At 71.4% G+C, this 57,671-nt stretch carries 48 protein-coding genes, 1 tRNA gene and 1 pseudogene (1 of these 50 running past the window's edge); 18 read left to right on the forward strand and 32 right to left on the reverse strand.

The genetic code is table 11. From position 1 onward, the window contains the following. The 3 genes from ADX84_RS14170 to ADX84_RS14180 all read left to right on the forward strand — a co-directional run. Positions 1-846: HNH endonuclease signature motif containing protein (locus tag ADX84_RS14170; protein WP_049573605.1), on the forward strand; the 846-nt coding region annotated here is incomplete at its 5' end. A gap of 909 nt (positions 847-1,755) precedes the next feature. Continuing rightward, positions 1,756-2,424, forward strand: coding sequence for a response regulator transcription factor (locus ADX84_RS14175; RefSeq protein ID WP_049573608.1), 669 nt, complete (start codon positions 1,756-1,758; stop codon positions 2,422-2,424). Positions 2,425-2,427: 3 nt separating this feature from the next. After that, on the forward strand, positions 2,428-3,834 hold the full coding sequence (locus ADX84_RS14180) for a HAMP domain-containing sensor histidine kinase (protein WP_049573611.1): 1,407 nt from the start codon (positions 2,428-2,430) through the stop codon (positions 3,832-3,834). A gap of 15 nt (positions 3,835-3,849) precedes the next feature. Here the strand turns inward: ADX84_RS14180 and ADX84_RS14185 are convergent, their stop codons facing one another. Then, positions 3,850-4,857 (reverse strand): TAXI family TRAP transporter solute-binding subunit, encoded by a 1,008-nt coding sequence (locus tag ADX84_RS14185; protein ID WP_049573614.1) that lies wholly within the window; start codon positions 4,855-4,857, stop codon positions 3,850-3,852. A gap of 254 nt (positions 4,858-5,111) precedes the next feature. Between ADX84_RS14185 and ADX84_RS14190 the strand changes: the two genes are divergently transcribed. The 4 genes from ADX84_RS14190 (at position 5,112) to atzF (ending at position 13,023) form a co-directional block, all read left to right on the forward strand. Beyond that, positions 5,112-6,674, forward strand: coding sequence for a DASS family sodium-coupled anion symporter (locus ADX84_RS14190; RefSeq protein ID WP_049573617.1), 1,563 nt, complete (start codon positions 5,112-5,114; stop codon positions 6,672-6,674). Positions 6,675-6,924: 250 nt separating this feature from the next. Next, positions 6,925-7,647: a GntR family transcriptional regulator gene (locus tag ADX84_RS14195; protein WP_049573621.1), complete on the forward strand. Its 723-nt coding sequence runs from the start codon at positions 6,925-6,927 to the stop codon at positions 7,645-7,647. 37 nt (positions 7,648-7,684) lie between these two features. Then, on the forward strand, positions 7,685-11,305 hold the full coding sequence (gene uca, locus ADX84_RS14200; RefSeq protein ID WP_049573626.1) for an urea carboxylase: 3,621 nt from the start codon (positions 7,685-7,687) through the stop codon (positions 11,303-11,305). Next, positions 11,305-13,023: an allophanate hydrolase gene (gene atzF, locus ADX84_RS14205; protein ID WP_049573628.1), complete on the forward strand. Its 1,719-nt coding sequence runs from the start codon at positions 11,305-11,307 to the stop codon at positions 13,021-13,023. The genes uca and atzF overlap by 1 nt, the downstream gene beginning before the upstream one ends. Positions 13,024-13,041: 18 nt before the next feature. On the opposite strand, the gene ADX84_RS14210 is transcribed toward atzF, so the two are convergent. From ADX84_RS14210 to ADX84_RS26345, 10 genes are all read right to left on the reverse strand, one after another. Further along, complete coding sequence (locus ADX84_RS14210) at positions 13,042-14,244, reverse strand: MFS transporter (RefSeq protein WP_049573631.1); 1,203 nt, start codon at positions 14,242-14,244, stop codon at positions 13,042-13,044. Next, positions 14,241-14,930 carry a FadR/GntR family transcriptional regulator gene (locus tag ADX84_RS14215; protein ID WP_234003966.1) on the reverse strand — a complete coding sequence of 230 codons (690 nt, stop codon included), beginning with the start codon at positions 14,928-14,930 and terminating at the stop codon, positions 14,241-14,243. Before ADX84_RS14215 ends, ADX84_RS14210 begins: the two co-directional genes overlap by 4 nt. A gap of 225 nt (positions 14,931-15,155) precedes the next feature. After that, positions 15,156-16,682, reverse strand: coding sequence for a DEAD/DEAH box helicase (locus tag ADX84_RS14220; protein WP_049573640.1), 1,527 nt, complete (start codon positions 16,680-16,682; stop codon positions 15,156-15,158). Between the two features lie 353 nt (positions 16,683-17,035). Continuing rightward, positions 17,036-17,374 (reverse strand): monovalent cation/H(+) antiporter subunit G, encoded by a 339-nt coding sequence (gene mnhG, locus ADX84_RS14225; RefSeq protein ID WP_049573643.1) that lies wholly within the window; start codon positions 17,372-17,374, stop codon positions 17,036-17,038. Further along, positions 17,371-17,628 (reverse strand): monovalent cation/H+ antiporter complex subunit F, encoded by a 258-nt coding sequence (locus tag ADX84_RS14230; protein WP_017542706.1) that lies wholly within the window; start codon positions 17,626-17,628, stop codon positions 17,371-17,373. The genes mnhG and ADX84_RS14230 overlap by 4 nt, the downstream gene beginning before the upstream one ends. Further along, a complete protein-coding gene (locus ADX84_RS14235; RefSeq protein ID WP_049573646.1) occupies positions 17,628-18,005 on the reverse strand; it encodes a Na+/H+ antiporter subunit E in 378 nt (125 codons plus the stop codon). Before ADX84_RS14235 ends, ADX84_RS14230 begins: the two co-directional genes overlap by 1 nt. Then, positions 18,002-19,519: a monovalent cation/H+ antiporter subunit D family protein gene (locus ADX84_RS14240; protein WP_049573649.1), complete on the reverse strand. Its 1,518-nt coding sequence runs from the start codon at positions 19,517-19,519 to the stop codon at positions 18,002-18,004. The genes ADX84_RS14235 and ADX84_RS14240 overlap by 4 nt, the downstream gene beginning before the upstream one ends. Next, a complete protein-coding gene (locus ADX84_RS14245; protein WP_017542709.1) occupies positions 19,516-19,824 on the reverse strand; it encodes a sodium:proton antiporter in 309 nt (102 codons plus the stop codon). The genes ADX84_RS14240 and ADX84_RS14245 overlap by 4 nt, the downstream gene beginning before the upstream one ends. After that, a complete protein-coding gene (locus ADX84_RS14250; RefSeq protein WP_049573652.1) occupies positions 19,821-22,667 on the reverse strand; it encodes a DUF4040 family protein in 2,847 nt (948 codons plus the stop codon). Before ADX84_RS14250 ends, ADX84_RS14245 begins: the two co-directional genes overlap by 4 nt. 125 nt (positions 22,668-22,792) lie before the next feature. After that, positions 22,793-22,963 carry a hypothetical protein gene (locus ADX84_RS26345; RefSeq protein ID WP_017542711.1) on the reverse strand — a complete coding sequence of 57 codons (171 nt, stop codon included), beginning with the start codon at positions 22,961-22,963 and terminating at the stop codon, positions 22,793-22,795. Between the two features lie 328 nt (positions 22,964-23,291). Between ADX84_RS26345 and ADX84_RS14255 the strand changes: the two genes are divergently transcribed. Then, positions 23,292-24,167 carry an alpha/beta fold hydrolase gene (locus ADX84_RS14255; RefSeq protein ID WP_049573655.1) on the forward strand — a complete coding sequence of 292 codons (876 nt, stop codon included), beginning with the start codon at positions 23,292-23,294 and terminating at the stop codon, positions 24,165-24,167. A 46-nt stretch (positions 24,168-24,213) separates the two neighbouring features. Next, on the forward strand, positions 24,214-26,667 hold the full coding sequence (locus ADX84_RS14260) for a PEP/pyruvate-binding domain-containing protein (RefSeq protein WP_049573659.1): 2,454 nt from the start codon (positions 24,214-24,216) through the stop codon (positions 26,665-26,667). 21 nt (positions 26,668-26,688) lie between these two features. On the opposite strand, the gene ADX84_RS14265 is transcribed toward ADX84_RS14260, so the two are convergent. The 13 genes from ADX84_RS14265 to ADX84_RS14325 all read right to left on the reverse strand — a co-directional run bounded on the left by ADX84_RS14265 (position 26,689) and on the right by ADX84_RS14325 (position 40,034). Beyond that, entirely contained in the window at positions 26,689-26,985 is a 297-nt protein-coding gene (locus ADX84_RS14265) for a DUF4287 domain-containing protein (protein ID WP_017542713.1), read from the reverse strand. 104 nt (positions 26,986-27,089) lie between these two features. Then, positions 27,090-28,427, reverse strand: a complete 1,338-nt coding sequence (locus tag ADX84_RS14270) for an MFS transporter (protein WP_049573664.1) — start codon at positions 28,425-28,427, stop codon at positions 27,090-27,092. 228 nt (positions 28,428-28,655) lie between these two features. Next, complete coding sequence (locus ADX84_RS14275) at positions 28,656-30,158, reverse strand: CdaR family transcriptional regulator (protein ID WP_049573813.1); 1,503 nt, start codon at positions 30,156-30,158, stop codon at positions 28,656-28,658. A gap of 99 nt (positions 30,159-30,257) precedes the next feature. Further along, entirely contained in the window at positions 30,258-31,166 is a 909-nt protein-coding gene (locus tag ADX84_RS14280) for an aminoglycoside phosphotransferase family protein (protein ID WP_049573668.1), read from the reverse strand. Between the two features lie 21 nt (positions 31,167-31,187). Next, complete coding sequence (locus ADX84_RS14285; RefSeq protein WP_017542717.1) at positions 31,188-31,943, reverse strand: ABC transporter ATP-binding protein; 756 nt, start codon at positions 31,941-31,943, stop codon at positions 31,188-31,190. Next, a complete protein-coding gene (locus tag ADX84_RS14290) occupies positions 31,940-32,965 on the reverse strand; it encodes an iron chelate uptake ABC transporter family permease subunit (protein ID WP_049573672.1) in 1,026 nt (341 codons plus the stop codon). The genes ADX84_RS14285 and ADX84_RS14290 overlap by 4 nt, the downstream gene beginning before the upstream one ends. Continuing rightward, on the reverse strand, positions 32,958-33,947 hold the full coding sequence (locus tag ADX84_RS14295) for an ABC transporter permease (RefSeq protein ID WP_049573675.1): 990 nt from the start codon (positions 33,945-33,947) through the stop codon (positions 32,958-32,960). Before ADX84_RS14295 ends, ADX84_RS14290 begins: the two co-directional genes overlap by 8 nt. A gap of 85 nt (positions 33,948-34,032) precedes the next feature. Next, positions 34,033-35,025 (reverse strand): siderophore ABC transporter substrate-binding protein, encoded by a 993-nt coding sequence (locus tag ADX84_RS14300; RefSeq protein ID WP_049573679.1) that lies wholly within the window; start codon positions 35,023-35,025, stop codon positions 34,033-34,035. A 160-nt stretch (positions 35,026-35,185) separates the two neighbouring features. After that, positions 35,186-35,437 (reverse strand): DUF2795 domain-containing protein, encoded by a 252-nt coding sequence (locus ADX84_RS14305; RefSeq protein WP_049573682.1) that lies wholly within the window; start codon positions 35,435-35,437, stop codon positions 35,186-35,188. Positions 35,438-35,607: 170 nt separating this feature from the next. After that, entirely contained in the window at positions 35,608-36,123 is a 516-nt protein-coding gene (locus ADX84_RS14310) for a DinB family protein (protein ID WP_017542722.1), read from the reverse strand. Between the two features lie 146 nt (positions 36,124-36,269). Continuing rightward, positions 36,270-37,631 (reverse strand): GntP family permease, encoded by a 1,362-nt coding sequence (locus tag ADX84_RS14315; RefSeq protein ID WP_049573686.1) that lies wholly within the window; start codon positions 37,629-37,631, stop codon positions 36,270-36,272. Beyond that, a complete protein-coding gene (locus ADX84_RS14320) occupies positions 37,628-38,878 on the reverse strand; it encodes a glycerate kinase (protein ID WP_049573690.1) in 1,251 nt (416 codons plus the stop codon). The genes ADX84_RS14315 and ADX84_RS14320 overlap by 4 nt, the downstream gene beginning before the upstream one ends. A gap of 52 nt (positions 38,879-38,930) precedes the next feature. After that, positions 38,931-40,034 (reverse strand): sugar diacid recognition domain-containing protein, encoded by a 1,104-nt coding sequence (locus tag ADX84_RS14325; protein WP_049573693.1) that lies wholly within the window; start codon positions 40,032-40,034, stop codon positions 38,931-38,933. Positions 40,035-40,219: 185 nt separating this feature from the next. Here ADX84_RS14325 and ADX84_RS14330 point away from each other — a divergent pair, with 185 nt between their 5' ends. The 3 genes from ADX84_RS14330 (at position 40,220) to ADX84_RS14340 (ending at position 43,184) form a co-directional block, all read left to right on the forward strand. Next, positions 40,220-41,005 (forward strand): hypothetical protein, encoded by a 786-nt coding sequence (locus ADX84_RS14330; protein WP_049573696.1) that lies wholly within the window; start codon positions 40,220-40,222, stop codon positions 41,003-41,005. 78 nt (positions 41,006-41,083) lie between these two features. Then, positions 41,084-42,286, forward strand: a complete 1,203-nt coding sequence (locus ADX84_RS14335) for a helix-turn-helix domain-containing protein (RefSeq protein WP_049573700.1) — start codon at positions 41,084-41,086, stop codon at positions 42,284-42,286. Between the two features lie 193 nt (positions 42,287-42,479). Further along, the gene (locus tag ADX84_RS14340; RefSeq protein WP_049573816.1) at positions 42,480-43,184 is read left to right on the forward strand and encodes a DUF3159 domain-containing protein; all 705 of its coding nucleotides are present in this window, start codon (positions 42,480-42,482) and stop codon (positions 43,182-43,184) included. 16 nt (positions 43,185-43,200) lie between these two features. Here ADX84_RS14340 and dnaE read toward each other — a convergent pair whose 3' ends face one another. Continuing rightward, positions 43,201-46,338 (reverse strand): DNA polymerase III subunit alpha, encoded by a 3,138-nt coding sequence (gene dnaE, locus ADX84_RS14345; RefSeq protein ID WP_049573704.1) that lies wholly within the window; start codon positions 46,336-46,338, stop codon positions 43,201-43,203. A gap of 180 nt (positions 46,339-46,518) precedes the next feature. Here dnaE and ADX84_RS14350 point away from each other — a divergent pair, with 180 nt between their 5' ends. Next, positions 46,519-46,899 (forward strand): VOC family protein, encoded by a 381-nt coding sequence (locus ADX84_RS14350; RefSeq protein ID WP_049573709.1) that lies wholly within the window; start codon positions 46,519-46,521, stop codon positions 46,897-46,899. 80 nt (positions 46,900-46,979) lie between these two features. Here the strand turns inward: ADX84_RS14350 and ADX84_RS14355 are convergent, their stop codons facing one another. Then, the gene (locus ADX84_RS14355; protein WP_049573712.1) at positions 46,980-47,183 is read right to left on the reverse strand and encodes a hypothetical protein; all 204 of its coding nucleotides are present in this window, start codon (positions 47,181-47,183) and stop codon (positions 46,980-46,982) included. 213 nt (positions 47,184-47,396) lie between these two features. Between ADX84_RS14355 and ADX84_RS14360 the strand changes: the two genes are divergently transcribed. Together ADX84_RS14360 and ADX84_RS14365 are read left to right on the forward strand one after the other, a co-directional pair. Continuing rightward, positions 47,397-48,506, forward strand: coding sequence for a Vms1/Ankzf1 family peptidyl-tRNA hydrolase (locus tag ADX84_RS14360; RefSeq protein ID WP_049573715.1), 1,110 nt, complete (start codon positions 47,397-47,399; stop codon positions 48,504-48,506). Between the two features lie 146 nt (positions 48,507-48,652). Next, a complete protein-coding gene (locus tag ADX84_RS14365) occupies positions 48,653-49,507 on the forward strand; it encodes an NAD(P)H-binding protein (RefSeq protein ID WP_049573719.1) in 855 nt (284 codons plus the stop codon). A gap of 94 nt (positions 49,508-49,601) precedes the next feature. Here the strand turns inward: ADX84_RS14365 and ADX84_RS14370 are convergent, their stop codons facing one another. After that, a complete protein-coding gene (locus tag ADX84_RS14370; protein WP_049573724.1) occupies positions 49,602-51,500 on the reverse strand; it encodes a S9 family peptidase in 1,899 nt (632 codons plus the stop codon). Between the two features lie 95 nt (positions 51,501-51,595). Beyond that, positions 51,596-52,312, reverse strand: coding sequence for a MerR family transcriptional regulator (locus ADX84_RS14375; protein ID WP_049573727.1), 717 nt, complete (start codon positions 52,310-52,312; stop codon positions 51,596-51,598). A 313-nt stretch (positions 52,313-52,625) separates the two neighbouring features. Here ADX84_RS14375 and ADX84_RS14380 point away from each other — a divergent pair. Beyond that, positions 52,626-52,762 (forward strand): annotated as a pseudogene (locus ADX84_RS14380) (MerR family transcriptional regulator); the annotation flags it as partial. Positions 52,763-52,909: 147 nt separating this feature from the next. Here ADX84_RS14380 and ADX84_RS14385 read toward each other — a convergent pair. The 3 genes from ADX84_RS14385 to ADX84_RS14395 all read right to left on the reverse strand — a co-directional run bounded on the left by ADX84_RS14385 (position 52,910) and on the right by ADX84_RS14395 (position 55,516). Further along, complete coding sequence (locus ADX84_RS14385) at positions 52,910-54,301, reverse strand: DEAD/DEAH box helicase (protein WP_049573731.1); 1,392 nt, start codon at positions 54,299-54,301, stop codon at positions 52,910-52,912. Between the two features lie 237 nt (positions 54,302-54,538). Continuing rightward, on the reverse strand, positions 54,539-54,742 hold the full coding sequence (locus ADX84_RS14390; protein ID WP_017542737.1) for a cold-shock protein: 204 nt from the start codon (positions 54,740-54,742) through the stop codon (positions 54,539-54,541). A gap of 698 nt (positions 54,743-55,440) precedes the next feature. After that, positions 55,441-55,516: transfer RNA gene (locus ADX84_RS14395), tRNA-Lys, on the reverse strand. A 293-nt stretch (positions 55,517-55,809) separates the two neighbouring features. On the opposite strand from ADX84_RS14395, the gene ADX84_RS14400 reads away from it, so the two are divergent. Both ADX84_RS14400 and ADX84_RS14405 read left to right on the forward strand, forming a co-directional pair. Beyond that, positions 55,810-56,421: a TetR/AcrR family transcriptional regulator gene (locus ADX84_RS14400; RefSeq protein WP_049573735.1), complete on the forward strand. Its 612-nt coding sequence runs from the start codon at positions 55,810-55,812 to the stop codon at positions 56,419-56,421. Positions 56,422-56,544: 123 nt separating this feature from the next. After that, entirely contained in the window at positions 56,545-56,805 is a 261-nt protein-coding gene (locus tag ADX84_RS14405; protein ID WP_049573739.1) for a PspC domain-containing protein, read from the forward strand. A 139-nt stretch (positions 56,806-56,944) separates the two neighbouring features. Here the strand turns inward: ADX84_RS14405 and ADX84_RS14410 are convergent, their stop codons facing one another. After that, a protein-coding gene (locus ADX84_RS14410) for an MFS transporter (RefSeq protein WP_049573743.1) crosses the window boundary here: on the reverse strand, positions 56,945-57,671 show its 3' portion. 590 nt of this gene lie beyond the right edge of the window; the window shows 727 of its 1,317 coding nt (coding positions 591-1,317); the start codon falls outside the window, past its right edge — the gene reads right to left on this strand; its stop codon occupies positions 56,945-56,947.

A 57,671-nucleotide genomic window follows, 5' to 3' on the forward strand; every position in this document is an offset into this window, starting at 1 on the left:
TCCTTCAAGGAGGAACGCCCCAACGCCTCCGTTGCCTCCCTGGCCCGGGCCGCCCAGCAGCTCAGCGCCCGCCTGGATCCTGAGGGTGTGGAGCGCGAGCACGAGGCCGCCCACGCCAACCGGGGCGCGACCCTGGCGCGGACCTTCGGCGGGAGCTTCCTGTTCCAGGCCTGGGGTTCGGCCGCTGACGCGCTGCGTCTTGAGGCCGTGTTGGAGGGCTACCCCAACCCCCACAACCCCCAGGACGGGTTGTCGCCTGCCCAGCGGGGCTTTGACGCGTTCATGAACGCGGTGGGCCTGGCCCAGACCCATCACGGGTGTGAGAAGCCCTCGACGCCGGCCGCGCTCATCACCATTCTCATCCCCGCCACGACCCTGGCCGGGGTGGGTGGGGATGATGTGGCCGCTACCCAGAACGGGCAGGTGGTCCCGACCACCGCTGTGCGGGAGTTGCTGGGGGAGAGCTTGGTGCGTCACCTGATGGTGGAGCACAAGAGCGGCGCGGTGTTGGATGTGGGGCACGAGTACCGCACGGCTACCCCGCAGATCAAGGCGGCCGCCTACCTGGGGCACACCACCTGCGCCTGGCAGTACGGGTGTGATGTGCCCCTGAAGTGGACGCAGGCCGATCACATCGTGGAGTGGTGGCAGGGCGGACGTACCAGTGCTGAGAACATCCAGCCCTTGTGTTCGACCCATAACCGGCTCAAGCACCGGTGGGGGCTGCGCCGGGACAAGAGGATGTGGTCCGGCCGCAACCGAGGCCACCCACCCCGACCGCCGGGCCCGCCGGGACCGGCGGGACCGCCGGGCTGGATACCGCCTCCCCGCACACCACGCGAATGACCCCGCCCCCGGCGCCCCTTACTCCCGCACGCCCCAAACCTGCACACGCCCCCCAGGCCCGCACCCAGGCCCTGAGAGGAACGCCGTCATGCCCACACCCAACATCGCCGCCCAGACCCCCGCCCAGGGCGGGGACGGGCAGCACCTTCCCAACCCGAGGACCACCAACCCCGAGCCAGCGCTCTCCCTCGCCGAGGCTCTTCCGTCCGGGCCAATGACCAGCCGCAACACGCAACCCGTTGAACACCGAGGTGGGGACCACCCCTCCTTCGCTGCCCCCGTGCCGTTCGGGGGAATGACCAGCCGCGACACGCGACTCGTTGCGCACCGGCGCGGGGACGCACCCTCCTTCGCTGCCGCAGTTGCGTCCGGGCGAGTGACCAGCCACGACACGCAACACGTCGCACACCGAGGTCGGGACGCACCCGCCCTCGCTGACGCTCTTCCGTCCCGGCGAACGACCAGCCACGACACCCAACACGTTGAACACGGCGCGGGGACGCACCCGCCCTCGCTGCCGCAGTTCCGTCCGGGCCAATGACCCGCCGCGACACCCAACACGTTGAACACCGACGCGAGGACCCACCTTCCTTCGCTGATGCTTTTCCAGTTTCGTGAGTGGCGAAGAGGAGAGTTCAGTGGGTGGGCAAGAGATAGGCACTCCCGTGTGCGGGCCGAGGTGCCCGTCCAGCGGCACTTGGAGGTCCCCAAGAGCGGCGCCCAGTCCCCCGCTGGCCCCCGCTGGCCTCCCTCTGACCTTGAGGTCACTCTCTCCACACCAGACGTGCGGCCACCGAGGGGATCCACGTCCATCCCGGTGACCTCGCGGGCGCACTCGCGCGACCACGGGCGGGAGCGAACGCGTGCCGGTGGGGCGACCACCTCGGTCTCTGCCTACTATGGCTAGCCATGCGTATTCTCGTGGTCGAGGACGATGACCGGGTGGCTCGCGGGCTGGTCACCGCGCTCCGGGCAGCCTCCTTCGACGTACAGCGGGTGGCCACGGCCGAGCGAGCCCTGTCGGCGCCCTCGGCCGACGTGGTCCTGCTTGACCTCGGCCTGCCCGACGCGGACGGGATCGACCTGCTGCGGCGGCTCCGGGAACGACCGCAGACCGCGATCATCGCCGTCACGGCCCGGGGCGAGGAACGCGACCGGGTCCGGGGTCTGCGCGCGGGCGCCGACGACTACGTGGTCAAGCCCTTCGGGGTCGCCGAACTCCTGGCGCGTATCGACGCTGTGCTGCGCCGCACCCGGACGGCCCGGGCCGAGCCCGAACGGGTCGACCCGCCGCTGCGGGTCGGTGAGCTGACCCTCGATGTGAACCTGCGGGAGGCGCACATGGGAGCCGAACCCCTGCCGCTGACACGCAAGGAGTTCGACCTGCTGCGTCTGCTGGTGGAGCGATCCCCCCGCGTGGTCGCCCGGGACCAGATCCTCGACCAGGTGTGGGGCGCCGCCTGGGAGGCCTCCTCCCGCACCCTCGACACCCACATCGCCTCTCTGCGCGCCAAGATCGGCGCCACCCCGCGCATTCGCACGGTGCGCGGTGTGGGCTACATGCTCGACGAGGCCTGACCCGTGCTCCGGCGTCTCCTGACCATCCTGCTCCCGATCGCCTTCGTGCTGGTCGGCGCGGTCCTGGTACCGATCGCGACGGTCATCGCCCAGCAGCAGACCCAGGCCGTGTACGTCGACCGCCTCGGCGACGCGGGCCGGTTCGCCTCGCTGGCGGGAACGGCTCTTCAGGCCGAGCGGAGCAACGCCCTCACCCAGGAGATGTCCCGGTACGAGCAGCTCTACGGCATCCCCGTGGTGCTGGTAGCCCCCGACGGCGAGGTCGTCGCGGGCTCGGGGGAACGGGACCGGATGCGTGAGTTGGTCGCGGACGTGGGAATGGACTCCGTGATCTCCGTGGCGCTGGCGGGAGAGCGCCCTGAGCCGCCCACAACGGTGTGGCCCTGGCGCTCGGACCCGCTGGTGATCGCCGAACCCATCGGCCGGGACAGCGAGGTGGCCGGGGCGGTGGTGCTGGTCTCGCCCACCGACGTCCTGGGCGCGAGGATCCTCACGACCTGGGGTTGGATGACGCTGTTCAGCGTGGTGCCGCTGGGACTCCTGGTGATGGCCTCGCTGCCCCTGTCGCGCTGGGTCCTCCAGCCCATCCATCGGCTGGACGCGGCGACCACGAAGGTGACCTCGGGGGATCTGGACGTCCACGTGGACGCCGAGAGCGGACCGCCGGAGCTGCGGCGGCTCACCGACTCCTTCAACACCATGGTGGGGGTGGTGCGCCGCGCCCTGGAACGCCAGCGCTCCTTCGTCTCCGAGGCCTCCCACCAGCTCCGCAACCCCCTGGCCAGTCTGCGGCTCTCGGTGGAGAACCTGTCTCCGTACCTCAGTGGTGCCGAGGCTCGAGAGGCACATGAGATCGCGATCGACGAGGCCACCGCGATGAACCGCATGCTGAACTCGCTCCTGGCCGCCACCCGTTTGGAGAGCGTGACCGGCTCCGAGGTGGTGGAGGTCGCCGGGCTCGTCGACACCCGGGTCGCCCGCTGGAACGCGCTGGGGGAGTCCCGTGGCATCGAGGTGAGCACGGACCTGCCCGACCACCTGTGGGCGCACGCCCCGGCGGGCGGGCTGGGCAGCATCCTGGACGAGCTGGTCAGCAACGCGCTGAGGTTGTCCGGCGGCACCCGGATCGAGGTGCGCGCGGAGGACGGAGAACAGGTGCGGATCGGGGTCCTGGACAACGGTGTGGGCCTGCCGAAGGAGGAACGCGAGGCCGCCCTGGACCGGTTCTGGCGCTCCCCGAGCCAACAGAACACCGAGGGCACAGGTCTGGGGCTGCCCATCGTCGCGGAGCTGGTCCGGGAGTCGGGAGGTCTCCTCAAACTGGGTGACGGCCTCGCAGAAGGCGAGCGGCGCGGGTTCGGTGTGATCATCACGCTGCCGTCAGCGCCGTCGCCCCTGGTGGATGACTGAGCGGGGTGCGTCCCCTCAGCTCGTGGGGAACTCGGAGGGGAACAGCGGGTGGGCCGGGGTGTCGGTGCCCTCGGACGCGGGTTTGTTGTCCCGATACCACTGCTCGGCCCCGGCATGCAGCGGCACCACCCCCGTGGAGATCCCGGTCCGCACGTTGATCTGCGCGGCCTCGGGGCGCTGCTCCGCCAGCTGCGGCGCTCCCGTGTACACCGTGTCGGTCACCGCGTAAACGAGCTGCTCGGGGAGGTCCTCGCGGCACAGGAGCAGGTTCGGGATGGACATGGTGGGGCAGGCCGGTATCCCGCTGTAGGTGGTGGCCGGGATGGACGCGGGGAAGTACGACTCCGGGTACACGGTGACCATTTCGTTGGCGGGTCCGGCGAGGTCCACCAGACGCAGGGGAGTCTCTTCCGCGAGGTCGGCGATGGCAGGGGTGGGCAACCCGGTTAGGGAGAACATCGCGTCGATCTCCCCGGAGGCGAGCGCGGCCGCCGAGTTGGCCTGGTTGATCCGGACCGGTACGGGACGCACCCCCGTGACCTCCATGATCTGCCGGGCGGTGAACTCCGTCCCGGAGTTGACCGCGCCCACGGACACCCGCAGCCCCTCTATGTCGGCGAGCGAGCGCACGGGGGAGTCGGCGGGTACGACCAGGTGCACGAAGCTGTCGTAGAGCCGCCCCACGGCCTGGATGGAGGAGGCCTCCGTGGCGATGTCGGTCGCGAGGATCGAGTCCAGGTTGGCCAGACCGAGGTCGGCGTCGCCCGCGCCGAGGAGGATGAGGTTGTCGTGGGAGGCGCCGGTCTCCACACTGTCCACCCTCTGGTCGGGCAACCTCTGGTCAAGGAGCCGGGCGATGGCTCCTCCGATCTCACGGTAGACGGCGCCGGGTGGGCCGGTGGCGACCACGATCCGGTCGATCCCCGGGGCGGGGTCCTTTGTGCAACCGCTCACGACCGTGGTGGTGAGCGCCCCGAGGGCACCCAGGAGCACCACACGTCTACTCGGTCCGGTTGATCGCATACACGCAGCTTAGGCGGGGTCGTGTAGGGGACGGGAGGCCGAGGTCGCCTCACCGCGTGTCCCAGGACACACACTCAAAGTGGCCCAATGTCAGAGGAACCCCAAGAAATGGAGAGTTACTTTGCACACACGATGGTGTGACCACACCATCTGGGGAGTTGAGAGGTAACTCGGAGGTCATCTCGCGGCAACACGCGGGTCGCACCTCCGAAAACGGGCACTCCGCAGAGTCGGCGCCCACGGAGGAGGTACCCATGACAGCCCAGAAGGGCGTCGAAGCCCCCGACAGTTCGTCGGTCCAGAGCGAGGAGGACTCCTCGTCGGGGATGACCCGCGGTCGTCTGATCGGGCTCATCGTCGGTCCGCTGGTCGGTTTGGCCATCTTCCTGGCGATGCCGGAGATGCCGCTGCCGCTCGGAGACGGTGAGACCGAGGCGGTCCTGTCCGTCAACGGCGCCGTCGTCGCGGCGATCACCGCGTGGATCGCGATCTGGTGGGCCACCGAGGCCCTGCCGATCCCGGTGACCTCGCTGCTCCCGCTGGTGCTCTTCCCACTGATGGTCGAGGGCGCCGCGATCGGCGATGTCGCCTCCTCCTACGGTTCCGACACGATCTTCCTGTTCATGGGCGGCTTCATGCTGGCCCTGGCCATGCAGAAGTGGAACCTCCACAAGCGGATCGCCCTGACGATCGTCTCGAAGGTCGGCTCCAACACGGTCGGTCTCATCGGTGGCTTCATGATCGCCACCGGGTTCATCACCATGTGGGTGTCCAACACCGCCACCGCAGTGATGATGCTGCCGGTCGGCCTCTCCGTGATCGCGCTGATCACCCAGTTCCGCGGTGGCCGCACGGACGCGAACTTCGCCACCGCCCTGATGCTGGGCATCGCCTACTCGTCGTCGATCGGCTCGGTCGCGACCCTCATCGGTACCCCGCCCAACGTCCTGATGGTCGGCTACCTCAAGGACAACCACGACATCAGCATCGGCTTCGGCCAGTGGATGATGGCCGGTGTGCCGCTGGCCGCCGTGTTCATGCTGATCGCCTGGTTCGTGCTGACCCGCCTGTTCAAGCCCGCCGTGAAGAAGGTCGAGGGCGCGCAGGAGCTCATCGGCGATGAACTCGCCAAGATGGGCGCCATGTCCAAGGGCGAGAAGCTGGTGCTGGGCGTCTTCGCCTTCGCCGCGCTCTCCTGGATCTTCATCCCGATGATCGCTGACCTGGGCCCGGTCGCCTCCGTCGCCCCGTGGCTCGGCAGCGTCACTGACGCCGGTATCGCGATGACCGTGGCGGTCCTGCTCTTCCTGATCCCCGTAGACCGCAAGACGCAGCTGATGGACTGGGAGACCGCCGTCAAGCTGCCCTGGGGCATCCTGCTGCTGTTCGGTGGCGGTCTGGCCATCTCCGCGCAGTTCACCTCGACCGGGCTGAGCGCCTGGGTCGGCAGCCAGGTCTCCTTCCTGTCGGGAGTGCCCGTCTGGGTCCTGATCCTGGCCGTCACGGCGTTGGTCCTCTTCCTCACCGAGCTCACCAGCAACACGGCCACCGCTGCCACCTTCCTGCCGATCATGGGCGGTGTCGCGATGGGTATGGACATGGACGTCCTCGCCCTCGTGGTCCCGGTCGCGCTCGCCGCCACCATGGCGTTCATGCTGCCGGTGGCCACCCCGCCCAACGCGATCGCGTTCGGCTCGGGCTACGTCAAGATCGGCGAGATGATCAAGGGCGGCCTCTGGCTCAACCTCGCGGCCCTGTTCCTGGTGCTCGGCACCATGTACGGCCTGATGACCTGGGCCCTGGGGATCTCCCTGTAGCAGCACCGACCACGGGCCGCCCGAAGCAGAGACGGGCGGCCCCTCCCCGGGGCGGTGGTTCCGACCACCGCGAGGAACACCGTCCCGGAACTCCCAGGAGCGCCCCTTCCGACCCCGTCACCGTTCGACGGGAGCCGGGAGGGGCGCTCTTCTCGTGTCCCGGCGGTTTCACGGGCACGAAACACGGGGCAACCCGGGTTTCACCGCGCGACAGCCTCCCTGAAACAGGGGCTTCCTAGCGTCGGGGCCCATGGACACACCGCTGTATACACGGGCTGTCGACGCGGGGGCCGCAACCCCCTCCCGCCGTGACCGCGTCCACGCCCTGATCCGCGAGGAGGTCCTGAGCGGCCGCCTCACGCCGCACACCCGCCTGGGCGAGGTCCGGCTCGCCGAGCGCTTCGGGGTATCCCGTACCCCCGTCCGCGAGTCCCTGGCGCGCCTGCACTCCGACGGTCTGGTCGAACGCCGCGACAACGGCTACTACGTCCGCGTCCCCAACCTCCCCGAGCTGCGCGACCTCTACGAACTGAGGGTCGTCCTCGAACTGCGCGGCATCGCCCGCGTCATGGAGGATCCCGCCCTCCGGCACGACACGGGCCTCCTGACCGCCGAACTGGAGCGCTGGGAGGGGCTGCGCGCCGCTCCTCCCGCCCCCGACCCCTCGTTCGTCCTGCTCGACGAGGCCTTCCACACCGCGCTGTCCCGGGCCTCCGGCAACGGCGCCCTCACCGAATCCCTGGTCTCGGTCAACCAGCGCATCCGCCGGGTGCGCATGCACGACTTCCGCACCGAGGACCGGATCGCCTCCACCGTCGCCGAGCACGTCGAGATCGTCGAGCTGCTGCTCGCCGACCGCCTCGACGCGGCCCACCGCGCGCTGCACGAGCACGTGGGCGCGTCCATGGAGGTCGTCCTCGAACGGGCCGGACAGGCCCTGACCCGGATGGTGCTGAGCGCCGACCAGTTCTGACCGCCACTCCCAGCCTCCGACCAGAGGGAGAGCCCCCGTGTTCGACTCCGTGCTCGTCGCCAACCGCGGTGAGATCGCCTGCCGCGTCATCCGCTCCGCCCGCGCGCTCGGCCTGCGCACCGTCGCCGTGTACTCCGACGCCGACGCGGGAGCGCCGCACACCCGCATGGCCGACGAGGCCGTGCGCCTCGGCCCGGCGCCCGCCGCCGAGAGCTACCTGAACACCGAGCGCGTCCTGGCCGCCGCGGTCGCCACCGGCGCCGGGGCCGTCCACCCCGGTTACGGGTTCCTGTCCGAGAGCGCGGAGTTCGCGCACGCGGTCGAGGCGGCCGGGCTCGTGTTCGTCGGGCCCGAGCCCCGCCACCTGGAGGAGTTCGGCGACAAGCACACCGCCCGCAAGGCCGCGGCCGCCGCCGGGCTCCCGATGGTTCCGGGCAGCGAGCCCCTCCCCGACGTCGAGCGGGCCGTGGCCGCCGCCGAGGAGATCGGCTATCCGGTCATCCTCAAGTCCACCTCGGGCGGCGGCGGGATCGGGCTGCGCCCCTGTTTCGACGAAGGGGCGCTGCGCTCCGCCTTCGACCAGGTCAGCCGCCTCGCGCGAACCCACTTCGGCGGTGGCGGGGTGTTCGTCGAGCGGTTCGTCTCCCGGGCCCGCCATGTGGAGGTGCAGGTCTTCGGCGACGGCCACGGCGGCGTGGTCACCCTGGGGGACCGCGACTGCTCGCTCCAACGCCGCAACCAGAAGGTGGTGGAGGAGGCGCCCGCACCCGACCTCCCCGACGCCCTGCGGGCCGAACTCCACCGCACCGCCCGCGCGCTCTGCGCGGGGGTGTCCTACCGCAGCGCCGGAACGGTCGAGTTCGTCCACGACGTCGAGCGCGGTGAGGCCTCCTTCCTGGAGGTCAACACGCGCCTCCAGGTGGAGCACCCGGTGACGGAGGAGATCGCCGGGGTGGACCTGGTCGCGTGGATGCTGCGCCTGGCGCGCGGCGAGGACGTGCTCGCGGGGATCCCGCCCGAGGGCCCGGCCCGCACCGGCCACGCCGTGGAGGCCCGTGTGTACGCGGAGGACCCGGCGCACGACTTCCGGCCCAGTTCCGGGCTGCTCACCCGGGTGGAGGCCCCCGCAGACGTCCGCGTGGACGGCTGGGTGGAGGCGGGGCAGCGGGTGACCAGCGACTACGACCCCCTGCTCGCCAAGGTCATCGTGCGCGGAAGTGACCGCGAGGACGCGCTGAACCGGCTCGGCCACGCCCTGGCCGGGGTGCGGATCGACGGGGTGCAGACCAACCTCGGCCTGCTGCGCGCCCTGAGTGTCCACGAGGACGTGCGCGCGGCCACGCACACCACCGCCACCTGCGCGACGGTCGGCGACCCGGAACCTCGGGTCGAGGTGGAGCGCTCGGGCACCCTCACGACCGTTCAGGACTTCCCTGGCCGTACGGGGTACTGGCAGGTGGGCGTGCCCCCGTCGGGAGCCATGGACGACCTCTCGCTGCGCCTGGGCAACACCGCTCTGGGCAACCCGGAGGGCGCCCCGGGCCTGGAGTGCACGATGGAGGGTCCGTCGCTGCGCTTCACCCACGCCACCACCGTGTGCGTGACCGGGGCACCCGCCGACGTGACCGTGGACGGAGTCCCCGTACCCCGATGGGAGCCGGTCGAGGTGCCCTCTGGGGGCCTGCTGGACGTCGGGGCGGCCCCGGGGCCGGGTATGCGCACCTACGTGCTTTTCCGGGGCGGTCTGGACGTTCCCGAGTACCTGGGCAGCGCGGCCACGTTCACCGCCGGTGAGTACGGCGGGCACGCGGGCCGGGCCCTGCGCCCGGGCGACGTGCTCCGCGTGGCCCCGACCGGCGCCGACCAGGCCGCGGCCTCCCCAGTGCCCGAGGAGAGACGTCCCCGGTTCCCGGACACCACCGCAGGGGAGCCGCCCCGCGACGGCACGCACTGGGACGTGGAGGTCTCCGAGGGGCCGCACGCCGCACCGGAGTTCCTCACCCGGGAGGGCCTGGCCGACTTCCTCGCCACCTCCTGGCGGGTCCATCCGCAGTCCGCCCGCAACGGCGTCCGCCTGTCCGGACCCAAGCAGACCTGGGCCCGTCCGGACGGCGGTCAGGCCGGACTGCACCCCTCCAACGTGCACGACACCGCGTACTCCGTGGGCGCCGTCAACCTCTCCGGAGACACCCCGGTGCTCCTCGGTCCGGACGGCCCCAGCCTCGGCGGGTTCGTCTGCCCGGTCACCGTGGTCTCCGGCTCCCGGTGGAAGATCGGCCAGCTGCGCCCCGGCGACACCGTGCGGTTCCGTCCGGTCACCGAGGTCGCCGCCGAGCGGCTGCACACGGAGCCGACGGCCGCGCCGCTCCTGCGCCTGACCGGCGCGGACGGCGACGACGGCGTCCTGGCCCGCGTCCCCGCTGGTGAGGGCACCCCCGAGGTCACCTACCGCCGGGGTGGCCACGACAACCTCCTGGTCGAGTACGGCCCGATGGTGCTCGACCTCGGCCTGCGCATGCGGGTACACGCCCTCATGGCGGCCCTGGACCGGCACGCGCCCGCGGGGATCGTGGACACCACACCCGGTGTGCGCTCCCTGCACCTGCACACCGACCCGGAGGTGCTGCCGCTGCGCACGCTGCTGGGGGTGCTCCTGGAGATCGAGGCGGGGCTGCCGCCCACCTCCCGCCTGCGGGTGCCCAGCCGCACCCTGCGCCTGCCGATGTCCTTCGACGACCCCTCCATCCACGAGGCCATCGCGCGCTACGGCACCGGCGTGCGCGACGACGCCCCCTGGAACCCCGACAACATCGAGTTCATCCGCCGCGTCAACGGCCTGGACTCCGTGGAGCGCGTGCGGGAGATCGTCTTCGACGCCTCCTACCTGGTACTCGGCCTGGGCGACGTGTACCTGGGCGCTCCCGCCGCGACCCCGCTGGACCCGCGACACCGCCTGGTCACCACCAAGTACAGCCCCGCGCGGACCTGGACCCCCGAGGCCGGAGTGGGGATCGGCGGCGCGTACCTGTGCGTGTACGGCATGGAGAGCCCCGGCGGCTACCAGCTGATCGGCCGCACCGTGCCGATCTGGTCCGGGCTGCGCCAGTACGGACAGTTCGAACCGGGAACCCCCTGGTTGCTGCGGTTCTTCGACCGGATCACCTGGTACCCCGTGGAGGCCGAGGAACTCCTGGACATCCGCGCGGACCTGCTCGCCGGGCGCCACGAACTCCGGATCACCCAGGGTGAGTTCGTGCTCGCCGACCACGAACGCTTCCTGGCCGAGAACGCGGAGTCCATCCGGGAGTTCGAGAGCCGACGGGAGGCGGCCTTCGAGGAGGAACGGCTGCGGTGGGAGGCGGCGGGCGAGTTCGAGGACCGCCCCGAACCCGAGCCGGTCGCACACGAGGAGCTGACCCCACCGCCCGGATCGACCCTCGTGGAGGCGCCCCTGTCCGCGAGTGTGTGGAAGGTGGACGTGGAACCGGGGCAGACCGTGGAGGAGGGACAGCCCGTCGTGCGCCTGGAGGCCATGAAGCTGGAGGTGGTGGTGCGGGCGCCCGTCGCCGGAACCGTCACCGAGGTCCTGGTCGGCCCCGGACAGAGACTGGACCCGGGCCGAGCCGTGGCCGTCATCGCCGAGGAAGGGACCGCCTGATGCCCACCCCCACCGAGCGCGTACGCGCCGCCTACCGACGGATCGCCGAGGCCGACCGGCCGGAGGTGTGGATCACCCTGCGACCCGAGGAGGAGGTGGTGGCGGAGGCCGGGGCACTGGAGGAGCGCCTGGCCGCGGCCGCCGGGACACCGGAGGCCGAGCGGATTGCGTTGGCCGGGACGCTCGTGGCGGTCAAGGACAACATCGACGTCGCGGGCCTGCCCACCACAGCCGCGCACCCGGGGTTCGCGCGCACGCCCGACGTGAGCGCGACCGCGGTGGAACGCCTGGTGGAGGCCGGCGCGCTGGTGCTGGGCAAGACCAACATGGACCAGTTCGCCACCGGGCTCGTTGGTACCCGCAGCCCCTACGGCGCCGTCCGCAACGCCCTCGACCCCGCCCGGATCTCCGGCGGGTCGAGTTCGGGATCGGCCGTGGCGGTGGCCCTGGGGATCGTCGACGTCGCCCTCGGCACCGACACCGCCGGGTCCGGCCGGGTGCCCGCCGCGCTGCACGGGATCGTCGGCCTCAAGCCCACCCTCGGCCTGGTCCCCAACACGGGGGTCGTGCCCGCCGCCAGGCCCTACGACACCGTCACCGTGTTCGCGCCGGACCTGGCCACCGGCCAGCGCGCCCTGGCCGTGGTGACCGGGCCTGATCCGAGGGACCCGGCCAGTCGCGGTTGGCCCGCCGACGTCCGGCTGGCCCCGCGCGACCCCATCCGGATCGCGGTCCCCACGGTGGAGGGACTGGCCCCGCTCAGTGAAGCGGAACGGGAGACCTTCCAACGGGCCGTGGACCGGTTCACCGAAGCGGGGGCGGAGGTCGAGCGGGTCGACATCGCCCCGCTGCTGGAGGCCGCGCGGCTGCTGTACGACGGGGCGATCGTCGCCGAACGCCACGCCGCCGTGGGGGAGTTTCTGGAGGCGCACCGCGGGGACGGGCGCTCCGACCCCACGGTCGCCGGGATCATCCTGGCCGCCGCGGACCTCCCCGCCAGCCGACTCGCCGCCGACCAGCACCGGCTGGCCGGGTACAGGGCGACCGCGCGGGCGCTCCTGAGCGGGTTCGACGGCCTCCTGGTACCGACCACGGTCGGCCACCCGACACTGGACGAGGTGGCCGCCGACCCGGTGGGCACCAACTCCCGGCTGGGGACCTACACCAACTTCGTCAACCTCCTCGACCTCGCCGCCGTCGCGGTCCCCGCCGGTACCGCCGACGGACACCCGTTCGGGGTCACCGTGGTCACCGACGCCTTCGACGACCAGGTCGCCCTGGACCTGGCCGGGCTCCTGGTCGGGGCCGAGCCCGGCCCGGCCCTGCCCGCCAACGGGCTGGAACTGGCCGTGTTCGGCGCGCACCTGCGCGGACAGCCGCTCAACCACCAGCTCACCGACCTCGGCGCGCGGTTCGTGGAGGCCACCACGACCAGCGCCGACCACAGGATGGTGGCCCTGCGCACGACCCCGCCCAAACCGGGTCTGCTGCGGGTGGACGGCGGGGGCTCGGCGCTGCGCTGCGAGGTCTGGGAGGTCTCCCCGGCCGGGCTGGGAGCCTTCCTCGCCGCGCTGCCCGCACCGATGACACTCGGCGCGGTCACCCTCGCGGACGGCCGCACAGTGGTGGGTTTCGGCTGCGAGCCGGCCGCCGTGCCGGGAGCCGAGGACATCACCCACCACGGCGGCTGGCTCGCCTACCTGGAGTCCCTGGGGTAGCGGGGCGGCCGCGCCGGTTCAGATCCCGCGGTCGCGTCCCGCCCAGAGCGCGACCACGGTCTGGACCAGCGCCAGGCCGCCCACCAGCACCAGGACCAGATCCGTCGACCCGGTGAGCTGGATCAGCACCCCGGCCGCGACCGGCCCGCACGCGGCGAGCAGATAGCCCATGGACTGCGCCATGCCGGACAGCCGGGTGGTCTCCGTCTGGGTACGGCCGCGCAGGCCGATCAGGGACAGGGCCACCACGATCGAGCTCCCCGTGCCCGCGCCCGCCACCATGATCCACAGCGGACCCCAGGCCGGGACCCACAGCAGACCGGCCATGGCCACCACGATGAGCAGGCTCACCGCCAGGCAGGCGGGGCGCTGCTCCGCGCGCCGACCCATCAGGGTGGTGATCGCCAGCCCGGCCACCACGCCGGTGATCTGGAACGCGAACAGGTGCCACCCGGCGCTCTCCGGGCTCACGCCGCGCGCGGCCTCCACGCTGGGCAACCAGTTGATCAGCGTGAAGTAGGCGGTGGACTGGAGCCCCATGAACGCGGTGACCAGCCACGCGGTCGACGAGCGCCACACCGAGCCGGTGGGTTCGGCCGGAGTGTCGGCCGAGGCGGTGACGGGCACGCGGGAGGGCACCCAGCGCACCCGGGCGGCCCAGACCAGCAGGGCGAGCGCCACCGGGACCGCCCACAGGGCGAGGGAGGCCCGCCAGCCGCCCGCGAGCGCCGCGAGCGGAACGGACAGACCGGCGCCCAGGGCGGCGAACCCGGTCATCACCGAGGAGGACACCCCGGTGAACAGGGCGATCCGCCGTGGGTGGTCGCGCCGCAGGATCACCGGGACCAGCACGTTCCCGAAGGCGATGGCGGCACCGACCATGGCGGTGCCCAGCCACAGGGTGGCCAGGGTCGGGAGGGAGCGGACCAGGATCCCGGCGGCAAGGAGGGCCAGCGCGGCCAAGACCACCCGGTCCACTCCCCACCGGGCTGTGGGGCCGTGCACGATCGAGGAGAAGAGGGCGAAGCCGAGCAGAGGGAGCGCGGTGAGCACGCCCAGGGCGCTGTTGGACAGGCCGGTTGTGGTGCCCACGGACTCCAGGACGGGGCCGACCGAGGTCAGCGCGGGACGCAGGCAGGAGGCGATCACCAGGACCGAGCCCATGGCCAGGGCGGCGCGCGTCCAGGTGCGGGCGGGCGCCCCGGTGGTGGGGGCGCTCACTGCTCCCCGTCCTCGACGACGGCGCTGATGAACCCGAGTTCGTCGGCGAGCTCCGTGGCGATGGCGCGGGCGTGCTCGGGGGAGCCGTCCTCGATCGCGGCGAGCAGGCCCTCGTGCAGGTCGTTGAGTCCCTGTACCTCGGGCAGGGAGGTGGTGCGCCGGATGGACTCCACCACGTTCTCCCGGAGCGCGTCGTAGAGGCGGGTGAGCAGCGGGTTGTGGGCGGCCTCCACCACGGCGCGGTGGAAGCGGGAGTCGGCGGCCACGTAGGCGTCGACGTCCTCGGCGCGCTCGGCCTCGGCACGGGCGGCCACGGCCTCGCGCATGGCGTTCAGGTGGGCGTCCGTGCGGTGGCGGGCGGCGCGTTCGGCGGCGGCGACCTCCAGAACGGCGCGCACGTCAAGGACGTGTTCGAACTCGGTGCCGCCGCCCTGCCCGAGCAGACCGGTGAGCTCGTCGCTGGCCCGGACGTAGGTGCCGTCACCCACACGCGGCTCCAGGAGTCCCGCGGCGGTGAGGGCGCGCAGGGCCTCGCGGACGGTGCCCCGGCTGACCCCGAGCTCCTCGGCGAGGCGCTTCTCGCCGGGGATGCGGCTGTGGACGGCCCAGTCCCCGGCGGCGATGCGGTCCCTGAACTGCCTGCTGACCTGCACGACCAGGGGTTCGGCCCGGGTGGGCTGGGTCATGGACGTCACGGTGGCCTCCTGGTTGTCCGACATTTGCACGGTCGGTCGCGCAGGGAGTCTAGGCACCGGGCACCCGCGCCCACAAGGGCGCCCCCCCTGGCAGGGAGCCACCACCACCTCCGGGCGGCCCGCGCGGTGCCGCTCGTGGCCGGTGTGTCGAGACCTCGGACAGGTGACACGACGGAGCCCCGCCACGGACGTGACGGGGCTCGCGGAGGTCGGTGCCTAGTCCTGCGGGGCGCGACGGGGACGGCGCGGGCGGGAGGACCCACCCGAGCGCGGGGCGCCGTAGCCGCCGCCACGCGGACCACCCTGGCCGCGCGGGCCGCGCGGACGGCTCTCACGGCGCGGCTCGGCGGGCAGGCTGACCGGAACGCCGGACGGGACGCGGGCACCGGTCACGCGGGCCAGCTCCGGGTCTTCGGAGTGGCCCACCTGGGCGATCTGCGGCTCGATCCGAGCGCGGTACATCAGGCGGCTCATGTCGCGGCGCTGGTTGGGCGTCACGAGCGTGACCACGTTGCCGGACTCGCCCGCGCGGGCGGTACGGCCGCCGCGGTGCAGGTAGTCCTTGTGGTCGGTGGGCGGGTCGATGTTGACGACCAGGTCCAGCCCGTCCACGTGGATGCCGCGCGCGGCCACGTTCGTGGCGATCAGCGCGGTCACCGTGCCCTCCTTGAACTGCTTGAGGGTGCGGGTGCGCTGCGGCTGGGAACGTCCGCCGTGCAGCGGGGCCGCCCGGACGCCGCTGGCCAGCAGGTGCTGCGCCATCCGGTCCACCGCGTGCTTGGTGTCCAGGAACATGATGACCTGGCCGTCACGGGCGGCGATCGCGGTGGCGGTGGCCTGCTTGTCCGCGTGGGACACGTGCAGGAGGTGGTGCTCCATGGTGGAGACGGCGCCCTCGGACGGGTCGACCGAGTGGACGACCGGGTCCTTGAGGAAGCGGCGCACCAGCTGGTCCACGTTCCGGTCCAGGGTGGCCGAGAACAGCAGACGCTGCCCATCGGCGGGAACCTGCTCCAGGATCGCGGTGACCTGCGGCATGAAGCCCATGTCGGTCATCTGGTCGGCCTCGTCGAGCACCACGGCCTCGACCTGGTCCAGGACGCAGTCGCCGCGCTCCATCAGGTCGCGCAGACGACCCGGGGTGGCCACGACCAGCTCCACGCCCTGGCGCAGGGAGCGGGCCTGGCGGTGGATGGGCATGCCGCCCACCACGGTCGCCATGCGCACCCGCACCGAACGGGCGTAGGGCGTGAGGGAGTCGGTGACCTGCTGGGCGAGCTCACGGGTCGGCGCCAGCACCACGGCCATCGGGTGCCGCTCCTCGGCCTTGCGGCCGTCCAGACGGGCCAGCAGGGCCAGTCCGAAGGCGAGCGTCTTGCCCGAACCGGTCTGGCTGCGGCCCAGGACGTCCCGGCCGGCCAGCGAGTTCGGCAGGGTGGCCGCCTGGATCGTGGAGGGCGTGGTCAGACCCTGGCGGGTCAGCGTCTCCTTCAGCGCGGAGGGCATCTCCAGCGCCTGGAAGTCGTCCACCGGGTCCAGCCCGGGAACGACGGTCTGGGGAAGGGCGAACTCGCCGCCGGAGAAGCGCGAGCCGCCGCCCTGGCCGCCGCCGCTGCCGCGCCGGGGACCGTCGAAGGAACGACGGGGGCGCGGGCGGCCGTAGGATCCGGATCCGCCACGGGAGCCGAAGCCGGTGTTGTTGGAGGAGCGATCACGACGTGCGTTGGCACGGGGATGGTTCACAGATGACCTTTCGCCGACGACATAGGCCGGGTCGGAAGTCCACAGCACTGCTTCGGCGAGTGACACCGAAGATGCGTGGGGGAAAATACTTCGATATCCACGGCCCACGTGAAGAACTGGGGGTCGTGGCGGGCGAACCGGTGCCTGTCGGAGAACGACTGCCAGAAGACCGGCTCTGGGAACGGCATCGTGGTGATCTCATCCGAAGAAGTCCAACGGAAAACCACGACCGCAACTTCACGAACCTAGCACACGGCCTCCCAGCTGGCGGGAACCGCGACTGTGGCACTGCGCACCCTACGGCGTAGGGCCCCGCCGCCCGCTCGCGGAGGACGGGGCCCTCTGGGGGCGCGTCAGGCCTCCCGCTCCGTGGCGGCGAGGTCGTCGAACGCCGTGTTCTCGGTGGGTTTCACACCGGTCAGGTAGCCCGCGCGGGCGATGGCGTTGCCGCCGACCGCCGCCGTGGCCAGCTGGATGAGCAGGGCCAGTCCGATCTTGACCGCGTTCTCCACGGTCGGGTAGTGCAGGAGCAGGCCGAGCAGCACCAGCGCCGTCCCGAGCCCGCCCGCGATCCCCACGCCGCTCAGCCGGGCGTAGAAGTCCTGGAGGCGGAGCAGACCGACCGCTCCCACCAGGAACACCAGGGCGCCCGCGACCATGCAGACGATCCCGGCGACGTCCAGCGCGTTCATCGCTTACCTCCGGTGATCAGGCGGGCCAGGGACAGGGCGGCCAGGAATCCGATCAGCGCGCACACCAGGACGATGTCCACGACCAGTTCGGTGTCCAGCCGGAAGCCGAGCATGGCGACCAGCCCCACGAAGCCGAAGAAGACGACGTCGGAGGCGGCGCCCCGGTCGGCGGCCGACGGCCCGGTCAGAATGCGGTAGGCGGCGATGGCCATGGCCAGCACGATGGCCGCCAGGCCGATGTCGATGAGCTGCATCAGTTCCGTTCCCCCTCGGCCGGGACGCTCTCCGGAGGCCCCGACGGGCGGGTGACCGCCAGGACGCGGTCCTCCATCGCGTGGATGTCCTGCTGGAAGGACGCGCGGTCCTGCACGTACAGCCCGTGCACCCACAGGGTGGCGGGGTCGCGGCGCACGGCCACCGTGACCGTCCCCGGGGTCAGGGAGATCAGGTTGGCCAGCAGGGTGAACTCGAAGTCGGTCCGGCAGCGGACCGGGACCTCCACGAAGGCCGGGGTCGCGGAACTGCCCGGGGTGACGATGTCCCACATCACCTGGAGGGAGGTCTTCACGATCTCGGCGCCCGCGTAGAAGGGGAACCAGAGCACACGGGGTGCCCACATCGGGTGGATCATCGTCCCAGCACCGCCTCGACGTATCCGGAAGTGTCCAGGAGCCCGGCCGCGGCCTGCGCACTGAGGTCGAGCAGGACCTGCGCGCCCAGACCGATGCCCAGGGTCGTGGCTGTCAGGATCAGGCCCGGCACGATCAGCGCGGTCCGGATCTTCGGTGTGGTGCGCGTCGCGGTGGCGACCGCACCGTCGGAGCCCGCCTCGACGGGCGCCGGGTCGTCCTCGTCCGGGGCCCTGCCCCAGAACACTCCGCCCCAGATCTTCAGCATCGACATGAGGGTGATCAGGCTGACCGCGATCATCACCGCCATGGCGGTCCACTGGGCGTCGTCCACGGCCGCCACGACCAGGGTCAGCTTGGCGACGAACCCGGAGAACGGCGGCAGGCCCGCCAGGGACAGGGCGGCCCCCATGAACACCAGGGCCAGCAGCGGCTCCCGCCTGGCGATTCCGCCGAGCCGGTCCAGCGCGCCCGTCCCGTAGGTGTGCTCGATCGCACCGGTGGACAGGAACAGCGACGCCTTCACGATCATGTGGTGGATGAGGTAGAAGATGCCCGCCATGAGCCCGAGCTCGGTGAACAGGGCGACCCCGAGCAGGATGTACCCGATCTGGCTGATCATGTGGAACACCAGGATCGAACGGGTGGTGCCCTCGCCGACCGCGCCCATCACGCCGATGAGCATGGTGAGGGTGAAGGCCACCACGCCGATCCACAGGAACTTCGCGTCCCCGTCGAAGACCAGCGCGTACAGGCGGTAGATCGCGTAGATCGCCACCTTGGTGTGCAGGCCGGAGAACAGGGCGGTGATCGCCGGGGAGGCGGCCGGGTAGGTCCGGGCCAGCCAGCCGTGCACAGGGACGACGGCGGCCTTGATCGACAGGGCGAGGATGACCACGCCCATGCCAACCGCGACCATCGGGTCGTCCTTCGCGGCCCCGGCCAGCTCTCCCATGTGCACGGTCCCGGCGGCTGCGTAGACCAGCGCCACTCCCGCGAGGAAGATCGTCGAGGTGAGCAGGTTGACCGTGACGTAGATCCGTCCGGCCCGCAGCCTGCCCATGGCACCGAGCATGGCCAGCAGCCCGTACGAGGGCAGCAGCATGACCTCGATGAACACGAACATGTTGAAGATGTCGCCGGTGAGCAGCGCACCGGACACACCGGCCGTCAGCACCAGGACCAGCGGGGAGAAGAACGACCGCCGGTCGTCCCCGGTGGCGATCGCGAAGACCGAGCTCACCAGCGCCAGGAGCGAGGTGGTCCACAGCATGAGCGCGCTGAGGACGTCGGCGACGAACGGGATGGCGACCCCGTCCTGCCACAGACCCACGTTGTGGGCGAAGACGGCGCCGTCCCGGGTGAGCCAGACCAGCCCGGAGGCCCCGAGCAGCGACACCGTGGTGGGCAGGAGCAGCAGGATCCTGCGCAGCCACAGGGGGCCGCGCAGGACGATCAGCAGTCCGGCGCCGACCAGTGGCACCGCGACGAAGAGAGGCAGCAGCGCCGCGTTCATGAGGCGTCCTCGGTGTCGTCGTCGCTGCCGGAGGCGGCGAGGGTGAGCATGTAGATCGCAATGGAGAAGGCGATCACGATCGCGGTGAGCACGAACGCCTGGGGCAGTGGGTCGGCCGCGGTGGGCGCGGTGCCGAACTGGAGCAGGGGCAGGTCGCGGCGGTACACGCCACCGGCCGACATGATCAGCAGGTTGACCGCGTGGCCCACCAGGATGAGGCCCAGGACGATACGCACCATGCCGCGCTGGAGCATCAGGTAGACGCCCCCGGCGACCATGACGCCGATGGTGATGGCGAGGGTCATCGCTTGCCTCCCGTGGTGGAGCCGTCCAGGTCGTGTACGTCGGTGTCCGAGCCGTCGTCCGAACCGCGTGTGCCTGGGCTTCCGCGTTCGAGCCCCAACTCGTTGAGCGCGGTGAGCAGGACGCCCACCACCGCCAGGTAGACGCCGACGTCGAAGACGAACGCCGTGGTGAAGTGGAAGTAGTCGCCCCAGGCCAGCGGGATCTCCGCGTGCAGCGGCTTGAGGAACGAGCCCTCCATGTAGCCGAGGAACCCGGAGAACGCGGCGACCAGCACACCGGCCCCGATGATCGCGGGGTAGGCCAGGCGGATGCGCGCCGCCCTGTCGCTGGCCGCCGACAGGTAGGTCAGCGCGAAGCCCGCGCCGCCCACGAGACCGGCGATGAACCCGCCACCGGGCTCGTTGTGGCCGCGGAACAGCAGGTACAGCGACCAGACGACGAGCAGCGGCATCAGGAAGCGGCCCACCGTGCGCATCAGCACCGTGTTGTCGGTGGGGTCGTGGGCGGCGTTGGCCGGACCCACCACCACCCGGCGCGAGGAGTGCACCGGGAGCAGGTCGCTGGACCGGATCACCGCGATGATGATCAGGCCCGCCACACCGAGCACCGTGAGTTCGCCCAGGGTGTCCAGCGCGCGGTAGTCGACCAGGATCGTGTTGACCACGTTGGTGCCGCCGGTGTCCTCCGGGGCGTGTGCCAGGAGGTAGTCGGCCACGGGCGACAGCTCGCGTCGACCGGTGAGGGCGTAGGCGGCCAGACCGGCGGACAGACCGGCGCCGATCGCGATCGCGGCGGTCAGGACGGTGCGGCGCCCGCGCACCTTGTGGAAGCGGCGCGGCAGGCGGCGCAGGACCAGCACCGCGACGACCACGGTCAGGATCTCCACCAGCAGCTGGGTGAGGGCCACGTCGAAGGCGCCCAGGAAGAACAGCCACAGGGCGACGGTGAACCCGGCGACGCCGACCAGGGCCAGCCCCGCCATCCGGGAGCGGGTGACCACGGCGGCGCCGACGGCCACGACCATCAGACCCACGAGGAGCCAGTCCAGGCCCATCGAGGTCTGCCCGGCCAGCGGCGGCAGGTCCAACCGGAACACCACGGTGACCAGGGTCAGCGCGATGATCAGCACCATCGGCACCCCCAGGTGGAAGGCGGGGGAGTCGCTGCGGGTGAGGTCGCCGGTGCGCCTGCCCGCCCGGATGATCCCGTCGTACAGGGCCTCGAAGACCCCCACACCCGTCACCGGGACGAGGTCGCGCCCGGCCAGCGCCTCACCGGAACGGCTCCGCCAGGACAGCAGGGCGCCCAGGCCGATCGCCAGCGCGGACATGCCGAGGGCGGCGTTGAACCCGTGCCACAGCAGCAGGTGCGCGTCGGCCTCCTGGTGAGTGGCGTTCAGGGCCACCTCGTTGACCAGCGGGTCCAGGGCCGGGACGGTCAGGCCGAGGAGCACGCCGCCCAGCGAGGCGAGGATCGCGGGGAGCCAGAAGCCGGAGCTCGCCTCGGTCGCGGTGCGCTCCCGGGCGTCGCCCCTCGGCTCGCCCCAGAAGGCCCCGTACACGAACCGGAACGAGTACGCGAAGGTGAACGCGGCCGCCGCGACCGCGACGGCACCGGCCACCGGGCCGAACCAGGCGGGGCCGGGCGCGTGCAGCAGCGACTCGAAGAGGTTCTCCTTGCTGATGAACCCGAGCAGCGGCGGGATGCCCGCCATGGACAGCGCGGACAGCGCGGCGACGGTCGCGGTCACCGGCATCCGCCGACGCAGACCGCCCAGCTGACGCAGGTCGCGGGTACCGGTCTGGTGGTCGACCAGGCCGACCACCATGAACAGCGCGGACTTGAAGAGGGCGTGCGCCACCGTGTGCACGGCCGCCGCGACCAGGGCGGCGGGGGTGCCCACACCGATCACCGCCACCAGGAAGCCGAGCTGGCTCACGGTGGAGAAGGCGGCGAGCCTCTTGAGGTCGTGCTGTTGCAGGGCGAAGACCGCGCCGATCACCGCCGTGGTCAGACCCAGGGTGATGAGGAGGGTGTTCCACACCATCAGCTCACCGAGGGCGGGCGTGAAGCGCATGGCCAGGTAGATACCGGCCTTGACCATCGCGGCCGCGTGCAGGTAGGCGCTGACCGGCGTGCTCGCCGCCATGGCGTCCGGCAGCCAGTAGTGGAACGGGAACTGCGCCGACTTCGTGAACACGGCGACGGCGACCAGCACGGCCACCAGCGACGCGAACCCGGTGTCCTGGGTCCAGGACGTGTCGGCCAGGATCGCGCTCAGCTGCGTGGTGCCGGTGCGCACGATGAGCAGCACGACCGCCGCGAGCAGTGCGAGACCTCCCATGGCGGTGAGGAGGAACGTGCGGATCGCCGGACGGCTGGCCGACACCCCGGACAGGCCGATCAGGTAGAACGACGCGATGGTGGTGAGCTCCCAGAACACGAAGAGCAGCACCACGTCGTCGGCCAGGACCAGACCCGTCATCGCCAGGGCGAAGAGGGACATCAGGAAGTAGAAGCCGAGACGGCGGCCGGGCGGGAAGTACCGGGTCGAGTACGCCATGATCAGCGCGCCGATACCGGTCACCAGCATGGTGAACAGCCAGCCGAGGCCGTCCATGCGCAGGTGGAACGAGACCCCGATCTGCGGCATCCAGGGCCGGGAGAACTCCAGGGGCACCCCGGAGCCCAGAACCTGCGGCGCCTGGGCGGCCACCAGCAGGGCCAGGCCGAGGAACACGGCGGAGACGGGCCAGCCCGCGTTACGGCCCAGCAGTCTGTCCAGTAAGGGTGTGATCGCGACGGTCAGTGCGAGCACGATCATCAGAAGCAGCAGCACCAAGCCACTGTCCTTTCACGGCGTTGAGCCGCGCGGTGGAGGCACGGCCGGACCCGGGGGCGGGCCGGTGCGGTGCGCGCGGCGACACGGATGAGGAGCGGATTCGGGGCGCGTCGGCAGGGACGCGGTCAGCCGGGTCCCGGCGGGCAGGAACTGAGTTCGCCGTGCGCGTTGGTGCCCCACGAGGTGGTGTAGCCGTTGGTGCCGTGCGGGCGGGGGTTTCCGACCGGGAGCTTGTGGCGCTCACCGAAGCGGCTTCTGCGCAGCTCGCGCGCAGGCTTCACGCTGGTCGTGGTCATACGGCGTGCTCCGGACATGGGTCGTAGGGACGCCGACCAGTCTTCCCGGCACACCTGTGGCGCGAGTGGCGCCGCGCCCATGTTCGTCGATGGTGGAGCATATGTCCAGTTCCGGCCATGTTTCACCGGGGGCAGAAGGTACCAACGAGCACAGGGCGTTCCGGCCAACATAGTGCCTGAACAGGTAACATGCCCGTGGTCGCTGGTTCGGTCGCCGAGGGTGAGCGCCGGTTGGTCGAACTGGGGAAACGCGCGTAGAGTGCCGGTCAGGTGTGCCGGGAAGACTGGTCGGCGAAGCGCTGACCCCTACCCGAAACCAGGTGCGTCCATGTCGGAGACCACTCTTCACGGAGCTCGCGTCTACCGTTCCGAACTCGCTGAGCGGACCGTCCGAGGATGGTGCCGCGAGCGGCTCGACGAGTACCCGGACCTGGTCTTCCTCCCGGAGATCACCACGTCGATCGGCCCGACCCGCGCCTTTCGCATGCCCGGCGGCCCCGGGACCCCGGTGGTGGTCCTCAGCGGCACCAACTTCAACAGCGCGCTCAGCGCCTCCCCCGCCTCCGACATGACGGCGGAGCGGGACGTCTACCTCGTGGACCTGCCCGGGCAACCCGGGCTCAGCTGTGGGGTGCGCCCCCGGGGTCACCGCGCCGAGGCCTACGGCAGATGGTTGGACGAGCTGCTGCCCGAACTGGTGGACCGGCCCGCGGTAGTGCTCGGGCACTCCCTGGGCGCGGCGGTCGCGCTGGCCTCCAGCCCCCGCGAAATGGTCAGGGGGCTGGTGCTGGTGAACCCGGCCGGGCTGACCAGCGCCGCCACCCCGCCCGAGCTGATGCGGGTGACCCTGCCCTGGATGATCGGGCCGCGCGACGACAAGAGCACGCGGCTGCTCAACTTCATGAGCGGCCCCGACTTCCGCCACCCCGTCCACCCCTTCGCCTCGTGGATGACGATGGTCGGCAAGCACTGCCGGACCAGCCTGGCCCCGGGGCCGCTCCCCACGGAGTCGCTGCTGGCCTGGCAGGGGCACAACGTCACGGTGGCCACGGGTTCGGACGACGTGTTCTTCTCACCGGCCCGCCTGCACGGCCCGGCCCGCCGGTTCCTGAACACCGACCTGCACGTGCTGGACAAGGCGGGCCACCTGGCCCCCTACGAGTTCCCCGAGCAGGTCCGCGAACTGGTTCGACAGGCAGCCTGACCTGCGGGTCCGGGTGGGTCACGCCCGCTCGGGGAAGACTCACCGCATGGGCCAACAGGACGACGTCGTCGCACTGGAAGAGATCCGCCGGGGCATGGGCGCGCTCGTGGGAGGCAAGGCCGCCAACCTCGGCGAGATGGCGGCGGCCGGCGAGCGGGTGCCCGCCGGGTTCTGCGTCACGACCGCCGCGTACGCCTCGGGAACGGTGCCCGCCGAGCGGGTCGCCCGGGCCTACGCGGCCCTGGGCGGGGGCAGGGTCGCGGTGCGCTCCAGCGCGACCGCCGAGGACCTGCCCGACGCCAGCTTCGCCGGACAACAGGACACCTACCTCGACGTCGAGGGCGCGGACGCCGTCGTGGACGCGGTCCGGCGCTGCTGGGACTCCCTCGACAACGAACGCGCCGTCTCCTACCGGCGGGCCAACGGCATCGACCGGGCCGATGTGCGCATGGCGGTCGTGGTGCAGCGGATGGTCGACCCCGCCACCGCCGGGGTCATGTTCACCGCCGATCCGCTCACCGGGTCCCGGGCCCGGACCGTGGTCGACGCCGTTCGCGGATCGGGCACAGCGGTCGTGGACGGCTCGGTCGAACCCGACCACTACGCGCTCGACGACGGACGCGTCCCCGACCTGCCCGAGGGCTGCCTCACCCGGGGGCAGGTCCTCGAACTGGCAGCGACCGGGCGACGCCTCCAGGCGCTCTTCGGATCCCCGCAGGACGTCGAGTGGTCCCACGACCGCGACGGCACCCTGTGGTTGCTCCAGTCCCGGCCCGTCACCGCCCTCTTCCCCCTGCCCCCGCAGGACCTGCCCGACCAGCCCCGCTTCTACATGGAGATCGGGCACATGCAGGGCATGCTCAGACCCTTCACCCCGCTCGGCCTGTCCATGCTCCAGCGGGTGTGGACCCGCTGGTGGTCGGGGAGGGGGTCCGCCACCGACGCCGCCGATCCCGATCCCCTGATGGTCGACGTCGGAAGCCGCCTGTACGTCGACCTGTCCGCCTTCCTGCGTAGTGCTCCGCTCCGTCGGAGACTGCCCGCGGGCATGGAGGTGTACGGACCACGGGTACGAGCGGCGGTGGAGCACGTGCTCGGCGACCCGCGTTTCACCCCCCGCCCCGGACTGCCGTTCTCCGCCTCCACGGCCCTGCGGATCGCCGCCGTCGTCCTTCCCTCCCTGGTCGGCGTCGGGTACGCGCTGGCCCGGCCCCGAGCGGCCCGGGCCCGCGCCCAGGCGGCCGTGGCCCGGCTGCGCGCGCTGCGCGGGCCGGGAGTGGAGGCGAGCCCGGCGCGACGGCTGGACTGGGTCACCGGAAGCGCCTTCGACGCCATGCTCGGCCGCGACCTGCGGGAGGTGATCGGTCCGGTCTTCGCCGGGATCGTCACCGCCACGGCTCCTGCGGCCCTGCTCCACGGAGTGGCCACCAAGGAGGAGACCGACACCGTGCTGGGCGGGCTGCCGCACAACGTCACCACGGAGATGGACCTGGACCTGTGGGGGATCGCCGAGCGCGCCCGCGCCCACGGGGACCTGTTCGCCAGCACGCCTTCGGAGGAGCTCGCCGCCCGGTACCTGCGCGGCGAGCTGCCGGACGTCGGAGTGGACGCCTTCCTGGACTCCTACGGACACCGGGCGGCGGGCGAGGTGGACATCGGCGTGCCCCGGTGGAGCGAAGACCCCGCACCGGTGTTCGGATCGGTCGCCAACTACCTGCGCCTGGAGGACCCGGACCTGGCACCGGACCGCAGGTTCGAGCGGGCCGGTGCCGCCGCCGTGACCAGGCTCGCCGAGCTCGGGTCCCGGGCCGTGCACGAACGCCCGGTGCGCGGCGCGGTCGCCGCCTTCCTCATGCGCCGCTCGCGCGAGCTCGGGGGGATGCGGGAGTACGCGAAGTTCGCATGGCTGGTGCCGTTCGCGGAGATGCGCCGCCAACTGCTCCTCGCGGGGGAGGGCCTGGTCGCCCAGGGTCTGCTGGCCGGGGCCGACGACGTCTTCTTCCTGCGGGTGCACGAGATCCGCGCCGCCGCGCGCGAAGGCACCGACCAGCGGGACCTGGTGGCCGAGCGCCGCCGCTTCCACCAGCGAGAACTGCGCAGGCGCTCGGTGCCGGGGACACTGTTGACCGACGGCACCGACGTGGAGGCCGCACTGCCGCCTCCGGCCGTGGCGCGGGGCGGCCTGCCCGGGGCGCCCGCCGCGCCGGGCAGGGCCGAGGGACGGGCTCATGTCGTCCTCGACCCGGTCGGCGCCCGGATCGAACCCGGCGAGATCCTCGTGGCCCCCACGACCGACCCGGGCTGGACCCCGCTGTTCATGACCGCCGCCGGGCTGGTCTCGGAGACCGGCTCGCCGATCGCGCACGGTCCCACGGTGGCCCGCGAGTACGGGATACCCGCGGTGATCTGCGTTCGGGACGCCACCACCAGGATCCGCACCGGTGACCTGCTGCGGGTCGACGGCACCGCCGGGACGGTGGACGTGGTCGACGAGCCCTGACGGGGCCAGGTCCTGTTCGGGTCATGTCCTGTTCGGGTTGGTCGCCTTCCCGTCGAGCCAGAGTTCGGTGGAGGCGTCCCGGTGGCTGCCGGAGGCGCCCACGTGTTTGGCGTCGATGGTCGGCCCCTTCCTGATCACGTGCACCAGGGCCATCGCGTGGCCCCGGCCCAGGCCGTAGTCGGCGGCCAGCCACGCGATGATGGTGCCCGCCTTCACCGAGGGGTCGTCGTACCCCTTCTCCTTGGCGATGTCGACGAGTGCGCGCGGCACCAGCCCGGTCCGGTCCTCGATGGTGTCCAGGTAGGCCTGAAAGGACATGGGATCTCCTCTGGAGGGAAGGCAGGACCCCATGCTCACACCCGGGTGTGACATTCCGGTGGAAGGGCGGCGCCGGTGCGGGGCGCCGCCCTTCCACCGGGCCGTCAGACCTCGGAGTCCTTCCCGCCGCGCAGGTGACGGTCCTCCACGTCGGAGATCCGGTGGGCGAAGGACACCGCGACGATCGAGAGCACCGCCGTGAAGCTCAGGTACACGGCGATCGGCACCCACGAGTCGTTGAACCGGGACAGCAGCCAGGTCGCGATCAGCGGAGCGGTGCCGCCCGCGAGGGCCGCGCCGATCTGGTAGCCGAGGGTCACCCCCGTGTAGCGCACGCGAGTGGAGAAGATCTCCGAGCTCAGGGTGCCGATGGTGGCGGTCACGGGCGCCCACAGCACACCCAGGCCGATCACGGTGGCCAGGATCAGCATGAGGTTGCTGCCGGTCCCCAGCATCAGGAAGTACGGCGCGGTGAACAGACCGAGGGCGACGGCGCCGAACAGGTAGACGCGCTGGCGGCCGAAGGTGTCGGAGAGCCGGCCCGCGATCGGGATGCACACGGTCGCCACGACCGCGCCGATGGTCACCGCGTTGAGCGCGGTCGTGTTGTCGAAGCTCAGGGTCCCGGTCGCGTAGCTGACCACGAAGGTGCCGAACACGTAGAACGGCGCTGTCTCCACGATCTTCGCGCCCACCGCGACGAGCACGGCCCGCCAGTGGTGGCGGAAGGTCTCGGCGACGGGCAGCTTGGCGACGTTCCCCTCCTCCTTGGCCTTGCGGAAGGTGGGAGTCTCGTCGATCCCGGAGCGGATCCACAGGCCCAGCAGCACCAGGAGCACGCTCGCCAAGAACGGGACGCGCCAGCCCCACGTCTCGAACTGGTCGTCCGGCATCAGCGACATGAGGGTCAGCGCCAGGCTGGCCAGCAGCATGCCGGAGGTGATGCCCATCTGGGGCACGGAACCGAAGAAGCCGCGCCGGTTCTTCGGCGCGTACTCGTAGGCGAGCAGCAGTGCCCCGCCCCACTCCCCGCCGATGCCCAGGCCCTGCACGATCCGCAGGAAGATCAGCAGGATCGGGGCGAGGACGCCGATGCTGTCGTAGGTGGGCAGCAGCCCGATGAACATCGTCGCGCCGCCCATGAGGGACAGCGTGATGATGAGCGTCTTCTTCCGGCCGATCCGGTCACCGATGTGGGAGAAGAGGACGCCGCCGAGCGGTCGGATGAAGAACGTCAGCGAGAAGGTCAGGTACGACAGCATCAACGAGACGAGCGGGTCTTCCGAGGGGAAGAAGAGCTTGTTGAAGACGAGGGCGGCGGCCGTGCCGTAGAGGAAGAAGTCGAACCACTCGATCGTGCTTCCGGTCAGGCTGGCCACCAGGACCTTGGCCCTGGGCGGGCGGGGCTGCGCGTCGGGCGCGCTCGTGCTCTCGGCACTCATGGACGGGGCTCCAGACAGGGACGGGGGTTCCACGGGCGGGAGGCTGAGGCCCGTGAGTACGGCCTGGAGCCTAAGAGCGGGTGGCGCCCGTCACCGTTGTCCGAACCGACGACAAGCCGGGCGGGGCGGTGTCGGCCGCGACAACCCGGGGGCGCACGGGCATCGCAGCAGGTGGGCCGTGATCTGGGGGAGACCCGGGAGCGGCCGGACCGCGACCCGGCGCCCGGGTCACACCCTCAGGCTGACCGATGCCAGGAGCCTCTGGTCGGCGTCGTCCAGGTCGAGTCCGGTGAGCGCGCAGATGCGCCGGATGCGGTGCCGGAGTGTGTTGGGGTGGACGTGCAGACCGGTCGCGGCGCTGGTCACGTCGCCGAAGGCGTCCAGATAGGCCGAGAGGGACCTGCGCTGGTCGTCGTCGAGGGAGTCCAGCCGCTCGTCGCGCAGGTGGGGGCGCTCCGCGAGGTACTCGACCACCTCCCGCAGCACCACCGAGGAACGCGTCTCCTCGTAGTCGGCGACCAGCCGGTCCGGGTCGTCGGAGATCACCTCCAGGATCCGGCTCGCGTGCTTCTTCAGCCCGGGTACCGCGCGCATCCGGGGCGCCACCCCCGCCACGGATCCCTGCACCGGGGTGCCGTTGTGCTGACGCAGCATCGCCACCAGCTCGCGCACCCATGTGAGCGGCGCCTGCCCGGAGGGCGTGGGCAGCAGGACGTAGAGCAGCCCGCAGGCCGGGATGACCAGGGCGTTCCTGCGGTAGGCCGCCGCGTACACCGAGACCACCTCGGCGGCCTGGTGGAGCCGCCACGGCTGGTCCACCTCCTCCTCCCGCAGGGCCAGGGCGATCACCGAGACGGGGGTGGCGGGGTCGACACCCAGGTGCCGGGCGAGCGCGTCGGAGTCGAAGGCGCCGGTCAGCAACCCCATGGGCAGCTCGCCGGTGTCGTGGCCGCTGGCCCGGGACCCGCTGTTCACGCGTGACACGTGGACCGCGGCCAGACGTGCCGCGCCCCGGAGCACCTGGTCGCTGGTGGGGGACAGGGGCCGCTCGACCTGCTGCACCCAGATGCTGCCGAGCGGGCGGTCTCCGGCCCGGATGCCCACCACCCTCCTGCGGGAGGCGCCGAGGTCGGGGCGTTCCGCGACCTCGACGACCTCACCGGCGCGGATGCGCTCGTCCACGCCCCATTCGCGCAGGTGCGCGATGAAGGACGAGGGACAGTCGCGGCCGAGGATGGTCTGCTGGCGCAGCTCGTCGGCGCCCTCGTGGGAGGCCGAGTAGGCCAGCACCCGGTTGGCGCCGTCCTCGATGCTCACGATCCCGCCGGTCAGGGTCGCGACGGTCTGGGCGAGGGAGAACAGGTCCCTGTGCCGGTCCTCGGGGTCGAAGGAGTCCAGCGCGGTCCGGGCGAGGGCCGCGAACTCGGTGGCGGCCAGGGCGGGATCCACGGAGAGCACGGCGAGGTCGAGGTCGCGCAGCCCGTCGTCCGGGGTTCCGGGCACGGCGACGGCGCTCGCCCCGCCGCGCACGGCCCGCTCGGCGAGGGCGACGGCCTCGGCGCCACCGGTCGGGGCGACGATCAGGGACCCCGGGGGTACCGGGTCGTCGGGGTGGGCCACCACCACGGAGTGCACCAGGGCGTCCAGCCCCCGGGGCGCCGAGACCAGCCCGTGGACCGGGCCCTCCAACGCCTCCATCAGGGACTTCACGGTCGGTCCTGGTCTGCTCACGATCATCACCTGTCGGGTCCGGGTGGGTTTCGGACCATTGTGCGCCTCCGCCGGACCTGCTCTGACCAGGCTCCCGCCCGGATCGGGGCCGGTGGGCGCCTACGCGTCCAGCAGCTGGGTGACCGTGTGCTCCCCGATGGCGCCCAGGAGCGGGTGCTCGGGAGCGCTGGCGCACAGCAGGGTCGAGTAGAGGAGCGCCCAGGCGCGGGCCCGGTCCCAGGTGTGGGCGTCGACTCCGCTGAGGTGGTCCAGGTCGGCGCGCAGGCGCGCGCGGTCCCCGGGGCCGAAGGCCAGCCAGGCGACGGCGAGGTCGGAGGCGGGGTCACCGGAGGTGAGGTCGCCGAAGTCCAGGACCGCGACGAGGTCGAGGCGCCCATCGGCGCGGGTGCGTTCGGCCGAGCCGACCAGGAGGTTGGCGGGGTGCGGGTCGCCGTGCAGCCAGAGCGCCGGACCGGTCCACTCGGGGGTCGGGAGCAGCTCCTCCCACAGGGCGAGCAGCTCCGGAGCGCGCGGGTCGGCACTGGCGGCCATGCGTTCGCGCGCCCTGGAGTCGCGCTCACGCAGGGGCACGCCGCGGACCGGGTTGTGCGGGGCGTCGCCGGGTGCGGGCGCGTGCAGCCGTGACAGGAAGAGAGCGAGGGGTCCGACCAGGTCGGAGCGCTCGCCCACCGGGATCTCGGCGAGGGTGCGGCCCTCGAACCACGGGTTGACCGACCAGTGCCACGGGTAGCCGTGTCCGGGGCGGCCCACCCGCAGCGGAACCGGGACGGGGACCCCCACGCGCTCGGCGATCCGGGGCAGCCACCGCTGCTCGTTCACCACGAGCCGGGCCGCCGCCTCCCGCCTGGGCATGCGCGCGCACAGGCTCTCCCCCAGGGTGAACAGGGAGTTGTCCCAGCCGTTGGAGACGGCGGTGACGGGAAGGTCCGCGAGGTCGGGGTGCTGCTCCCGCAGGAGCTCGCGGACGAGGTCGGGGGTGACGGTCACTTCGGCCGGAGGGGTGCTCACCTCCCCAGTATCGGACACGGTTCAGTAGTAGACCGCGAGCGGACCGTTGGGTCCCTCGATGACGGTCACCGGGGTGTCGAACACCTTCGTGAGGACCTCGTCGGTCATGATCCGCTCCGGTGGGCCGAACTCCACGACCGTGCCGTCCTTGACCGCGCAGATGTGATCCGCGTAGTGGCCCGCGAAGTTGATGTCGTGCAGCACGATCACGATCGTCCGGTCGAGCTCGGCCGCCGCACGGCGCAGGTGCTTCATCATCTGCACCGAATGGCGCATGTCCAGGTTGTTCAGCGGCTCGTCGAGCAGTACGTACTCGGTGTCCTGGCACAGCACCATCGCCACGTACGCGCGCTGGCGCTGGCCCCCCGACAGCTGGTCGAGGTAACGGTGCTCCAGGTCGGTGAGGTCCAGGAAGTCGATCGAGCGGCTGACGAACTCCTCGTCGGCGGCCGTGAGGCGCCCCCTGGAGTGGGGGAAGCGCCCGAACGCGACGAGCTGGCGCACCGTGAGCCGGGTGACGAAGTGGTTCTCCTGACGCAGCACTGACACGACCTTGGCCAGGTCCTTGGAGGGCGTCCTCGTCACGTCGTACCCGGCGACCTCGATGGTGCCCGCGTCGAGGCCGAGCAGGCGCCCCACCATGGTCAGCAGGGTCGACTTCCCGGCGCCGTTCGGGCCCACCAGGGCGGTCACGCCGCCCCGGGGGATCTCCAGGTCCACGGGGCCGATCGTGACCTCGCCGCCGTAGTCCTTGCGCACACCTTCGAGGGTGATCACAGTCGGCCCTTTCTGAGGATGACGAACAGGAACACCAGGCCGCCGACGAACTCGATGATGATCGAGACCACCCCGTTGGCGTAGAAGATGTTCCGCATGACGAAGTAGGCGCCACTGAGCACGACGAAGCAGGTCAGCGCGGCGACCGGGAACACGTACCGGTGGTCGTACGTGTCGGCGAACTGGTAGGCCAGGGTCGCGACGAGGAAGCCGAGGAAGGTCATCGGCCCCACGAGGGCGGTGGAGACCGCCATGAGCACCGAAACCAGGAAGAGCACCCGCATGGTCTCGCGCCGGTGGTTCAGGCCGAGCCCGGTGCTCGCGTCCCGGCCCAGCGCCACGATGTTCAGGCGTCGCGAACTCAGCACCAGCAGGGTCGCGGCCACCAGGCACAGCGGGATCGCGACCGGCAGGTACGAGGCGTCGGCGTTGGAGACGTTGCCGAACAGCCGCGCGGCCAGCACGTCGAACTCGCTGGGGGTGAGCAGGCGCTGCATGAAGGTGGAGACCGACGCCAGGCCGCCGCCGATGATGATGCCGATCAGCAGCATCACCTGGAGGTTGCCGTACCGGCCGGACAGCAGCCAGCCGTACAGCAGCATCGCGAAGCCGACCATCAGCGCGATCTGGAGCACGAACTGCGGCAGGCCCTTGACGGCGAGGACGCCCGCGACGCCGAGGAAGTACACGGCCGAGGTCTGGACCGCGACGTACAGCGCCTCGAACCCCATGATCGACGGGGTGATGATCCGGTTGTTGGTCACGGTCTGGAAGCTCACCGTGGCGATGGCCTGGCAGATCGCCACCACGGCCATGACCACCACGTTGGTGGCGCGCATCTCGGCGATGCGCCAGAACCCGTCCGAGCCGACCGGCATCGGGTTGTCCCAGGCCAGCAGACCGAAGGTGAAGCCGAGGGCGAGGACCACGAGGACGGAGACGATGATCCGGTAGCGGAGGCGGGCGCGCGGTGTGGGCAGGGTCCGGGAGGTGCGCTCCCGGAGAACGGTCGACTCAGCCACGGCGACGCTGCCTCAACAGGAGAAGGATGAACACGAAGGCGCCGACGACCCCGAGGATGAGGGACACGGGCACCTCGAAGGGCATGATGATGGTCCGACCGACCAGGTCGCACACCGTGACGATGCCGATCCCGAGCAGGCACACCCACGGCAGGTTCCCGCGCAGGTCGTCGCCCCGGAACATCGAGACGACGTTGGGGACGATGAGCCCGAGGAACGGCAGGTTCCCCACCACCACGGTCACCACGCCGGTCGCCACCGCGATGAGGGTGGTTCCCAGCAGGATGACCCGGTTGTAGTTCAGGCCGACGTTGGTGGAGATCTCCTCGCCCAGACCGGCCACGGTGAAGCGGTCGGCGACGACGAACACCGCGACGGCCACGACGGCCACGATCCACAGGGGCTCGTACTGGCCGCGCAGGACCGACGTGAAACTGCCCGCGAACCACACGCCCAGGTTCTGGAGCATGTCGGTCCGGAGCGCGACGAAGGTCGACACCGAGCTGACGACGGCTCCGAGCATGATGCCCACGATCGGGACGATCAGGGACGAGCGCAGGGTGACGCGGCGCAGGAACAGGAAGAACACCATCGTGCCGACGAACGCCGCCAGCACGGCCCCGGCCATGCGGGTGCCGATACTCGCGCCCGGCATCAGGATCATCACGGTGAGCAGGCCCAGACCGGCCCACTCGGTGGTGCCGGTGGTGGTCGGCTCCACGAAGCGGTTCTGGGTCAGCAGCTGCATGACCAGACCGGACATGGCCATGGCGGCGCCCGCGAGGACGAGGCCGACGGTGCGCGGGATCCGGGTGATCGCGAACATCTCGCCGCCGTCGTCGGCGCCTCGGACGTCGTACACGCCGGTGGCCAGGGACAGCGCGAGGAGGGCGCCCACGACGGCGACGCCGACGAGCAGCTTCCAGTCGAACAGCCGCCCCTTGTTCCGTGCGCGCGACGGGGACGGGGTCGCGGGAGTCACACCCGGTCACCCCCGGTACGACGGTGCCTCACACGGGGGCACGCGCCGACACTCGCGTCGGCGCGTGCCCCGGGGTCGAGCGGGATCAAGCCCTGGCCTCCAGCGCGTCGGCGAACGCGTCGAAGAACTCGGTGTAGGTCTGGATGCCCTCGTTGGTGTAGGTGTCCACGGGCATGTGGATGATCTGCTCGTCCTTGACGGCGGTCACTCCGGAGAGCGCCTCGGAGCTGGACAGGATGTTCTCGGCGGTCTCGTAACCGGCCTCGTCTGCGGCGACGGCGGCGTCGCGGTCCATCACGAGGATCCAGTCGGGGTTCGAGTCGGCGATGGCCTCGACGGAGATGTCGTCGCCCTGGTGGTCGTCGCTGGCGCCGTCGACCTCGAGGGCCGGGGTGAGTCCGAGGATGTCGAAGGCCGGGCCGAGGGTGCGGCCGACGCCGGGCGCCAGGTAGCCGATCTCGCCGCCGGAGGTGGTGACGGCCATGACGGTGTCGTCCTCGTCGTAGGCGTCCTGGACCCGCTCGATGGCGGCATCGAGGTCGTCGACGAGCTGGGCGGCCTCGTCCTGCTTGTCGAAGACCTCGCCGAGCACGGTGACCTGGCGCCTGAGCTCGGCGTCGAAGGGCTCGTCCTCGCGCGGGTCGAGGTCCAGGACGGCGGCGTCGGGGACCAGCGAGGTGATGTCGTCCTGGTACTGGGTGAACCGCTGGCCGTTGACGACGAGGTCCGGCTCGGCGGCGACGATCGCCTCGAGGTCGGGCTCGTTGTGCGTGCCGATGTCGATGATGGAGTCGTCCTGCGTGTAGCCGATGGTGTCGGGCATGAGCGACACGGCGGCGGCGGACAGCTCCACGTCCCAGTCGGAGAGGGTCTCGAAGGTCCGGTTGTCGAGGGCGACCACGGACGTGGCGGGGGAGTTCACGGTCTGGGTGCCGTTGTTGTCCTCGACCTCGACCGTGGCGCCCCCGGCGGCGGAGGAGTCGTCGGCGTCCTGGGTCCCCGCGGAGCAACCCGCGATGACCAGCGAGGACGCCAGAATGAGTGAGAGTGCCGTGACGGGGCGGCCGGGGGACTTCATGGTGGTTCTCCTCCAGGGCTAGGGATGAAGGAGAGCCTAACCTAACCTCTGTCGGATATGTGCGTGGGTGTCCCCTTTGAGAGTTTGACCTCAGTGTGACGTGCCCTTGACCTGCGGTTTCCTGAGGGTCCGCCCCGGGAGGGGGCGGTGTCCTCCGCGCTCAGTGCTGGCCGCGCTCCCGTGCCCGCGCCGACTCGGTGTGCGAGCCCGGCTCGCGCTCGGGCAGCGGCACGGCGCCCAGGATCTCCTTGGGCTCGTTGTACTCGGCGTCTGGCATGGACCTCAGGGCGCTCACGATCTCCTCGTCGGCGCCCGCGTCCAGGGCCGCCGCGACCGCCTCGTCCCGGGTCACGGGAAACCCGAGCCCGTCCAGGACCCTCCGGAGTCCGTCGAGACCGCGTTCGACACCCATTGTTCGTCCCCCCGAGACCGCCGCGCCTCCGCCTCGGAGGAGCGGCCACTCCGACCTGCTCGGACACCTGTGGGGCTACCCGGCGGCGCGGGGCCCCAACCGTGGGCCGGGTCGGGCGTCCTCCCCCTGAGCTCGGCGGACGCCGTCATCGGGGAGGCTCCGGCGGTCCGCTAGCGGCGCGAGGCGGCCCGGAGCAGGCGGAGCTGGCCCACCTCGGACACGTTCTTCATCAGCTCGCTGTTGACCCACGCGGCGGTGTGCGCGTTGGTCTTGCCGTCCGCTCCCTGCCAGGGGAAGGAGGCGGGCCGGTCCAGGTCCATCTCGGAGAGCGCCTCGACCCAGTCCAGGCCCATACCGCGCAGCCAGTCCGCGGCCCCCTCCTCGCCCGGCCACCGGATCTCGGCGCGGTCCTGCGGGGTGCGCCCCAGGGTGTGGTCGAGGGTGACCGTCCACCACCAGCCGATGTGCCAGGTCAGCCAGGCGATGGTGGGTACCGGTACGGGGTCGGGCTCGCTGTCGGCCCAGTCCGGGGTCCACACGCCGCCGGGGCCACGGCGCAGTGTCCAGCAGAGTTCGGCGGGCTCCCAGAGGAAGTCCTCGGGTTCGAGGCGCTCCAGGTGGTACTCGAAGAGCGCCCAGGTCAGGTCGTACTGGTCGCGCAGAAGGTCGCGGCGATAGTCAGGCATGCGCCCAACCTGTCACACCCGTCACCGGGGGCACACTCCTTTTCCCGTCGGTGGCGCGCACAGGGCCCGGGCGGACGGTGTCTCCCGTCCTCCCGGGCCCCTCGCGGTCTGACCGCCTGCACCCGGTCAGTTCCGCCCGTGGCGGTCTACAGCAGGAACAGGCTGATCACCCAGATGGTGACGAACGCGGCGACACCCTCGATGGCGGTGGCCAGGGTGAGCGTCCGGTACGCGGTCGCGACCGGGATGCGGCTCAGCTGCGAGACGACCCAGAAGTAGGAGTCGTTGGCGTGCGAGACGACCATCGCGCCGGCACCGATCGCCAGCACCGAGAGGACCATGCCCTCCGTCGAGTCCAGGCCCAGCGAACCGAGCATGGGGGCGAGCATCGCGGACGTGCTCACGATCGCCACCGTCGAGGAACCCTGCGCGGTCTTGAGCGCCGCCGCGATCAGGAACGGCACCGCGAGGCCGAGGCCCAGGTTGCTCAGGTTCTCCGACAGGAACTCGGTCAGCGGGGACGCGGCCAGCACGCCACCGAAGGCGGCACCCGCACCCGTGATGAGCAGGATCGGACCGGCGAGGCGGACCGAGTCGTGGATCTGCTCGTTGAACCGGGCGAGCTTGCCGTGGCCGCGCAGCAGCAGCACGGAGGAGAGCAGGCCGAGGGCGAGCGCGATGACCGGCGTGCCGATGAACGCGATGACCTCGAACAGCGTCCCGTCGCCGATGGGCTGCGACGGCAGCTTCACGACCGAGCCGACGCAGATGAGCACCAGCGGGAGCAGGATCGGGAAGAAGGCCAGGAAGCCGTTGGGCAGGCGGCCGTAGCTCGCGCGCAGCTCCTCGTAGGACTGCCCGGAGATGTCGGTCTCGGTCTCGGCGGGCAGCGGCGTGAACTCCTTGCGGGAGTGCAGGCTCGCGAAGATCAGACCGGCGATGGCGGCCACAGCGGCGACCGGCAGACCGATGGCGATGATCATGCCGAGGTTGTTGGTGACACCGAGGTTCTCGGCGGCGGCCAGCGGGCCCGGGGTCGGCGGGACCAGGGTGTGCGTGGCGTACAGACCGGTCATCAGCGCGATCGAGGTGGCCAGGGCGGAAACCCCGGTACGCACGGTGATGGCCTTGCGCAGCGAGTTCAGGATGACGTACCCGGAGTCACAGAACACCGGGATGGAGACGATGTAGCCGATGAGGGACATCGTCAGGTTCGGGAACCGGGTGCCGAGGATCCTGATCAGGCCCTCGGCCATCGCGATCGCGGCGCCGGAGCGCTCCAGGATCACGCCGATCATCGTGCCGAAGAGGATGACCAGACCGATGTTGCCGAGGGTGCCACCGAACGACTCGGTGATGGTCGGAACGATCTCGGCCAGCGGCAGCTGGTACATGAAGGCACCCAGGACGGCGGCGCCCATGAGTGCGAGGAAGGGGCTGATCTTCCACCGGGCGGTGGCGAGCACGATGCCCACCACGAGCACGATGAGGATGGCGAGGTTGATCACGGAAGTCGTTCCTTAGGGCTGGCCGGCACCGGGTCAGTCCGGCCTGGATGGTGAGGGAGGATCCGACAGCAGTTGAACGCTGTCCAGGTGATGGCGGAGACGGCCTCGTCCCGCAACTCGTCCAGGGTCCGGGGGCCCTGGGCGATGGAGAACGCCGCCGTGATCCCGGAGCGGCGGAGCTCGTCGGGGCCGACGGACACACTTCCGGCGATCACCACGACGGGCACGTTTTCGGGGGTGAGGCGGCGGACCGCGTCGACGACCTTCCCACCCAGGGACTGGCTGTCGAAGCGGCCCTCGCCGGTGAGCACGAGGTCGGCGCGGGAGAGCAGCTCCTCGGCGCCCAGGACCTCGGCGACCATCCGTGAACCTGGCAGGACCTCGGCCCCGAGCAGGGCCGTGAGCGTGACGGGCATGCCGCCCGCCGCGCCCATACCGGGTACGTCGCGCAGGTCGGCGCCGGTGCTCTTGTCGAGGACGTCGGCCAGCCGGTCCAGGCCCGCGTCGAGGACGCGCACGTCCTCGGGGTCGGCGCCCTTCTGCGGGCCGAAGACGGCGGCGGCGCCCCGAGGGCCGACCAGCGGGTTGGTGACGTCGCACGCCACCCGCCAGCGGACGGAACGGGCGCGCGGGTCCAGGTGGTCCAGGTCGAGGGAGGCGAGGTCACCGAGGCGGCCGCCCCCGTCGGGGAGTTCTGAGCCGTCCTCGGCGAGGAAGCGCACTCCGAGCGCGCTGAGCATGCCGGTGCCGCCGTCAGTGGAGGCCGAACCGCCGATGCACAGCAGGATCTCCACCACGCCCCGGTCCAGGAGCTCGGTCACCAGGCGTCCGACCCCGCGGCTGCTGGCGGTCCGCGCCTGGAGGGGGAGGTCGGCGACGCCGGGCAGACCGTTGGCCTCGGCGGCCTCGATGACGCCCGTGGCGCCGTCCGGCGAGATACCGAAGCGGGCCCGGGTGGGGCGGGCGAGGGCGTCGGTGGTGTCCACCGTGAGGGGTTCCGTGCCCCAGGCGCCGAGCAGGGCGTCGAGGGTTCCCTCGCCGCCGTCGGCGAAGGGCAGGGTGTCGACGGACACGGGCAGGCCGCGGTCGGCGTAGGCGTCGCGGGCCCCGTGGGCCATGGCCTCGGCGACCTCGACGGCGGAGGCGCTCCCCTTGAAGGAATCGGGGATCACCACGACCCGGACGGTGGGGGGCGCGTCAACGCTCTCGTCATGCGCATGCAACTCGGTGGACATGAGCGAGATCATAGAATTCGGTTCGGTGCATTACGACGGTGTAGCGCCCAGTCTTCCTGCGGCTTTATCCCGGAACTATGGGCGAAACGCCCAGTGCCGCCTCCGCGTACAGGCACATGTGCACTGTGGTGAGGTCCTCCGGCCGCCGGACGTCGAGGCCGGTCTCCTCCCGGATGCGGTCCACGCGCTGGAGCAGTGTGTTCCGGTGCACGAAGACGGAGTCGGCGGCCTCGCGCATGGACACGGACGAGGCCATCGCGGCGACGGTCCGGCGCTGCGCCGCGCTGAGGGGCGCGGTCCGGGCGGTCATGCGGGTGAGGGTCCGCCGGGACAGGTGGGCCACGGACACGGCGATCTCCCGCGACCACGGGCCGGGGCGTTCGATGCTGGGGATCAGTCCCGCGTACCGGCACAGCGCGCGCGACTCCTCGGCGTGGGCCATCAGCGCGTCCACGTCGTCGGTGGGCGGTGTGCGCGTGTGGCGGCTGTCCCTGGGCAGCTCCAGGGAGTCGGCGGCCGGGAGGCGGCCGGTGCCGATGATCCAGAGCGCCCCGTGCAGGACGGCGGCCCGGCGTCCGCTGTTGGCGTTCACCTTGGCGGCGGCGGCCTCCGCCAGCTGCGGGGGAGCGACCCCGCCACCCGGCCTCGGCGTGGCGGACGCCCACAGGGCCAGCGACCACGGCGCCGGGAGCCCGGAGGCGGTCAGCCGCGCCCGGGCGTCGTCCGAGCGGGTCGTGCCCGAGCTCAGCGCCGCCACGAGGTCGCGGCCCTCGGTGTGCCGCCTGCTCACCGCGTCCTGCTCGTACTCCTGGGCGATGAGCAGCTGGACGGTGAGCGCGACCACCCGGGCCAGGTCCTCGACCTCCCGGGGGTTGCCGGTGACCCCGACGACCCCCCGCAGCTCACCGTCGATCACCAGCGGTTCGTTGGCCCCGGGACGGTCGGAGGTCCCCGGCTCGGGGACCGTCACCAGCACGCTGCGCCGCTCGGCTATGACCCGCTGGGCCCCGTGGTGGAGGCTGCCGACCCGTGAGGGGTCCATGCACGCGATGATCGTGCCGTGCTCGTCCATCACGTTGATGTTGTGGCTGATGGTCGGTGCGATGAGGTCGACCACCCGTTGCGCGAGTTCGCTGCTCAGCGGCGCCCGCCGACGGTCTTCGGTCATGCCTGCCACCCTAACGGCGCGGGTCCCGAACACCCCGTACGCGACCCCTTCCACCGGTAGGTCCGCTCTCGCTACGATGGCGCGCGAAGCCCTGCCCTCAGGGGGTTTCCGACGACATGCGGGGAACCGGACCGGCCCCACCGCGTGCGGGACGTTCCCCCGGCCGGGAGAGAGCAGGTTGTCCCATGCCCGCAGAACCCCTGTCCCCGCGCCTGTCCCGCTGGGTGCGCTGGGGCGCGTCCGCCCTGGGGATCGTCGGGTTCGTGGCGGGCGCCGTCGCGGTGTTCGTCAGCGACAACGGTCTGGGGACGGTGGCCCTGCTGGTCGTCGGCGCGGTGCTCATGCTCTTCCCCTTCTTCGAACACCGGATCCAGGGGGTGGAGGTGGGCGGGACGAAGCTGTTGCTCCGGGCCGAGGAGCACCAGCGCAGGGCCGACGCCGCCGAACGCCGTGGGGACATGGCGACGGCCTCCCAGGAGCGCGCGCGGTCCCGGGAACTGCTGGCGCCGCTGGCGGAGGAGTACCGGTGGACGCGCAGGCTGATGGAGCCGGGTGCGGAGCGTGCACGCCACCTGGAGGACTTCATGCGGCGCGCGCGGCGGGCGACGTCGGAGCGCCCCCTCACGATGGAGGAGGTGCGCGAGTGGCTGCGGTCGGGCGACGCCGAGACCCGGGTGGTCGGTCTGGCCGCCATGCGGGAGCGCCCCGATATCCGTGACCTCCCCGCCCTGAGGGAGGCCTTCGACGGCGCGACGAGCGCGTTCGAGCAGAACCACAGCATGGGTGTCATGACCGAGATGGCTCCCGGCCTCACCCCGGAGGAGCGCGAGGAGGTCAGGCGGCTCGTGCTGCGGCACCGGGCCGAGACCTTCGGCCCCTCGTCCCAGCGGTGGGCGGTGTCCGAGCGGCTCCTCGCCGCCCTCACAGACTCCGCCGACTCCGCCGACACCGCCGTCGTCAGGGGGAGCTGACCGGTCGAGCAGGGGCCTCCTCGGACCTGATTCGCGAAGTCGTGCGGGGTTCCCGGTGAGAGTGGGCATGATGCGGACATGGATCGAGTCCTGCCCCCGACATGGCGTCCCTCCAGCGAAGCCGAACTCGAGGCGGCCCTGAACGAGGGCGCGTTCACCGAGACCCCCAAACGCGAGGCCAAACAGCAGCTGCGCGGTTCCAAGGACCAGGCCAAGGACATGGCGTCCTTCGCGATCGACGGCGGGCTGATCGTGGTCGGCGTGCGGGAGGTCAAGGCCGAGGGACGGTTCGAGCTGGCCCCGGTCGAGTGGATCGACCAGATCCTGGAGACCCCGGCCCGGATCGCCGCCTCCTCCTGCGACCCGCCGCTCCAGGTGTCGGTGGAGTGGCTGGAGAGCGAGCTGCCCGGCCACGGGTACCTGCTCATCGAGGTACCCGCCTCCCCGCTCGCCCCGCACATGGCGGGCGGCGCGTACTACGGGCGCGGCGACAGGGAGAAGCGGCGCCTGCCCGACACCGAGGTCGAACGGCTCATCCGGGCCAGGGACACCTCGCTGGACGTGGTGCGCACCGCGCTGCGCGAACAGGTGGAGAAGGACCCGTTCCCGGAGGGCGCGTTGGCGCACCTGCACGTGGTCGCGCTGCCCTCACGGCGCATCCCCGGGATGTTCAAGGCCTGGACCGCCGCCGAGGACGCCCGGCCGCTGCTGTTCGACCTGGTCCGCGACGGGGTCTCGCGGCGGACCAGGGAGCGGGCCGGTGCGGCCGCGCGGGTGTCACCGGTCTTCGGGGAGCTCGTCTCGGGCTTTCGCACCGCGGGCGGCGTGGGGATCGCGAGCCAGCTGTCCACGTCGTCGGTGGTGGTGCTGGAGGAGCGGGACCTGCGCTTCGTCGTCCGTGAACGCGGCGAGGTGTCCCTGTACTGCGGGCGGGCGGCGGACCGGCTCGAGGGCCGGTACCTGTTCTTCGACGGCACCCTGGCCTTCCGGGTCCGGGCCTTCCTGGACCTGGTCGCCAGCCTGTCCGAGGACGCCGGATACGGCGGCAGCTGGGACGTGGGAGTGGCGGTCACCAACACCCACGGGATGTCCTCGTGGAACGGGGAGCGCGGCTCCTCACCGGGCTCGGAGTACGACGCCGAGCGCTACGAGCAGGTCACCCGGGTGCCGAAGCTGGAACTGGAGAAGCCCGGCAGCGCCACCGACCGACTGGTCGGGGAGCTGCTCCGCTCCCTGGGCAACGCCTCGGCCCACACGGACCTCCTCACCGACCCGGAGTGAGCCCGGGGTCGGCGGGTGGCCGCGCCGTGTCACCACCCACCCATGACATTCGTGGCGCCAACTCATGACACTCCGTCACTGTTGGCCGTCCGGAAAACGGTGAATCCTGAGTGTGGACGAGCTGGTCGGCACCGAACCCCCGGGGCCCACGCCCCCCGGTACCGGCCTTCCGGACACCAACGAGAGGAACCACATGGCACCGCTCGCCACCGACAGCACCGTCGAGACCACCTCCGGCACCGCCGGGGCGAATACCCCCACCGAACCGCCCGTCGACATCAAGCAGGAGATGCTGAAGGGGATCGGCGGCCCGATCGGGATGCTGTACTCCGTCCTGCCGGTCGTGGTCTTCGCGCTGACCGTCCCCTTCCTCTCCCTGACGGCCGCGATCGGCGGCGCGGTCGCCGTCGCCGTGGCGCTGGCCGTGTTCCGCATGTGGCGCGGCGAGAAGCTGATGTCCGCGCTGGGCGGGGTCTTCGGCGTCGCCGCGGCCGGGGGCGTGGCCGCCGCGACCGGATCGGCCAACGACTTCTTCCTGATCGGCATCTGGGCGTCCCTGGCCGGGGCGGTCGTCCTGTTCGTCTCGCTGGTCCTTCGCCGACCGCTGACCGGGGTCATCTGGAACGCCGTCCACGGGGGCGCCAACGCCTGGCGCGAGGACCGGCCCACGCTGCTCGTGCACGACCTCGCCACCCTCGGGCTGACGCTCATGTTCGCCGGCCGGTTCGCCGTGCGGCAGTGGCTCTACGTCGCCGACTCCACGACCGGGCTCGCGATCGCCGACACGGTGACGGGTTTCCCGCTGACGGCGCTGGCCGCCGTCGCGGTCGTGTGGGCGTTCCGCCGCTCCACCCGGCGGATGCGCCCCGCCACCGACGACGCCGGGGCGCGGGCCTGAGCGGACACGCCGCGGTTCAGAGTTCCGAGAGGGGCAGGGCGCGGGTGGCGGTGATGGTGGGCAGTGCTCCCGGCGCGGCCCGCCGGACCTGTCCGTGTACGGCGAGCAGCTCCGACCCGAACACCGCGCTGGCGGAGCGCCGCTGGGCCTCGGAGAACAGGACCACCTCGATGACCCCGCTGCGGTCCTCGATGCTGGTGAAGACCACGCGCCTGCCCGAGCGGGTGGGCGGGGTCTGGGTGCAGACCCGCACCCCCGCCACCAGGACCCGCGCGCCGTCCGGGAAGCGATGCAGGTCCCGGGCCAGGACCAGGTTCCTGGTGGAGGCCAGCCTGGCGAAGTGCTCCGCGTACTCGTCCAGCCGGTGCCCGGAGAGCTCGTAGCCGAGGGACCGTACCTCCTCGGCGACGCGTTCGGGGTGGGACATCGGGGCGGCCACCCCTGCGGGCACCGTCTCGGGCGTCTCGTCCAGGGAGAGCTGCCCGGGGGAGTCCGCGCTCCGGTGGTGCGCCTGGGTCAGGGAGTGCGCGTGCACGAGGACGTCGCGCCGGTCCGGGGCCCCGGGGGCGCCGGTGACACCGGTGAGGGTGTCCAGACCCCCGGCCAGGACGAGGTTGTCCAACGCCTCGCGGGACAGCGGCCCCCGCGCGAGCAGGTCCCGCAGCCCGGTGAAGGGACGCTGGGCCAGCAGGCGGTCGAGTTCGGCCTCGGTGAGGGCCCCCAGGTCGGCCAGGGCCGGGCGCAGACCCCAGCGCCCCTCCCCGTCCCGTTCCACGCCCCAGTGCCGCTGGGAGGCGTTCAGGTCCAGGCCGAGCACCCGAACGCCCATGCGGCGGGCGTCGTTGAGGAGCACCCGGCGCGGGTACATGCCGGGGTCGTGGGTCATCACCCCGGCGAAGAACGCGGCCGGGAAGTGCCGTTTGAGCCACGCGCTCTGGTACGTGGGCAGGGCGAACGCGGCCGCGTGGGCCTTGCAGAAGCCGAAGTTGCCGAACGCCGCCACCAGCCGCCAGGTCTCCTCGACGGTCCGGGAGTCGTGCCCGCGCTCGGACATCAGGGAACGCACCTGGGTCTCCACCTCACGGCGCCCCTGCTCGGTGCCCAGGGCGCGCCGCATGGCCTCGGCGCGGTCCAGCCCGCACCCGGTCATGGTGTCGATGGCGTGCAGGAGCTGTTCGTGGAAGAGCAGGGCCCCGCCGGTCTCGGCCAGCACCGGTGCGAGGTCGGGGTGGGGCAGGCGGGGCGTCTCGGCGCCCTCCCTGGCCCCGAGGTAGGCCGAGACCATGTCGGTGCCCATGGGTCCGGGCCGGAACAGGGAGATGTCGGCGATCAGGTCGGGGACCCCGTCCGGGCGCAGCCGCGACACCAGCTCCCTCTGCCCCGGGGACTCGATCTGGAAGCAGCCCAGGGTGTTCGAGGCCGCGACCATGTGCGCGGTGGCGGGGTCCCCGTCCGGCAGGGCCTCCAGGACCGGCGGCCGCCCCGAGGTGCGGTCGATCTCGTCCAGGGTGTGCGCCAGGGCCGACTGCATCCGCACCCCGAGGACGTCGAGTTTGAGCAGCCCGAGGTGCTCCACGTCCTCCTTGTCCGCCTGGACCATCGGGTAACCCGCGCCGGAGGGCTGAGTGGGGACCCGGTCACCCATGGCGTGGTCCGAGAGCACCAGCCCGCACGGGTGCATCGCCACGTGCCGGGGCAGGCCCGACAGCCGCTCCGCGAGCGAGAAGAGCCTGCGCACGTGTTCGCTGTCCAGGCCGTCCAGGTTCCGCAGCTCCGGGAGTTCGCGCGCGGTCTCGCTGATGCGGGAGGCCCGTACCCGGGGGAAGACCGAGGCGATGCGGTCCACCTCCACCGAGGGCAGCGACAGCGCCGCACCGGCGTCCCGCAGGGCGCTGCGGGCACGGTAGGTCTCCATCATGGCCACCGTCGCGCTGGCCCCGGGGTGGGAGGCGATGACCGCGTCGTAGGCCTCCAGCCGCCGGTCGGACTCCACGTCCAGGTCGATGTCGGGCAGGCCGGGGCGGCTCGGGGTGCAGAACCGTTCGAACAGCAGGCCGTGCTCCAGGGGGTTGATCGCGGAGATGCCCAGCAGGTGCACGACGAGGCTGCCCACGGCCGAACCCCGGGCTGAGCAGCGGATCCGCTTGTCCCGGATGGCCTGGGCGGCGTCGGCCACGGTCAGGAAGTAGCTCTCCAGCCCCATGCGGGCGATGACCTCCAGTTCGTACCGGACCCGTTCGTCCGCGCGGCGGTCCCCCTCCAACCCCAGCAGGGCGGCGCCCCCGGTGACACGGCCGCGCAGGTCGGCGGTGGCCTCGGGGCGGTCGGGCAGGTGCAGGCGGCCCCAGCCCAGGTCGGCGACGGGGTCCAGCGCGCAGGAACTGCCCAGGGCGAGGGTGTGCGAGATCAGCCGCCGGGCGCGCGTGCGGTCACCGCCGCACACACCCACGGCGATCCGGAACATCTCCTCACCGGTGGCCAGGTGGGCGCGTTCGGTGCGCGGCGCGGGGCGGTAGCCACCGGGGGCGTGCTGGCGGATGCGGTCCAGGGCGAGGGCCACCCCCGCGGCGTCGGGGGAGGGGTAGCGCACGGCGTTGGTCAGCACCGCCAGGAGGTGTTCCTCGTCCGCCAGGCGCACCATGTCCCGTGCGGTGCGGCGCTGCCCGGAAGCGCCGTGGTCGTGCGGTGCCAGGGCGATCTCCACACCCACCCTCCGCCAGGCGGTCAGCAGGGCACGGGCGTGCAGGGGCCGCTCCTGGGCCACGGCGCGGCCCACATCGGAGTCGGGTCCCAACAGGAGCACCAGGCCCTCGTGGTGGGCGGTCAGCTGCTCGGGGAGTACCGCCACGGGCGCGGGGGCGCGGTGGACGGCGGTGACCAGACGGCACAGGCTCGCCCAGCCCCGCGCTCCCCGGGCCAGCAGCACGACCCGGCCGCCCTCGGGGGAGGCGAGGGCGAGGTCGACACCCAGGGCGGGGCGCACCCCGGCCTGTTCGCAGGTCCTGATGTGCTCGGCGACACCGAAGAGCCCGTCCCGGTCGGTGAGGGCCACCACCGGTTGGCCGTCGAGCGCGGCGCGTTCGACCAGCGCGGCGGGAGGAGCGGTGCCGTGCCGGAAGGAGAACGACGAGGTGGCGCGCAGGTGCGTGAACACCGGTCCTCCCCTCTCTGCGTGTGCTCACAGTCGGAGGGGAAGGCACTGCGATCGAATGCGTGTTCGATAACTGTAGCCTGAACTGGGCCAACGACAAGTCAAGAGACTCATGGGGCGGGGGGTGGCAGGATGTCCGCGAGGGCGGAACCGCCCCGCACCACGCGACTGGGAGGTCCTGACATGGCCAGCAAGTTCACCGAGCTCGCGTTCGACTGCGCCGATCCGCACGCGCTCGCCCGGTTCTGGTGCGCGGTCCTCGACTACGAGGTGAAGGCCGAGGAGCAGGAGGAGGGGTTCGTCGCGATCGGTCCCCCCGGTGACGCGGGGGCGGGTCCGGTGCCCCCGATGCTGACGTTCGCGCTCGTACCCGAGGGCAAGACCGTCAAGAACAGGGTGCACGTCGACGTCAACCCCACCGACAGGGAACAGGGCGAGGAGGTCCGGCGGCTGCTCGACCTGGGTGCCCGGCACATCGACGCGGGTCAGGGCGACCAGAGCTGGGTCGTACTCGCCGACCCGGAGGGGAACGAGTTCTGCGTCCTCTCGACCCGCCGCCCCTGAGACACGCGTCGGCCCTTCCCTCGCGGGAAGGGCCGGACGAATACGTGAGGAGTCTTCTGCCGTTTCAGGCGGTCGGGTCCTCAGTGCCCTTTGGAGCGCAGACTCCTGAGGGTGCCGCGGACGGAGTCCTTCCACCCCTCGGTGCGAGTGAGGGCGCGTCCCTTGAACATTTCGAAGCGTCCCCGGTTGCGCAGCCGGTTGTTACCGGTCGCCCTTCCGGCCAACTCCTTGACCTTGCCCGTCGCGTGGGTCGCCCTGCCCCTGAGTTTCTCTGACTGGCCCATGAAGCCCTCCTCCTTGTGGGGATCGGTGGCGTCGCTGCCGGTCTCTCACTTGATTACTGCCACTTTTCGCCGCCCTTATTCATGATTGGCGAAAACAATCTCGGGTGGCATGGCACACATCCAACTCCGGGACGCCGGATGATTGCGCCCGATCTGTGTGGGCAGGGCTCAGAAAACAGACGGCAAAGACCCCGAGCGAGCGGAGGAAACAGTATGGACCTGACCTTTCTACAGCCCCTCTACGACCGCCCCTCGCCCATGGCGTCGTTGTTCATCAACACGTCCCGGGACACGGAGGACGCCGACCACGCGATCCGGGTGCGCTGGGGACAGGCGCGCACCGCGTTGCTGGAGAAGGGCGCTCCCGAGGAGACCGTCGCCGCGATGGACAGCGTGGTCGGACACACGAGGGGGGTCCCCGGCGCCCACGGCCAGGTGGTGTACGCGGCCGGTGACCAGGTCGTCTTCGACTCCACGGTGGCCCGACCGCCACAGGACTTCCAGACGAGCGTCGGGGACCTGCCCGACCCGCTCCCGTACATGGTGGCCGAGCCCCGCCGGGTGCCCCACGTGCTGGTCGTCGCCGACAGCGTCGGCGCCGACCTGACCGTCGAGTACGCGGACGGAAGGACCGAGGTCACGCGGGTGGACGGTGACGACAAGCCCGTGCACAAGGTCCGTGAGGGCGGCTACCACCACAACCAGATGCAGCGCGCGGTGGACGAGCAGGTGGGGCAGAACGCCAACCTGGTGGCGGACACGGTCGCGGAGAGAGCGGCGGCCAGTGGTGCCGAGGTGATCGCGCTCGCCGGTGAGGTCCAGGTGCGCGGCGCCATCGCCGAGCGCTTCCCGGGGAAGCTGAGGGAACGGGTGGAGTACCTGGAGTCCGGCGCGCGTTCCGCCGGCGCGGAGAACTCGCCCCTTGAGGAGGAGCTGGACGAGAGGCTGGACGCCAGGGCCGCCGAGCACGTGCGTGAGGCGGTGGGCGCCTTCGGGCGCGGACGAGCGGACGGCACCGCCGTGGAGGGCATGGAAGCGGTCGTGCACGCGCTCCAGCGCGGACAGGTGGAGACGCTGCTGTGGAACGACGAACTCCCCGGAGCCGACCGTGAGCTCCACATCGGCGACTCGGGTGAGCAGGTCGCCCTCACCGAGCGGGAGCTGCGAGACATGGGCGTGAGCGGGTCGCGCACCGAACCCGCCAGGTCGGCCGTCCTCCGGGCCGTGGTCACCACGGGTGCCGGGCTGGAGCTGGTTCCGACGGACGCCGCGGAGCTGGACGAGGGCATCGGCGCCGTCCTGCGCTTCGCCACCCAGAGCTGACCCCGCGGCACACGAAATCCCCAGGTCCGAGCGGGAGGAACCCGCCTCGACCTGGGGTTTCGTCTGAAGGACGCCGTGGAGCCTCGAACATCCACACGCGACGGTGAGACATTCCCCGTCTCATCGGAGCGTGATGGGGTGAGGGCATGACCACACCTCAGACCATCACGGTGCTCGGCGCGACCGGCAAGACGGGGCGGCGAGTGAGCGCACGGCTGAAGGAGCGGGGGCACCGTGTGCGTGCCGCCTCACGTCGCGGCTCCAGCCGGTTCGACTGGGAGGACGAGAGCACCTGGAGTGACGTCATCGACGGAGCCTCCGCGATCTACCTGGTCCCGCACGAAGCGTCGACCGTTCAGGATCCGACGGAGGCCTTCGTCGATCGCGCGGTGAAGGCCGGGGTGAGACGCCTGGTCCTCCTCTCGGCGCGCGAATGGGTCGATACGCACCTGGTCGAGGGCCTGGAACGAGAGGAGATCGTACGCGGCTCGGGCACCGGATGGACCATCCTCAGGCCCGTGTGGTTCGCGCAGAACTTCAGTGAGGAGCCGTTCTTCGCCCGCGGCGTCATCGACGGCGACCTGGTCCACGGGACCGGGGAGGGCGCGCACCCTTTCGTGGACGTCGAGGACATCGCGTCGGTCGCCGCGGTCGCACTGACCGACGATCGCCATCACGCGCGGCACTACTCACTCTCGGGTCCTCGTGCCCTGACCGTGCCCGACGCCGCCGCGATCATCGCCAAGGCGACAGGAAGGCCGATCAGCACGCGTTTCCTCACCGAGGACGCCTATCGGGCCCACCTCGTGGAGAACTACTACTCGCCCGGCACGGCGGACGGGGTACTGGCGTTGAGCGCGCTCGTCCGTCGAGGTGAGGACGCCTGTCTCTCGGATGGCGTCCAACGCGCACTGGGACGGGAACCCCGCGACTTCGCCGACTACGTCGAGGACACCGTCCGGAACCAGGGATGGGGCTCGTACCCCTCCGGTCCGGGGTGAGAGCCGGAGCGCCGCGCGTTCCGAGACACGCGAGAGCCCGGGTCCGGAGGGGGCGAACGCGCTCCGGCCCGGGCTCTCCCCGCGTGGCCGTCGTCTAGGACCGTCCGCCCAGGTGACGGGCCAGGAAGCGCTCGAGCGTGCTGTACAGCTCGACGTTGCTGTCCGTGTTGACGAACCAGTGGCCCTCGGTCTCGTTCAGCAGGTACTCGACCTCGGCGCCCCGGGCGCGGAGCGCGTCGACGATGCGGTCGGAGTGGCGGCGGTCGACACGCACGTCGTTGGCGCCGTGGACCAACAGCACGGGTGCCGTGATGTCGTCGACCCGGCTGATGGGCGAGCGGGCGAGCATGTCGGCCTCCTGACGGGGGTCGTCCGGATCGCCGATGTAGCGCAGGTAGCTGTTCTCGACGCCACGGCGGGCGAACGGGACGACCGACCGGACCAGGTCGACCAGATCCGACATCCCCGTGTAGCTGACCGCGGCGGCGAACCGGTCGGGGGTGAACGCGGCTCCGACGAGCGCCGCGTAGCCCCCATAGGAGCAGCCGTAGACGGCGACCCGGTCCGGATCGGTGTACCCCCGGCCGACCGCCCAGTCGACCGCGTCGATCAGGTCGTCGTGCATGCGCCCGGCGAACTGCCCGATCGCGGCCTGGGTGTGGGCCTTGCCGTAACCGGTGGAGCCGCGGAAGTCGACCTGTAGCACCGCGTAGCCGCGGTTGGCCAGGAACTGGACCTCGGGGTCGTAGCCCCAGCTGTCCCGGTACCACGGTCCGCCGTGCACCAACAGCACGGTGGGCAGACCGCGCGGCTCGACCCCGGTCGGCAGGGTGAGGTGGCAGGGCAGCGACAGGCCGTCGCGGGCCGTCAGCGTGATCGGGGTGACCGGTGCGAGCTGGTCCGGGTCCAGGTGCGGGAACGGTCGGAACAGGCGCCGTGCCCGCCCCGTCCCGTGGTCGTAGAACCAGGTGACGCCGGGGTCGCGGTCGTGGGTGAAGTCCACCACCCAGCGCTGGGCCGTGGTGTCGCAGGACACGTGGGCGAGGTCGCCGTCGGACAGCTCCTCAAGTCGGGGCAGTACCGCGGCGAAGTGCGGGTCGAGCGCGTGGACCTCCTGACGCGCGCCGAGGTAGCGGGCGCCGAGGAGGTCCCCGGTCCCCGGGTGCAGGATGAGCGAGGACGGGAAGCGCGGGTCGGCCTCGGGACGCGGGGTGTCCAGGTCGAACACGGGGTGGCTGTCCACCCCGGTCTCCTCACCGGTGTCCAGGTCGACCCGGACCAGGCGGGTGCGGTCCGATCCGCGCGCGGAACCGGTCCACAGTCCTTCTCCGTCGGGGGTGAGCGCGGCGGGCAGGAGCCCGAAGGGGGCGTCGGTGCCGGAGAACCGCGCGATCGGGCGCCGGTCGTCCCCGTCCCACTCCGAGAGCACGTGGTCGCCCCCCTCCTCCATGGTGAAGGCGAGCAACCGGTTCGGGGCGCGCAGCCAGGACACGACGTCGCCGGGGTTCTCCGCGACGCTTGTGAGCCCGCCGGTCGTCAGGTCGAGTTCGAAGAGGTCGACCAGGTCGGGACGGCGCATGTTGAGCTGGACGTGGGCCGTCCCGGGCCGATCCGGCGGGAGCTGCGCGCCGATCAGCCGTACGCCCTCATAGGGAGTCAGGTCGACCGGGGCCTCCTCGGGCCGGGTCATGTCGGCACGGTGCAGGTGCCAGTTCTCGTCGCCGTCGTTGTCCTGCTGGAACAACAGGTATCGGCCGTCGGCGCTCCAGAAGAAGCTCTCGACGTTGCGCCGGGTGTCCGAGGTGACGCGCCGGATCCCCGGGGCGTCGGGGTCGGCCCAGTCCGAGTCCAGGTCACGGACGAACACGTTGAGCCGCTCCCGCCACGGCGCGAGGTAGGCCACCTTCGTGCCCTCCGGCGACAGTAGGGCGCGACTCCGGGTCGGGGGGCCGAAGAACTCCTCGACGGCCAGCGTTCTCGACGATGCGGTCATGGCGAATCCCTAGGGTCGGTGGGTGCGGGCAGCACCCAGTCCAGACCCCGACGTCGCGTCCGACTCAAGACCGAACCAAGTGACGTGGGACACATTCAGGAGTCGTCCTGCTCCAACCGATGCTGGAGCTGGCGCAGCACGCGTTGCTGTACGGGATGGAGGTTCTGCGCGTTCAGCTGGTCCAACAGTGCCGAGCCCCGCGCGTCGAGCGGGGGCAGTTCGGTCAGACCGGCCACGACCGGTCTGACGTGCGCGAGGAGTTCGTTGACCAGGGACGAGACCTCGTCGTCCGGGGCGTCGGCGTCGAGGGAGTAGAAGCGCGCCGTGACGTTCGCGGGCACGGACGGGCCGCCGAACAGGGCGCCGAACGCCGCCGGGCCGAGCAGGTGTGCGGCCAGGACCAGCTGTTCGTGTTCGTGCCGGGCCATGTTCGTCGGCGTCCCCGCTTCGGGTGCGGGGCGCCAGACCGAGAGCTCCGGGGGCAGATCCGGCGGGGTGCCGCTGCGTCGCAGCGCCGCGATGTCGGCCCGGCGCCGGGTGAGCCGTTCGATCTCCTCCGCGGCCTGGTCGTCGAGCTCGTCCAGGAGCTCCTCCGCGGCCTCCGGATCGTCCAGCACCGAGGGCAGTACGGACAGCTGGACACCCAGCGAGGTCATCCTGGTGATGCGCAGGAGTCGGACGAGGTGGCCCACGTCGTAGCGCCGGTAGCCCCCGCTCGACCGCGGGGGCTCGGGCAGCAGCCCGATCTGGTGGTAGTGGCGCAAGGTGCGGACGGTGACGCCGGCCAGCGCGGCGAGCTCGCTACTCAGCAACGGGCGGCTCCTTCACTGCGAGAACTAGTCTTCCCCTCAGGCGGGCGAAAACTTGTATTGGTCAGAGTAGACATGGCTGTCTGGTGGTGCTACGTTTTCTGTCATAGCCACTGAGACACACGGCTGGACCACCGGATACGCCGGTGGAGGGATGGACGGCTCGACGGTGCGCACGTGCGTCAAGGCACCGGGGGCCGGTAGGACCGCAGTAACGCAGTAACGCTGTACCGTTTTTCGGCAGTACCGGGCTCCCGCTCGCACAGGGGAGGCCACAGAAGGACGCGGTAGGGCTTGACCGGCGCACGGTTGTACNTCAAGATCGCCTCCCGCGCTCGCGAACTCGTCGACGAGGGGACACCGATCGAGTCCGCCTGCCGGATCATCATCCTCGAGGACCAGCTGGAGGAGGCCCTGCGCATCAACGAGCAACAGCGCGCCAACGACCGGTGAAGCCGAAGGCGCGCCGTCCTGAGCCCTTCGGGACCGTCGCGGTCAGGCCGGGCCCACTCGGTGTGGGCCCTGGTCAGCACCGGCCGACGCCTCCAGGTGGGGTGTTCCTGTTCCGGAGAGAGGGGGACTCCGGAGCGGAACCTGGGGTCAGCGGCGCGGGCGGCGACGTCCGCGGGGTGCCTGCGTGCGGGCGCACTCCTGTGGCCTGGCGGACCGCACGGTCACCGGCAGTCCCGAAGGTTCGCGGGCCCCGGTCACCTCGGCCAACTCCGGAGTGTCCGCTCCGGCGCCCAGGGTGCGCGGTTCGATCCGGGCCCTGGCCACCAGGCGGGTCATGTCGCGGCGCTGGGCGGGCATCACCAGCGTGACCACGTTCCCGGACTCACCGGCCCGGGCGGTGCGCCCGCCCCGGTGCAGGTAGTCCTTGTGGTCGGTCGGCGGGTCGATGTTGACGACCAGGTCCAACCCGTCCACGTGGATACCGCGCGCCGCGACGTTGGTCGCGATCAGCGCCGTGACGTCGCCCCGCTTGAACTGGTCGAGGGTACGGGTGCGCTGGGGTTGGCTGCGTCCGCCGTGCAGGGGCGCGGCGAGCACCCCGTTGGCCAGCAGGTGTTCGGCCATACGGTCCACCGCGCGCTTGGTGTCGAGGAACATGATCACCCGGCCCTGTCGAGCGGCGATCCTGGTGGCGACGGACCTCTTCTCGCCGGGCGAGACGTGCACGAGGTGGTGCTCCATGGTGGAGACGGCGCCCTCGGACAGGTCGACCGAGTGGACCACCGGGTCGTTGAGGAAACGTCGGACCAGCTGGTCCACGTTCCGGTCCAGGGTGGCTGAGAACAGCATGCGCCGCCCGCCCTTCGGCACCTCCTGGAGGATCGCGGTGACCTGGGGCATGAAGCCCATGTCGGTCATCTGGTCGGCCTCGTCCAGGACGGTGGTCTCCACCCGGTCCAGCACGCAGTCGCCGCGCTCCATCAGGTCGCGCAGCCGTCCCGGTGTGGCCACGACCACGTGCGTTCCCTGCTGTAGGGCGCGTGTCTGCCGACGGATGGGCATGCCGCCCACGACGGTGGTGATGCGCACCCCCACCGAACGAGAGTAGGGCTCCAAGGACTCAGCGACCTGCTGTGCCAGCTCCCGGGTGGGGGCCAGGACCACGGCCAGGGGGCGCTGCGGTTCCGCGGGGCGCCCGTCGAGGCCGGCGAGCAGGGGCAGGCCGAAGGCCAGGGTCTTACCGGATCCCGTCCGGCTGCGGCCCAGCACGTCGCGTCCGGCCAGCGAGTTGGGCAGGGTCGCGGCCTGGATCTCGGACGGGGTCGTCAGTCCCTGGCGGTCCAGGGTCCGCTTCAGGGCCGACGGCATGTCCAACGCCGCGAAGGAGTCCGCAGGCGGGAGCGCCGGGGTCACGGTGACGGGGAGCGCGAACTCCCCGGAGGGGCCCGCGTTACGAGGGCGCGAGGCGCCGCCCGGGCGCTGTCGACCGTAGCTCCGGGCCGGTCGCGCACGGTTGGTGGTGGGGTGGGGATGACTCATGAATGGCCTTTCGCCGTCGGAGTTCGCCGGGCGGGAGGCCTCACGGCCTCACAGGGAAAACCGGGTACACCGGATGAATGAAACCTGCACGCCCGACTGGAGAATTTCCGGGGCGAGTAAAGCAAGCTATTTTGAGAAACCACGCCCAGAAATCAGGCGGAGAAACAAAAAGACGGGGTCCGGCCCCTGGAGGGCGGACCCCGTCGCGGGGGAGAGTGTGCTCTCCCCGGATCAGGCTTAGCGCAGGGTGATGTTCTCAGCCTGGGGGCCCTTGGCCCCGGCGACGGCATCGAACTGCACGGCCTGGCCTTCGGCCAGCTCACGGTAGCCCGTGGCCTGGATGTTCGAGTAGTGGGCGAAGACGTCCGGGCCGCCGCCGTCCTGCTCGATGAAGCCGAAGCCCTTTTCGCCGTTGAACCACTTGACTGTACCGGTGGCCATGGTGGCACCTCTCGCTCGAAAATGAAGAAAACCGCAGGTGACGATTTTCCCGTCACTGCGGTGATCTCCCAGGAACGCGAGGTTCCACGGGGCCACTACTGCAACTTCGTAGACAGTAGCACAGAAGATTCCATTATCCCGATATCCGGTGCAACGCGCGGTGCCAGAAAAATGGGTGCGGAAACAGAAAGTGCCGTGCCGCTCGTGGTGGAGGCCCGCCCGGCCCCGGCCGTCCGCCGCTGGAGGAGCGCCGGAGCGGGCAGTCGGGAACGGAGCGCGTGGACCCGGGCCCGGTGTCCACCCGTATCAAGGGAGGCCGCCCGGCTCCGGACCGGATGAGCCGCGTGTTCCGGAAAGCCCGGAGGGCGGACTGCCGCCGGTACGGCTGCACGATCCGCGGCACGGCGCGGCCACGTTCGCTTCGGAGGCTGGGGAGGACCTGAAGACCACGCGGTCGACGCTGGGGCACGTGGGCATCGTGTTGACCACGGGCACGTGCACGCGTGAGTTGCCCGAGGCCACCCACGAGGCGGCGGAGGCGACGGCGGCGCGGTGCTGAGAGAAGCCCGGTCGGCGCCCGGCCGACACCGCGCGCTCCGCCGTCGAAGGGAAGCGGGAGGGGGCTCGCACGCGTCCCATCCGGGTCCCGACGCGGCAACGCCCGCCGGGGTCCGGCGGGCGTTCTTCCAAGTGAAGGGTGGTAGGGCCCCGGGGGATCGAACCCCGAACCCGCGGATTAAAAGTCCGCTGCTCTGCCAGTTGAGCTAAGGCCCCGTGGCGTGCCCAGCTGACCTGGGGAACGTCACACAAGACGACATCCTACCGGATACCACAGGAGTTGCGGAGCAGTGGATTCGCCTGTCAGCGCGCACATGTGGGGCCTCTCTCGGGGGGTGACGGTCCAGGTTCGAAGGTCGCAGGGGAGTGAGATGATCACCGGGCGCTGGCGGGCCGCGTCCCTGAGGGAACCCGGAGGGGCGACCCTGAAGGTGGCCCGGGAGCGTGCAAAAGTACACATGGAGAAATGTTGCGCGGGCTGTAATAGTTGTTCGTGCAAGGGAGGACCTATGGGGCTGCGAGAACGCAAGAAGCTGGCCACGCGTCGGGCTCTGCGGGAGGCCGCCGTGCGGCTCACCCTGGAGCGCGGTCTGGAGAACGTGACCGTGGAGGCGATCTCGGCCGAGGCCGACGTCTCGCCCCGGACCTTCTTCAACTACTTCGCGACCAAGGAGGACGCGCTCCTCGACGACGTCCCCGTCTCCCTGGACGAGGAGGCGCACGCGGCGTTCGTGGCCGGTGGCCCCACCGGTGTGTTCACCGACGACCTCGGCTCCCTCCTGATGGCCTCCCTCGTCGTCTCGGGTGACCTCGGCAAGCAGCGTGCCGAGATCGCCCTGCGCAGGCAGCTCATCGACCGGGAACCCCACCTCCTGCCCGGTCTGCTGGGGCGCTTCCACGACGTCGAGCGGAGCGTGGCGGCCGCGATCGCCGAGCGCGCGGGGGTCCCCGCCGACGACACCCGATCCCAGGTGGCGGCCGCCGCCGCCATGGCCTCCATGCGCCAGTCCATGAAGATGGTCCCGGAACAGGCGGAGGAGGGGATCGACGAACTGCGCGCCCACCTCGGCGAGGCCTTCCGGACGTTGGGAGAGGTCTTCGCCCCCGAACGTCGGGGCTGATGTGCGCCACGTCTCAGGAACGTCCCGGGGTTCGACGCCGTCGGACCTTCGGGGACGGAGATCAGGGACCGCCCAGGGCTCTCCCCGATGGGAATCGTCGTCGTCAGCGGGCAAGGTGGAGGTATGAACGAGAACTTCGCCAGCAAGAGGCTCCAGCGCAGCGAGACCGACCGCTTCCTGACCGGCGTCTGCGGGGGCATCGCCGCCTACACCGGTGTGGACTCCACGATCATCCGGATCGTCTTCGTGGTCCTGGCCCTGCTGGGCATGGCCGGTATCCCGATCTACATCCTGGCCTGGCTGCTCATGCCGGCCGAGAGCGAGCGGCGTTCGCTGCTGGAGCAGATCATCCGTAACTTCCAGGGAAAGTCGAGTGACAACTGATGTGGACCCTGCGCGCACACCCCGGTTGGCAGCGGCGCGAGCTGTGTGCCCCACGGGAGGAACGAGAGACCGACCAGTCCTGTGACCAGCCCGTGGAGCACCGCGCCGAGCGCTAGGCCGTGCTCGGCGCTCACACGCCCTAGGAGGCCGACTCCGACTCGGTCGCCTCCATCCGCTCGGCCACCTCCCTGGACATCCGTGCCCAGGGGACGGAGAGGGCGATCGCGGAGACCAGGGCGAGCAGTCCGGCACCGACGATCACCGTGCTGGTGCTGGTGAGCTCGACGAAGTAGCTGGACAGCAGGATGCCGATGCCCTGCGCGGCCTGGAGCCCCGAGGCGACCAGGCCGAAGGCCAGCCCGCGGCCCTCCTTTGGCACGCAGAGGACGAAGGCCGCGTTGGCCACGAACTGGTACGAACCGGCCGCCCCGCAGAGCGTCAGGGCGGCGATCATCATCCACAGCGGCATCTGGAGTACCCAGAGCAGCAGCGGCACGCAGGTGAGGATCGCCAGCGGACCGAGCAGGCGGGTTCGGGTCGGCGGGGGGATCAGCCGGGTGAGGACGAAACCGCCCACGAGCGCCCCGATCGACTGGCCCGCCATGATGAACCCGGCCGCGGCGGGTCCTGCGCCCGCTTCTGCGGCCATGGGGTTGGCCAGCCCGTAGGGGATCGAGTACAGGCCCGCGAGCCAGGCGAGCAGGGCCAGCACGCGCAGCTTGGGGTCGCTGAAGACGAGCTTGGCGCCGTCCCGGGTCATCACCAGGAGTCCGGGCCGCTTCTCGCCGTTCTCCTCACGCGCCGGAGCGGGGCGGGCCCTCACGCCGAAGCGCACGATCACCGCCGACAGGACGAAGAGCACGCCC

This window comes from Nocardiopsis sp. SBT366 (assembly GCF_001083815.1).
Lineage (GTDB): Bacteria > Actinomycetota > Actinomycetes > Streptosporangiales > Streptosporangiaceae > Nocardiopsis > Nocardiopsis prasina.

Coding starts and splice junctions, on each gene's coding strand:
- ADX84_RS14175 (WP_049573608.1), top strand. CDS start 1,756: ATGCGTATTCTCGTGGTCGAGGACGATGACCGGGTGGCTCGCGGGCTG.
- ADX84_RS14185 (WP_049573614.1), bottom strand. CDS start 4,857: ATGCGATCAACCGGACCGAGTAGACGTGTGGTGCTCCTGGGTGCCCTC.
- ADX84_RS14190 (WP_049573617.1), top strand. CDS start 5,112: ATGACAGCCCAGAAGGGCGTCGAAGCCCCCGACAGTTCGTCGGTCCAG.
- ADX84_RS14195 (WP_049573621.1), top strand. CDS start 6,925: ATGGACACACCGCTGTATACACGGGCTGTCGACGCGGGGGCCGCAACC.
- atzF (WP_049573628.1), top strand. CDS start 11,305: ATGCCCACCCCCACCGAGCGCGTACGCGCCGCCTACCGACGGATCGCC.
- ADX84_RS14215 (WP_234003966.1), bottom strand. CDS start 14,930: ATGACCCAGCCCACCCGGGCCGAACCCCTGGTCGTGCAGGTCAGCAGG.
- mnhG (WP_049573643.1), bottom strand. CDS start 17,374: ATGAACGCGCTGGACGTCGCCGGGATCGTCTGCATGGTCGCGGGCGCC.
- ADX84_RS14230 (WP_017542706.1), bottom strand. CDS start 17,628: ATGCAGCTCATCGACATCGGCCTGGCGGCCATCGTGCTGGCCATGGCC.
- ADX84_RS14235 (WP_049573646.1), bottom strand. CDS start 18,005: ATGATCCACCCGATGTGGGCACCCCGTGTGCTCTGGTTCCCCTTCTAC.
- ADX84_RS14240 (WP_049573649.1), bottom strand. CDS start 19,519: ATGAACGCGGCGCTGCTGCCTCTCTTCGTCGCGGTGCCACTGGTCGGC.
- ADX84_RS14245 (WP_017542709.1), bottom strand. CDS start 19,824: ATGACCCTCGCCATCACCATCGGCGTCATGGTCGCCGGGGGCGTCTAC.
- ADX84_RS26345 (WP_017542711.1), bottom strand. CDS start 22,963: ATGACCACGACCAGCGTGAAGCCTGCGCGCGAGCTGCGCAGAAGCCGC.
- ADX84_RS14255 (WP_049573655.1), top strand. CDS start 23,292: ATGTCGGAGACCACTCTTCACGGAGCTCGCGTCTACCGTTCCGAACTC.
- ADX84_RS14260 (WP_049573659.1), top strand. CDS start 24,214: ATGGGCCAACAGGACGACGTCGTCGCACTGGAAGAGATCCGCCGGGGC.
- ADX84_RS14265 (WP_017542713.1), bottom strand. CDS start 26,985: ATGTCCTTTCAGGCCTACCTGGACACCATCGAGGACCGGACCGGGCTG.
- ADX84_RS14270 (WP_049573664.1), bottom strand. CDS start 28,427: ATGAGTGCCGAGAGCACGAGCGCGCCCGACGCGCAGCCCCGCCCGCCC.
- ADX84_RS14300 (WP_049573679.1), bottom strand. CDS start 35,025: ATGAAGTCCCCCGGCCGCCCCGTCACGGCACTCTCACTCATTCTGGCG.
- ADX84_RS14305 (WP_049573682.1), bottom strand. CDS start 35,437: ATGGGTGTCGAACGCGGTCTCGACGGACTCCGGAGGGTCCTGGACGGG.
- ADX84_RS14310 (WP_017542722.1), bottom strand. CDS start 36,123: ATGCCTGACTATCGCCGCGACCTTCTGCGCGACCAGTACGACCTGACC.
- ADX84_RS14320 (WP_049573690.1), bottom strand. CDS start 38,878: ATGATCTCGCTCATGTCCACCGAGTTGCATGCGCATGACGAGAGCGTT.
- ADX84_RS14325 (WP_049573693.1), bottom strand. CDS start 40,034: ATGACCGAAGACCGTCGGCGGGCGCCGCTGAGCAGCGAACTCGCGCAA.
- ADX84_RS14330 (WP_049573696.1), top strand. CDS start 40,220: ATGCCCGCAGAACCCCTGTCCCCGCGCCTGTCCCGCTGGGTGCGCTGG.
- ADX84_RS14335 (WP_049573700.1), top strand. CDS start 41,084: ATGGATCGAGTCCTGCCCCCGACATGGCGTCCCTCCAGCGAAGCCGAA.
- ADX84_RS14340 (WP_049573816.1), top strand. CDS start 42,480: ATGGCACCGCTCGCCACCGACAGCACCGTCGAGACCACCTCCGGCACC.
- ADX84_RS14350 (WP_049573709.1), top strand. CDS start 46,519: ATGGCCAGCAAGTTCACCGAGCTCGCGTTCGACTGCGCCGATCCGCAC.
- ADX84_RS14355 (WP_049573712.1), bottom strand. CDS start 47,183: ATGGGCCAGTCAGAGAAACTCAGGGGCAGGGCGACCCACGCGACGGGC.
- ADX84_RS14360 (WP_049573715.1), top strand. CDS start 47,397: ATGGACCTGACCTTTCTACAGCCCCTCTACGACCGCCCCTCGCCCATG.
- ADX84_RS14365 (WP_049573719.1), top strand. CDS start 48,653: ATGACCACACCTCAGACCATCACGGTGCTCGGCGCGACCGGCAAGACG.
- ADX84_RS14370 (WP_049573724.1), bottom strand. CDS start 51,500: ATGACCGCATCGTCGAGAACGCTGGCCGTCGAGGAGTTCTTCGGCCCC.
- ADX84_RS14385 (WP_049573731.1), bottom strand. CDS start 54,301: ATGAGTCATCCCCACCCCACCACCAACCGTGCGCGACCGGCCCGGAGC.
- ADX84_RS14390 (WP_017542737.1), bottom strand. CDS start 54,742: ATGGCCACCGGTACAGTCAAGTGGTTCAACGGCGAAAAGGGCTTCGGC.
- ADX84_RS14400 (WP_049573735.1), top strand. CDS start 55,810: ATGGGGCTGCGAGAACGCAAGAAGCTGGCCACGCGTCGGGCTCTGCGG.
- ADX84_RS14405 (WP_049573739.1), top strand. CDS start 56,545: ATGAACGAGAACTTCGCCAGCAAGAGGCTCCAGCGCAGCGAGACCGAC.